The sequence below is a fragment of the Variovorax ginsengisoli genome, assembly GCF_030811835.1.
In the GTDB taxonomy this organism is placed as follows: domain Bacteria; phylum Pseudomonadota; class Gammaproteobacteria; order Burkholderiales; family Burkholderiaceae_C; genus Variovorax; species Variovorax ginsengisoli_C.
Genome location: NZ_JAUSRO010000022.1, coordinates 1 through 55824 on the forward strand (window position 1 = coordinate 1; position 55824 = coordinate 55824).

Consider the following 55824-nt stretch of genomic DNA (forward strand, 5'->3'; position numbering starts at 1 on the left):
CAGAACGCGACGAGCTCGGAAGAGCTGGCTGCCACCGCCGAAGAGATGAGCAGCCAGGCCGAGCAACTGCAGCGCACCATGAGCTTCTTCAAGCTCGCTGGCGGCGCGCCTGCTGCGCGCAAGGCGGTAGAGCCGCGCAAGAGTGCCAGTGCGCCGGCCAAGAGCGCGAAGCCCATGACCAGGAAACCTGCTGGCGGCAGCCTCCCGTTCGTCGACGACAGCGTGGACGAATCCAACTTCGCCCGTTATTGAACCGCACCCCCTGCGGTCTTCACAGGCACCCACGTCCGCTGAATATGCATTCGACCATCGACACCATCTCCGACCGCGAGTTCGAAGACTTCCAGCGTTTCATCTTCGACGCCGCAGGCATCACGCTGTCGGCAGGCAAGAAAGCGCTGGTTTGTGGCCGGCTGGCCAAGCGGATTCAGGCACATCAACTCAAGGACTACGGCTCGTACCTCAAACTGCTCCAAAGCGCGCAGGACCCGCTTGAAGTGCAGACGGCGATCGACCTTCTGACCACCAACGAGACCTACTTCTTTCGCGAAGCCAAGCATTTCGACGTGTTGCGCAAGGTGGCGTTGGCGCACGCAGGCCGCAGTCCGCTGCGTGTCTGGAGCGCGGCCTGCTCCAGCGGCGAGGAAGCCTACAGCATCGCCATGGTGCTGGCCGATTGCTTGCCCGGACGTGCGTTCGAGGTGGTGGGCACGGACATCAGCACCCGCATGGTGGCGAAGGCGTGTCGAGGGCATTATTCGGAACAACGGGCCCAGCAGATTCCGGCCACCTATCTCAAGCGTTTCTGCCTGCAGGGCCAGGGCGAACAGGCCGGTACGCTGCTGGTGGACCGCACGCTGCGCGCGCAGGTCTCCTTCATGCACGCCAACCTCAACGACACCTTGCCGGCTCTGGGTTCCTTCGACGTGATCTTCCTGCGCAACGTGATGATCTATTTCAGCGCCGAGACCAAGCGCCAGGTGGTCGCGCGGGTGCTGTCGCTGCTCAAGCCTGGGGGTTACTTCTTCATCGGGCATTCGGAGAGCCTGAACGAAATCACTTCGTTGGTCCAACCTCTGATGCCTTCGATTTACCAAAGGCCATGACACCATGAAGCCCATCAAAGTCCTCATCGTGGACGACTCTGCGGTCGTAAGGCAGGTGCTGATCGGCTTGCTGAGCGCCACACCGGGTATCGAGGTCATTGCCGCTGCAGCCGACCCGCTGCTCGCCATGGAGCGCATGAAGATGCAGTGGCCCGACGTGATCGTGCTGGACGTCGAGATGCCCCGGATGGACGGCATCACCTTCCTGCGAAAGATCATGGCAGAGCGCCCCACCCCGGTGGTGATCTGCTCGACGCTCACCGACAAGGGCGCCAAGACGACGATGGAGGCGCTGGCCGCCGGCGCCGTGGCCATCGTTACCAAGCCCAGGTTGGGCTTGAAGCAGTTTCTCGTGGAGGCGGCAGCCGATCTGGTCCAGACCGTGCAAGCGGCCGCGCGGGCCAACGTACGGCGACTCGCGACGAACCGCGAAACGAACCCGCCGCCGCCACTGGTCGCCAAGAACAACGCCGACGTGATTCTTGCGCCCTGTTCCGGACGTGCCATGTCACAGACCACTGAAAGGGTGGTCGCCATCGGTACGTCCACGGGAGGAACCCAAGCGCTGGAGGAGGTGCTGACCGCATTGCCCCGCGTATCGCCAGGCATCGTGATCGTGCAACACATGCCCGAGAAGTTCACTGCTGCCTTCGCGAGCCGCCTCGACAGCCTGTGTCAGATCACGGTCAAGGAGGCGGAGAACAACGACCGTGTCGTGCCTGGCCGCGCCCTGATTGCGCCGGGTGGCCGCCACATGCTGCTCAAGCGCAGCGGTGCGCAATACCACGTCGAAGTGGTCGATGGCCCGCTGGTCAATCGGCACCGGCCTTCGGTCGACGTGCTGTTCCGGTCCGCTGCCAAGTGCGCCGGTTCGAATGCGGTCGGCATCATCATGACGGGCATGGGAGACGACGGCGCCGCGGGCATGCTGGAGATGCACAACGCAGGGGCGAGCACGCTGGCGCAGGACGAGAACAGCTGCGTGGTGTTCGGGATGCCCAAGGAGGCAATCAAGCGCGGCGGGGTGGATCGGACGGTGCCGCTGTCGTCCATCGCCAGGGAGATCACCCTGGTGTGAAACACTCCGGCGCCAGGTCGGCCCGCATCCAGCGGAGCCGCCCTGGCGCTGGATCAGAACGTCGTCCAGTCGCTGTTCGACGTCGTGTCGGGGGCCGCCGCCACTGCCGCTGCCGGGGCAGACGTCGACGACAACCTCGGCGAGGCTGCCGTGACCTTCTTGGCCAATGCAGGTCGCTTGAGCCCGTTGACGGGTGCGGCTGAGGCTTTGGGCTTCGCGGCAGGCGCTGTGGGCGATGCGGGGCGTGCCATCACCGGTGCCTGTGCAGCGTCAGCTGACGCTGAAGGTCCCAGGTCGAAGACGCTGACCGTGCGCACCAGGCTGCCCGCCTGCACTTCGAGTGAGCCGGCCGCTGCGGCTGCCTCTTCGACCAGCGCCGCATTCTGTTGTGTGACCTGGTCCATCTGCGTGATGGCCTGGTTGATCTGCTCGATGCCGGTGGTCTGCTCCTGGCTCGCCGCCGCGATCTCGCCCATGATGTCGGTCACGCGCTTGACGCTCTCGACGATCTGGCCCATGGTGCGGCCGGCCTCGTCGACCAGCGCGGTGCCGGCACTCACGTTATCGACCGAGGTGTCGATGAGCGTCTTGATTTCCTTGGCCGCAGAGGCCGAGCGTTGGGCCAGGTTGCGCACTTCGGCGGCCACGACGGCAAAGCCACGTCCTTGCTCGCCCGCGCGGGCGGCTTCGACGGCGGCGTTGAGCGCGAGAATGTTGGTCTGGAACGCGATGCCGTCGATCACCGAGATGATGTCCACGATCTTCTTGGACGACGCCTCGATGGCCGTCATGGTGTCCACGACCTGACTCACGACGCTGCCGCCCTTGACGGCGATGTCGGAGGCCGAGGCTGCCAGCTGGTTGGCCTGCCGCGCGTTGTCTGCGTTCTGCTTGACGGTGGAGGTCAGCTCTTCCATCGACGCGGCGGTCTGCTCCAGCGAACTGGCCTGTTCCTCCGTGCGCGATGAAAGGTCCTGATTGCCTGCGGCGATTTCGCGCGAAGCGGTCGCGATGGTGTCGGTGCCGACACGCACCTGTCCGACGATGCTGCGCAAGCTCGTCTGCATGGCCTGCAGCGCACGCAGCAACTGGCCGACTTCGTCGCGCGAATCGGCATCGACCTGGCTGGCGAGGTCACCGCCGGCGACTTTCTCGGCGAGCGTCACCGCACCGCGCAACGGCTGCACGATGCCGACGGTCAGGCGCCAGGCGCAAAGGGCGCTCAGGAGGAGGGCCGCGACCGCCAGCACGACCAGGATCAGGCGGCCGTTCTGGTGGTTTTGCTGAATCTGCTGGGCCATGGCGTCGATCTGGGCGCGCTGGTGGTCGGAGATCTGCTGGACCGCCTTGCGGTAGGCCACGAGTGCCGTGTAGTAGCGCGTGTCGGCCAGTTGGTTGGCGCCCGCATGGTCGCCGGCCGCCTTCATCTTGCCGATGAGCGCGAGGTCGTCGAGCACATCCTTGCGGGCAGCGGCCACCTGGAGGAACTGCTGGCGTTCTTCGGGGGAGGTCAGGAGCTTTTCCATCTGGTCGCGCACGACATTGATCGATGCGATGCCCTCGCCCAGGTTCTTCTTGAAATACGCCTCGTTCTGCGCATCGGTCGCCTTCACCATGGCAAAGGAATGGACGATGCTCGGGCCGAGCAGGTTGGCCCACTGGCTGGCCATGCGTTCCTTGACCAATGCGTCTTCGACCAGCACCTTGGTCGATGCGGCCACGGCGTTGAGACGCATCACACCGGTGCCTGCGATCAATACCATCAGCAGCAGCACGACGCCGAAGACAGTTGCCAGACGCGTGCCGATTTTCATGTTCCTCAGAATCATCGTTTTACCTTTGAGATGGATACAGACGCAGGAGCCCGTTGCGGTTGCCGGCCAAGCCCGACCATCGCGCACGGATGCTTACGCGTGTGCTATCGGCAGGTAAACGTCAAGATGAATAGGAGAAAACCCTGTCAAGCAGGCGCTGACGCGCAAGTCGACTGCCGCTCGATCATGCGAAAGCCCAGGTCGAAGACCTTCTGTGCGCCAGGCCGGCCGCTGCAACGGTCGATGATCAGCTGGGCCGCAAGTCGGCCGATCTCGGGCCCGTCGACGTGCACGGTGGTGACGGACGGCGCGGTGTGAGCGCCGAAGTCGGCGTTGCCGAACCCGCACACCGCCAAGTCCTCCGGCACGCGCAGGCCGCGCACTTGCGCCTCCACGACCACACCTTGTGCGAGCGTGTCGGAACTGCAGCAGACGGCCCGCAGCTTGGGCGCCTTGGCCAGCAGGTCGGCCAACGCCCGCCGCCCCAGCTCCAGGCTGCTGGGCGCGGGCACCACGGCGGTGGGAATGTCCCGGCCCATCGTCGCGACGAAACCCTCGCGGCGCAGCTGGGCGCGGTGGTCACTGCCGGTCGCTACGCCCACCTCTTCCCAGCCCTTCGACAGGAAGTAGCCCGCCACGGCACTGCCGACTTTCAGGTGGGAAAAGCCGACCACCATGTCGATGGGCCGGTCGCTCAGGTCCCACGTTTCCACAACCGGAATGCCCGAGCGCCGCAGGCGATCCCGTGCGCGTTGCGACTGCACCAGCCCGGTCATCACGATGCCGTCGGGCTGGCGGCCGATCATGGTGTTCAGCACGGCTTCTTCGCGCTCGGGGTCGTAGGCTGTCTGACCCAGCAGGAGCTGGTAGCCCGCCGCAGCGAGCGTCGTGGTCAGGGATTGCACCGTTGGCAAAAACTGGGAGACCGACAGGGCAGGCACGATGCCCGCCACCATGAGGCTGCGCTTGGACTTGAGGCCGCCCGCGAGCATGTTCGGGATGTACCCGGTCGCCTCGACCGCCGCCTGGACCTTGGCCTTCGTCTTTTCCGAAACCACCCCCGGATTGCTCAGCGCGCGAGACGCCGTGATGAGTGACACGCCGGCGGCCTTGGCCACGTCGTGCAAGGTGGCCGCCTTGAAATGGAGGGGTGCATTCATGGCATGGGGGCGTCGGGACTCGAGGCGAACAACAACATGGCCGTACCCTACCAAAACCGGGTGAGCGGTCGCGGCATGCGCAAGGGATTACCCGGGTCACCGCCGCTTGACCGTTAAAAATGACAACGATATCATTTGTGCAGCTTTCAAGCCAATCCTTGATGGATACGAAAGATGAAGAGCCGGATCAAATAAATCCTGCGAGATTTGCCTCAAAATGACAACGTTAACATTTACATCACGGAGACAAGCGTGAAGAAATTTCTGACAGCGTTTTCGCTCGGTGTCGCGGTACTCGCGGCCAGCGCCCAGGCGTGGCCCGACAAGCCCGTGACCTTCATCGTGCCTTTCCCGCCGGGCGGCTCGACCGACCAGGTAGCACGTGCCATGGTCCCCAAGCTTGGCGACAAGTTCAAGCAGTCCTTTCTCGTGGACAACAGGGCCGGCGCGACAGGCACGATCGGCGCCACCTTCGTCAAGCGCGCTGTGCCCGACGGCTATACCTTCCTGGTCACGTCGCTGGGCCCGCTGGTCATCGTGCCGCACCTCATCAAGAGCCTGCAGTACGACCCGCTCAAGGACTTCGACCTGATCACCGTGGCGGTGCAGTCGCCGAACGTGCTGGTCGTGCCCGTGAACTCTCCGCACAAGAGCGTGGCGGACATCATTGCCTTCCAGAAAGCCAATCCGGGCAAGATGAGCTTCGCGTCGGCCGGCAATGGTTCGAGCGACCACCTCACTGCCGAACTCTTCTGGCAGGAAACGGGCACGAAGGGCGTGCACGTTCCCTACAAGGGCGGGGCGCCCGCGCACACCGACCTGATGGGCGGGCAGGTGGATGCTTCCTTCCAGAACATCAATTCGGTGGTGCAGTACATCAAGGGCGGAAAAATGCGTGCGCTGGCCATCACCAGCCCGAAGCGTTCGCCAGTGCTGCCCGAGGTGCCGACGCTGGCGGAAGTCGGTGTGAATAACGTCGAGGTCGCCTCCTGGCAGGCCATCGTCGCACCCAAGGGCCTGCCGCCGGCCGTGCGCCAGAAGGCGCACGAGGCCTTCGTCGAGGCGCTCAACGACCCGAAGGTCAAGGACCAGTTCACGTCGATCGGCTTCGAGATGGTCACCAACACACCCGAGCAGTTCGCCGTCTTCCAGCAAGCGGAGTACGCGCGCTGGAAGAAGGTGATCGAGACCGGGAAAATTTCGATCGAGTGACGCGCCATACCGTATCGTGTTTCTGACAAGGCGTTTCCCATGACCCCCGTTTCTTGCGCGACCGGCGACAGCATTGCCTGGGTCCGTGTCTCTTCCTGCTACCTGCCGCTGGCCACGCCGATCAGCGACGCCAAAGTGCTCACGGGCCGGCAGAAGCCAATGACCGAGATCGCCCTGCTGTTCGCGGAGATCGAGACCCGCGACGGGCATCGCGGTCTGGGCTTCAGCTATTCCAAGCGTGCCGGTGGTCCCGGCCAGTTCGCCCACGCCAGGGAGATCGCGCCTGCGCTCATCGGCGAGGACCCCAGTGATATCTCCAGGCTGTGGACGAAACTATGCTGGGCGGGTGCCTCGGTGGGCCGCAGCGGCATGGCGGTGCAGGCGATCGGTGCGTTCGATGTGGCGCTGTATGACCTCAAGGCGCGGCGCGCGGGGTTGTCGCTGTCCAAGCTGTTGGGCTCGCAGCGCGACTCCGTGCAGTGCTACAACACGTCGGGTGGTTTTCTGCACACGCCGATCGACCAGCTGGTGGCCAATGCCGGCGCATCGATCGAGCGCGGCATCGGCGGCATCAAGCTCAAGGTCGGCCAGCCCGACCGCGCGCTGGACATCCGGCGCGTGGAAGCCGTGCGCGAGCACCTCGGCGACCATGTGCCGTTGATGGTCGATGCCAACCAGCAATGGGACCGTCCGACCGCCCAGCGCATGTGCCGGACCTTCGAGGCGTTCAACCTCGTATGGATCGAAGAGCCGCTCGACGCCTATGACTTCGAAGGCCACGCCGCGCTGGCGGCCGCCTTCGATACGCCCATCGCGACCGGCGAAATGCTCACCAGTGCCGCCGAGCACGGCGAGCTGATTCGCCATCGCGCGGCCGACTACCTGATGCCCGACGCGCCGCGCGTCGGCGGTATCACGCCGTTCCTGAAGATCGCGGCGCAGGCCGAGCACGCAGGGCTGAGCCTCGGGCCGCATTTTGCGATGGAGCTGCACGTGCACCTGGGTGCCGTCTATGCGACCGAGCCCTGGGTGGAGCACTTCGACTGGCTCGAGCCGCTCTTCAACGAGCGCCTTGAGATCGCGAACGGCCGGATGCTGGTGCCGACGCGGCCCGGCCTCGGCCTGAGCCTGAGCGAACAGGCCAAGGCCTGGACCCGCGAAGCGGCCGAGGTCGGCCAGCGGGCCTGATCGGGTGGCACCCGCGCCCATGGCTGATGACAGATGATCCCGACCCGAAGGAGAACCAAACCATGACGGACACCGTCGCCGCTGTGCCCTTGCACATCACGATGCATGAGTGCGACAACGTGGCCATCGTTGCCAACGACGGCGGCCTGCCCGCCGGCACCACCTTCTCCTCAGGGCTGACCCTGGTCGACAAGGTGCCGCAGGCGCACAAGGTCGCGCTGGTCGACATTCCCGAGGGCGGGGAGGTGCGCCGCTACAACGTGCCGATCGGCTACGCGCTGCAGCCGATCCCGGCGGGCAGCTGGGTCCATGAGCGGTTGCTGCGCATGCCGGCGGCGCGCGAGCTCCAGGGGCTGCCCATCGCCACCGTCAGGCCCCAACCGCAACCGCCCCTCGAAGGCTATACCTTCGAGGGCTACCGCAATGTGGACGGCTCGGTGGGTACGCGCAACATCCTCGCGATCACGCAGACGGTGCAATGCGTGGCCGGCGTGACCGACTTTGCGGTGCAGCGCATCAAGGCCGAGCTGCTGCCCCGCTATCCGAACGTCGACGACGTGGTCGCACTGGCGCACACCTACGGCTGCGGCGTGGCCATCGACGCCCCCGACGCCGTCATTCCGATCCGCACGCTGCGCAACATCACGCTGAACCCGAACTTCGGCGGCGAGGTCATGGTCGTGAGCCTGGGCTGCGAGAAGCTGCAGCCCGAGCGGCTGCTGCCCCCGGGCTCGATCCCGCTGATCGACGAACGCAACGTGGCCGACGTGGGCGCCAGCGCCGACACCGCGTTCGATGTCGTCTGCCTGCAGGACGACGCGCACGTGGGCTTCATGTCGATGGTCGAGTCGATCCTGCGGCAGGCCGAAACGCACCTGGAGCGCCTCAACGCTCGCCGGCGCGAGACCGTGCCCGCCAGCGAACTGGTGGTCGGCGTGCAGTGCGGCGGCAGCGATGCGTTCTCCGGCGTCACGGCCAATCCGGCCGTCGGCTTTTGCACCGACTTGCTGGTGCGCGCTGGCGCCACCGTCATGTTCTCGGAAGTGACCGAGGTGCGCGACGGCATCGACCAGCTGACCTCGCGCGCGACCACGCCCGAAGTGGCCGAGGCCATGATCCGCGAGATGGCGTGGTACGACGCCTATCTGGAGCGGGGCCGCGTCGACCGCAGCGCCAACACCACGCCGGGCAACAAGAAGGGCGGTTTGTCGAACATCGTCGAGAAGGCGATGGGGTCGATCGTCAAGTCGGGCAGCGCGCCGATCTCCGGCGTCATCGCGCCCGGCGAGAAGCTCAGGCAGAAGGGCCTGATCTATGCGGCCACGCCGGCCAGCGACTTCATCTGCGGCACCTTGCAGCTCGCCGCCGGCATGAACCTGCATGTGTTCACCACCGGCCGCGGCACGCCCTATGGCCTGGCCGAGGTGCCGGTCATCAAGGTGGCCACGCGCGATGACCTGGCACGCCGCTGGCACGACCTCATGGACATCAATGCAGGAACCATCGCCACCGGCGAGAAGACCATTGCCGACGTCGGCTGGGAGCTGTTCCAGCTGATGCTCGATGTCGCGAGCGGCCGCAAGAAGACCTGGGCCGAGCACTGGAAGCTGCACAACGCGCTGGTGCTTTTCAACCCGGCGCCGGTGACCTGACGCCGGCCGAGCCGATCATTCAACCGGTCCTTCTTGACATGCCGAGAGATCACTCCACCGAAATTTTCGCCGTCTTCACGAGCTGGGCGTAACGCTCCTGCTCTGTCCTGAAGAACTGGGCCGACGCCTCGGGAGACATGGGGTTGATGATGTTCTCCTGCTTGAGCATCGCGTCCCGCGTCTCGGGCGTATTGAAGGCCGTGACGATGGCCGCATGCAGCCGCTCGACCTGTGCGCCAGGCAGCTTGGCCGGCCCGATCAAGGCAAACCAGCCGGCGATGTCGACAGAGGGCAAGCCTTGCTCTGCAACGGTCGGAATCTCGGGCAGCGAGGGGACCCGGGCTTTGCCCATGACCCCGATGGCGCGCAGTGCTCCGCTCTTGAGTTGACCTTGCACCGAAGGCACTGACGTCACGGCCATCTGGATCTGGCCGCCAATCAGGTCGGCAACCATCGGTCCGACGCCCTTGTAGGGGATATGGTGCACATCCACACCGGCTGCGTCTGCGAACATCGCGCCGCCCAGATGGAGGATGGTGCCATTGCCCGACGAGCCATAGTTGTACTCGCCGGGCTTGGCCTTGAGCAGGGCTTGCAGCTCGCGGACGTTCTGGGCGGGGACCTTGGCATTGACGACCAGAACGAAGGGCGTGGCGCCGATCACGCAGATCGGCGTCACGTCGTTGAGCACGTCGAAGGGCATCTTCTTGAAGACGCTCGGATTGACCACATGGTTGTTCGACACGATACCCAGCGTCAAGCCGTCGGCCGGGGCACGAACCACGACCGAAGTGCCTGTGATACCGCCTGCGCCCGGCAGGTTGTCGATGACCACGGCCTGGCCGTCCAGCGCCTTGGTGAGCGAGGGCACTGCCGCGCGCATGATCGTGTCCACACCGGAACCGGCGCTCACCGGCAACACGAGGCGCAGCGGCTTTTCAGTGGCGTGGGCGCGCAGGCCCGCAGCGGCCATGGCAAGGCCGGTGAGGGCGAATTTCGTCAGGGTGCGTCGCTGAATCTTGTTCTTCATTTTTGTCTCCGTGGGTGAGTCAGTGCGGGTCGGGTCAGGCAGGTGTTCGTGTCTTGAGGGTGGCGAGGATCTCTTCAGTGTGCTCGCCGATGCTGGGCAGCGCATGCCGGACGCCGGGGCGGCGCCCGCCCATCGTCAGCGGCAGCAGCACGACATCGGTGGAGCCACCGTCTTCGGTGTCCATGGGCACCAGGCCACCGCTGGCGATCAGGTGCGGGTCGCTGACGAGCTGGTCGGGCCGCATGATCGGCGCATAGGGAATGCCGGCGGCTTCGAGCTTGGGCGACAGTTCCGCGACATGGTGGTGTTTGAGGATGTCGCCCAGCCGGGTGAGCAGTTCGGGCCGCACTGCGACGCGCAACGCGTTGGTGGCAAGGGCCGGATCTGTGGCCAGTTCCGGGCTTTCCAGGACGCGGCACAGCGTGAGGTACTGCTTGTCGCTGACTGCGCCGATGAAGAGTTGCTCCCCGTCGGCCAGCGTGAAGACGTCGTACACGCTCCAGGCGGACACGCGCGAGGGCATCGGTGGTGGTGCTTCGCCTGTCATGGAGAACTGCTGCATGTGCTGCGAGGAGAGAAACACGCAGTTCTCGAACAGGGCGCTTTGAATTTCCTGGCCTTTGCCGGTGATGTCGCGCTCGCGCAGTGCAGCGAGCACGCCGATGGCGCCGAACATGCCACCCATGATGTCGTTGACCGACGTCCCCGCACGCAGCGGCCGGCCCACCGGACCCGTCATGTACGACAAGCCGCCCATCATCTGCACCACTTCGTCGAGTGCCAGGCGGTTCTCATAGGGGCCTGGAAGAAAGCCTTTGTGGGTAACGTAGATGAGCCGGGGGTGCGCCTCGGAGAGCGTCTTGTAGTCAAGCCCGAAGCTGGCCATCAGGCCGGGGCGGAAGTTCTCGAGCACCACATCGCATTCGCCGGCCAGCTCGGCGGCCGTGGCACGGCCTTCGTCGGTGGCGATGTCGATGACGACGCTCTTCTTGTTGCGATTGAACGAACGGAAGAAACCGATGCCGAGCCCGGGAAGCTTGCGCGTCTTGTCGCCGCCCGGTGGCTCGACCTTGATGACCTCGGCCCCGAGGTCGGCGAGGATCATGCCGCAGGTCGGGCCCATCACCATGTGGGTGAATTCGAGCACGCGGATGCCGGCGAGAGGGAGCGGGGACGTGGGAGTGTTCATGATTCGACGTGGGTAACCTCGACGTGGGTGATGGCCCGGGCGGGCCGAAGATGGGCCTGCCCGGTCAGGCGGCGACTGCAGCTGCGGCGGTGAACGTCTTCGGGAGTCCTGCCTGCCACAGCGATCCGTGCAGGGTCTCGCCGGCCAGCCACTGTGCCGCCTGCGCCCGAAGAGCGAGCAATTGCTGGACGTCGATGCCGGTCTGGATGCCCATGCTGCCGAGCATGTAGGCGAGGTCTTCGGTGGCCACGTTGCCGCTGGCACCGGGGGCATGCGGACACCCGCCGATGCCGGCCAGGCAGGCGTCGAAGCGCGTCACGCCGACCTCCAGCGCCGCGTAGACGTTGGCCAGGCCGAGGCCGCGCGTGTCATGGAAATGCCCACACCAGAAACGGTCGCCCGCGATGCGCAGCGCGTCCTCGAAAAGGTCGCGCACCATCGCCGGATCGGCGTAGCCCACCGTGTCGGCCATGCTTACGCGATCCGCGCCGGCATCAAGCAGAGCCTGCATCAGCCGCAACACCTCACGCTTTTCCACCTGGCCTTGCAGAGTGCAGCCGAACGCGGTACCGACACCGCCCTCGATCAGGATGCGGGAGCCCGCGGCATCCCGTGCCGCACGAATACGCGCCACCTCGGCGACGACGTCCTCCGGTGTCTTGCGCAGATTCGCGAGGCTGTGCGCATGGCTGGCCGACAGCGGGACGATCATCAGGTCGGCGTTCGCGGCGATGGCGTCCTCCGCACCGCGCAAATTCGGCACCAGCACTGACACGAAAAGGTCCGGGAACGTCCTGGCGTAGGCGACGAGTTCGGCCGTGTCCGCGAGCTGTGGAAGCAGTCGTGCCGGCACGAAGGAACCCACTTCGATCTCGCGCTGGCCCGCCGCGTACGCGGCACGGATCCACGTGTGCTTGTGCGCGGTGGACAGGATGGTGGCAATGCTTTGCAGGCCATCGCGAAGGCCGACTTCCCGGATGATGGCGCGGGCCGGTAGCTTGTTGCTGGGGGTGGTCATTGTTGTCTCCGATGTCACCCGGCATCCGCGTGCGTCTGCGTTGACTGTAGACATTCCACAGGGTCGTGAGAAGCGGTAAATTGGCAGCTTCATCGTTCCAAATGGGAATGTCAAAAAATGAAAGACCTGACATGCGCGATCTGGACCTGACCACCCTTCGGATGTTCGTGAGCGTGTGCGAGACAAAGAACATTGCGCGCGCTGCCGAGCAGCACAACATCGTGGCCTCCGCGATCAGCAAACGGTTGCAACTGTTGGAGGAGTCGGTGGGCAACAAGCTGATCGAGAGGCATCGGCGTGGCGTCTCGCCGACGCCGGCCGGGGACATTCTGCTCGAGCATGCGCGCGGCATGCTCGCCGGTGCCGACCGCGTCGCCCGGGACATGGCAGCCTATGGCACGGGCATCAAGGGACAGGTGAGGGTGCTGGCGACCGTGTCGTCGATTGCCGAATTCCTCCCCGAGGACATTGCCGACTTTCTTCAGGTCCCGGCTCACCGTGACATTCGGATCGACATCGAGGAGGCGATCAGCCGCGATCTGGTGCGCGGCCTTCGTGAAGGGATTGCGCCCCTGGGCGTCTGCTGGGACGCGGCCGATCTGGAAGGCCTGACCACACGCACGTACCACAGCGATCGCCTGGCCATCGTCGCGCATCCCTCTCATCCGATTGCCCGGCTGCAGCAATGCACGTTCGCCCAGACGCTGCACTTCGATCACGTGGGCCTTCCTGCCTCGACGGCCGTGCACACAATGCTCTCGCGGGCGGCGGCCATCATCGGCCAGCCGGTCAGCTACAGAGCCGTGGTCAGCACCTTCGACGCTTGCCTGCGCTGTGTCAGGGCCAACCTCGGCCTCGCCGTCGTGCCTTGCGAGGTGGCGCAGCCCTATGCGGAGAGTTTCGCCATGTGCGTGGTACCGCTGTCGGACACATGGGCGCAGCGGCGGTTTGCGCTGTGTTTTCAGGACGAACGGAGACTCTCGCCTGCGGCTCGACTGCTTGTCGCGCACCTGGAAGCCCGGGCCAGGGCGCGCGCCTGATGGTTGGCCTGGGTGGCACCAACCTCGAAAGACGCCTATCCGAGGCGCAGTGATGACACGGCAAATCCCATTGCCGACACACATCAGTCGCCGATGGGCGCGAGGATGGCCCTGCTATCGACCTGCCGTAGGAAGATTCAAGCTTTTGACAACAGGGTTCCAGCGCTCAATCTCCGCCTTGAGCAGTCTTTCCATGTCTGCAGGCGTTCCTCCTTGCGGCTCCATACCGATCCCGCGGGCACGTTCGATGAATGCCGGGTCTACGAGCACTTCATTGATAGACTTGTTCAATACGGCGACCACGTCCTTTGGCGTTGCACTTGGTGCAGATAGGTAATAGCGCAACGGCGCTTCGAAGTCGTAGCCCATCTCCTTGAACGTCGGCGCGTCCGGTACTTGCGCAAGGCGTTTGCTATCCATCACGCCCAAGACGCGAAATTTCCCAGATTTGATGTGCGGCAATGAACTCGTGATCGACGTGCCATAGATATCGATGGAGTTGCTCAGCATCGCCTGGATGGCCGGCGCATCCCCGTTGAACGGAATGTGGTTGGTGCTGATGCCGTTCGATTTCTCGAACGCCACGGGGGCGAGATTGCTGAGAATGGCCGCTCCCGGAGAGCCGCGATTGATCTGGCCAGGGTTTGCCTTGGCATACTCGACCATCTCCTTGATGTTCTTGTAAGGCAGTTCGGTGCGACCGACGATGATGGTCGGCTGGTAGGCGATCTGCGAAACCGCCGTGAAGTCTTTCACTGGGTCGTAGGGCAACTTCTCGAAGAGGATCGTGTTCGTTCCCAGCATGCCGACAAAAGACATCACCAGCGTATGTCCATCGGCGCGTGACTTGGCCACATAGTCCGCCGCAATGATGGCGCTTCCGCCCGGCTTGTTCTCGACAATCACCCGTGTTCCACGCCGGGTCAGTTCATCGGCCAGCATTCTGACGTACGCATCCGTTCCGCCGCCGGCCGCGAAGGGCACCACGAACTTGATCGGTTGTGATTGCGCCATGGCTGCACCGGTCATCGACACAGCCAGCAGGGTTCCGAGAAGCAGTCGTCGGTAGTTCATGATGTCTCCGTTGTTTTGATCATTGAGCGGGTGGACTGCGCTTCCTTGCAGGCCCAATCAAATTATTTCTGCGTTCGCGCCGCGCGACGTCGCGGAAATGCAAAGCAGCTTTGCAAAGTCCCGAAGGGTTGACCCACTCCCCGCTTCTACACTGCGGCGCAACGCTATTCCCGCGAAAGGAAGTTCCCATGAAGGCCGCCGTCCTCGAAGAATTCAACAAGCCGCTGATGATTCAAGACCTGGCGATTGCCAACCCGGGCCCTCACGAAGTGCTGCTCAATACCGCTGCGGTGGGTTTGTGCCACAGCGACTTGCACTACATCCAGGGAATGCGGAACATACCGTTGCCGGGCGTGTTGGGACACGAGGTGTCCGGCGTTGTCGCCGCCGTGGGCAGCAACGTCACCGACCTCCAGCCGGGAGATCATGTGGTGGGCGCGCTGTCGGTGTTTTGCGGCCTGTGCAAACAATGCCTCGGCCAGCGTTTCGCGCTGTGTCAGGACACGAGCATCAAGCAACCGCCAGGTCAGGCGAAGCGTCTGTCACGCGGCTCGCAACCCGTCAGCCAGGTTTTCAACCTTTCGGGTTTCGCAGAGCAAATGCTGGTTCATCGCAACGCCTTGGTCAAGATCCGCAAGGACATGCCCCTGGACCGGGCGGCCCTGTTGGGTTGCGCAGTGATCACCGGCACGGGCGCAGTCTTCCGGAATGCACAGGTCACGGCGGGCTCGTCCGTAGCGGTCGTGGGATGCGGCGGCGTCGGTCTGGCGGCCATCAATGGAGCGAAGATCGCCGGAGCGGCCTGCATCATCGCCATCGACAACGTGCCCTCGAAGCTGGAACTCGCACGCAGGTTCGGTGCGACGCACACGCTCCTGGCGAGCGATGGCGACGTCGTGGCCAAGGTCGTCGAACTCACGCAGGGCGGCGTGGAGTTCTCCTTCGAATGCATCGGCATCGCTTCCACTGTCGAGCAATGCTTCAAGATGCTCCAGCCGGGCGGCACCGCCACCATCGTGGGTCTGTTCGCGCCGGGCGTGAAGGCCTCCATCGAGGGCGGCGATTTCTTCCTGGAGAAGAAGATTCGCGGCTCCGCTTTGGGGTCGGCACGCATTCGAGACGATATCCCGCGCCTCGTGGAACTGTACCTGCAGGGCCGTCTCAATCTTGACGACCTCGTCTCGCGCCGGATCAAGTTGCAGGACATCAACGAGGGCTTCTCGGCCATGACACGAGGCGAAGTCGCACGCAGCGTGATTGTGTTTGAAGGCGTGGGCGATTGACGTTCCCGTGTGCCCCGCGTTCGAAGGGCTGGCTGCCGTGCACACGCATCCAGCGATACGCTGCGTGCCTTTGCAAAAACAGGGCGGCTGTGCTGCTCCGCGTCGACATGTCTGCCGATGGGTACGCCCTAGTTGTGGGGAAAAATAACCATAGAGCCTATCGGTCATTATGAAAATGAACATGCGAAGCCACCTCTGCGCCTTACTTGTTGGAACTTCCTTCATAGGTGTGCGTGCCCAGTCCTTGGCGCCTGCGGCAATGTCGCCGCTGCTACCGCACGCCCTGGCGCTGTCCGATGGCGTGCAACCGAAGGTGGTCGAATGGCGGCGGCATGTTCATCAGAACCCCGAACTGGCTTACCAGGAAACCAATACCGCGACGTACATCGCCCAGGCGCTTGCCGACATGCCTGGGGTTGAGGTGAAGACCGGCGTCGCGGGCACGGGCATCAAGGCTGTGCTCCGTGGCGGCATTCCTGGACCGGTGGTGGCGCTGCGGGCGGATATGGATGCCTTACCCGTGGATGAGCGCAACGATCTGCCCTTCAAGTCTGTGGCGAAGGCGCAGTGGCAGGGGCAGCCCGTGAGCGTGTCGCATGTCTGCGGTCACGATGCGCACGTCGCGATGCTGCTGGGCGCCGCGCAGGTGCTGTCTTCATTGCGTGATCAGTTGGCGGGCACGGTCGTCTTCATCTTCCAGCCGGCGGAGGAAATTGGCCCGGGCCTGGGCAAGGCAAGCGGCGCCATGGGCATGGTGCGCGAGGGTGTGCTCGACAATCCAAAGGTCGACGTCGTGCTCGGACAGCACATCAGCAACCAAGCGCCTTCCGGCACGATCCGCTACAAGCCAGGCGCAATGCTTGCAAGCGTCGACGTGTTCCGTATCCAGTTCAAGGGGACGGGGGGACACGGTGCAGTGCCCTGGGCTTCCAATACGCCCATGCTGGCTGCGGCCGAAACGGTACTCGGCTTGCAGAACATCGTGAGCCACCGGCTCAACCCGACCATCGATGGGGGGCCGACGATCGTCACGACAGGTTTGTTGCAAAGCGGGAACCGATTCAACGTGCTTCCCGAGACGGCCGAGATCGCCGGCACGATTCGTGCGCTTTCGCCGACGAACCAAAGAATCGCGCAGGAAGAGATTCGCCGTCGTGCCGCTGGCATCGCGGCGAGCTACGGCGTACAGGCAGACGTGAAGATCGACAGCGGGGATGGGTACGGCGTGCTCGTCAACGATCGTGACGCAACGCTTTCCTTGTTGGGTGCCTTCAACGCTGCAACTGGAAGCCCTTCAAAGGTGACTCAGATGGCTGCCTCCATGGGGTCCGAGGACTTCGGCGCTTTTGGTTCGACCGGCGTGCCGGTCGTTTTCTGGATGTTGAACGCCTCACCGTTTATCGATAAGGACGGGCCGGTGAATCACTCGCCGTTGTTCCAGATCGACGAGTCGGCAATGCGCGTTGGCGTTCGGGCATTGACCGCAGCGACGATTTCTCAGCTGTCCAACGCGCGCTTTCAAACCCGTTGAGCGGACCCTTCCGACGTGCTCTCCAGCTGTGGCAGCCTGGCCTGTGGCAGCACGAACATCAAGCGAAAACAGGCCATCGGTCTGAACGACTGAGCACCTTCCGAATGCGTAACCTTAGGAATTCCGGATGAATCAATCTTTGATGCAACCCCTGGCCGGCGTGCGCGTGCTCGACCTGTCCCGGGTGATGGCAGGTCCCTTGTGCGGCATGGCCCTGGCTGACCTCGGTGCCGACGTGATTAAGGTCGAGCATCCCGAGCGGGGTGACGACACGCGGGACTGGGGCGTGCGCATCGGCAGCGGCAACACCTCCTATTTCAACAGCTGCAATCGGAACAAGCGTTCGCTCTGTGTCGACCTGCAGGACCCTGAAGGCCAGGCGCTCGTACGTGAGATCGCCGCGACATGCGACGTCGTTATCCAGAACTTCAAATACGGTGGCGTACAGAAGATGGGCCTTGGCTACGACGACCTGCGTCAGCTCAATCCAGAGATCGTCTATTGCTCGATATCGGGTTACTCAGTATTGAGCCAGGAGAAGGCGCGGCCGGGGTACGACTTGGTGATCCAGGGCGAGACCGGCCTGATGGCGATGAACGGCGAGGAGGGTCAGGGCCCGCTGAAGTTCGGCATCGCCGCCGTCGACATGTTCACCGGAATGTACGCTGCCCAGGCCATCCTGGCGGTGCTGTACGAACGCACTCGCACGGGCGAGGGCCGGCACATCCAGATGTCGCTTTACGACAGCGGGATGATGATCACCTCCTACTATGGACTGACCGCCTGGCTCAACCAGGGCGACCCGGCGAAGTTCGGCAACTCGCATCCGTCGATCGTGCCCTATGGCGTGTTCGATGCCGCTGATGGCCCGCTCGTCATCGCTGTCGGCAACAACGGTCAGTTCCGGCGGTTTTGCGATGAGGTGATCCAATGCCCTGAATTGCCAGCGGATCCGAAGTTCGCTACCAACACCGAGCGCGCGAAGAACCGCCACGCGTTGCTGCCCATCCTGCTCGCACGGATCCGCCAGTTCGCTCGCGCCGAGTTGATCGCTCGCATGAACGCAGCAGGCATCCCTTGCGGCGAGGTGCTGGGCCTGTACGAGGCTCTGCAGTCCGAGCGCACCGAGCAGACGCAAGTCTGGCACCGATTCGAGGACAGCGAAGCCGGGCCACAGGGCATTCACGCGCCGCCTTACATCATCGACGGGGGGCGTGCAGGCGTGCGCCACCCCCCGCCGCACCTCGGCGAGCACACGCAAGAGGTGTTGCGGGAGTGGCTCGGCATGGATGAAGGCCGGCTTGAATCCTTGAGTCGGCGAGGCGTCATCAAGTAAGAAGGATCGCCTTTGAATGATTTGCCGCAGGGCGCGCACCAGCGGCAACGACAAGGCCCGTGCACCTCGCCTTCGAAAGCAAGTCGCTCGGGCCCTTTCTCTGATCGAGGCGCTTCACTGCGACTGCCTGGGCAGGTCCAGGCTGCGCAGGATCGGGAGCCAGCGGTCGGCCTCGACTTTGATGAACTTGTCGAGCTCCTCGGGCGTAGTGCCGCGAGGTTCCATGCCGATGGCACGTGCGCGCGACACGAAGTCGGGATCGGCGATCACCTGATTCACGGCCTTGCTCAGGCGGTCGATGACGGGCCGTGGGGTGCCTGCGGGCACAGACAGCGAGTACCAGAGCGTGGCTTCCATGTCGAAGCCCTGCTCCTTGAAAGTGGGCGCATCGGGAACCTGCGGCAGACGCTTCGCATCCATGACGCCAAGCACGCGCAGTTTGCCCGACTTCACGTATGGCAGTGATCCGGTGATAGAGGTGCCATGGATGTCGATCTGGTTGCCCAGCAGAGCCTGGAGAGCCGGCGAGTCGCCGTTGAAGGGAATGTGCAGCGTACTGATTCGCTGCTCCTTCTCGAAGGCAACCGGCGCAAGATTGCTCAGGATGGCTGCGCCCGGCGAGCCGCGGTTGATCTTTCCGGGATGTTGCTTGGCGTAAGCGACCATCTCCTTGATGTTCTTGTAAGGCAGGTCGGTCCGCCCCACGATGATGGCCGGCTGATAGGCAATTTGCGTGACGGAGGCGAAGTCCTTTGCAGGGTCGTACGGCAGCTTTTCATACAAGACGCTGTTGCTGGCCAGCGTCCCCAGGGACGACACCAGCACCGTCAGCCCGTCAGGCTTGGAGCGTGCGACATGCTCGGCGGCGATGATGCCACTGGCGCCGGGCTTGTTGTCGATGATGACGTTCAGTCCCTGCCTGTTGAGCTCCTGGGCCAGGATGCGGCAGTACAGGTCGGTGCCGCCGCCGGCGGCGAAGGGCACGACAATGCGGGTCGCCTGCTGAGCGAGCGCCAAGCCTGGCGCGAGGGCGCAGGCACTCAGCGCCCAACCGATGAAGAGTTTGCGATAGCTCATGTTGTCTCCTGTTCTGGTCCGGACTCGGACTCTGGTTTCAGTCTAGAGGCCGGCCTTGAGCGAGAGTCTGCACGGAATGAAAAGCTGCTTTGCAGGATGCGTCGCGTTCGTGTCAAGCGACGCGGCACACTGCAATGATGAGTGTGGAGATCGTCAGGGTCGGATCGACCAGGGACCAACTGGGTGAGAGCCCGTGCTGGGATGCGGACGCACAGGCGCTGAGTTGGATCGATGCGCTCGCTGGCACGCTGTGGCGGCTCGATCCGCAGGCGATGGCCACAGAGCGACATGCGCTGCCTGCACCGGTGGGCTCGATCGCGCCATGCAGCGGCGCGGCCGTCGTGGTGGCACTGCGCAACAGCTTTGCGCGCTACGACTTCGGGACACGGGCGCTGACGCCCCTGGCGCGCATCGACGTGGATCATCCCAAAGTTCGTTTCAACGACGGTAAGTGCGATCCCTTCGGCCACTTCCTCGCCGGCACGATGCACATGGACCGCCAGGCTGGCGAGCCGGTCCTCGGCGGCCTCTACCGTTTGCGTGCGGATGGCCGTGTGGAGCATCTGGCTGACGACATCGGCTTCGCCAACGGACCGTGTTTCAGCCCCGACGGTCGGGTGCTCTACCTGGCCGACAGCCTGGAGCGGACGCTTTGGGCCTACGACTACGATCCCGATGGCCCATTGCGCAACAAGCGCCTTTTTGCGAAGACACATGAATTCGATTCGGGCCCCGATGGTGCAACGGTCGATTCACAGGGCTTTCTCTGGACCGTGCTCACGCGGGCAGCCCAACTCGCGCGTTACGCCCCCGACGGCCGCCTGGACCGGCAAATCGCGCTGCCCGCAAGCTACCCGTCGAGCATCTGCTTCGGCGGCCCGCGGCTGGAGCATCTGTACCTGACGACGATCTCGCGCAGTGCGCGCCTGGAGGGGGCGCTGGCACACGATGGCGGGTTGTTCCGTATCGAGGGCCTGCCGGCCGCGGGTCGACTGCCCCACGTCTTTGGCGGCGCCTAGGCCGCTTCGGTCCTGAGGGCTTCGGCGACGAAGTCCACGAAGGCGCGCACCTTCAGCGGCAGCGCCCGGCTCTGGCGGAACACGGCGAACACGCCGTTGGAGAAGGCGCGCACCGCGAAGCGGTACTCTGGCAGCAGTCGCACGAGCGCGCCGTTGCGCAGGTCGTCGCGCACCGTGGCAGCGGACAGCAGCGCCACGCCCATGCCATCGATCGCGGCCAGGCGCAGGATCTCGCCATTGTTGGCGCTCAGCACGCCCTGGATGACCAACTCCTGCTGCTCGTTGGCTTCGTCGACGTACTTCCAGCTGATGACTTCGCGATCGCGCCGGTAGGTCAGGCAGCGGACATCGGGCAGGTCGGTCGGGTGCTTGATGCGCGGGTATTTCTTCACGAACGCCGGGCTTGCCACCAGGACCTCGTCGCTCGACAGCAGCCGCTTGATGACGAAGCCCGAATCGTTCGATTCGCCGGTGCGGATGTCAATGTCGAAATCGCGCTCGACCAGATTCACCGGATGCTCCGACAGTTCGAGCTCGACCCGGATGTCGGGATAGAGCTCTGCAAAGCGCGGCAGCAGCGGCGCCAGGACGCGAAGGCCGATGTGCGTGCGCGAATGGACACGCAGGCGACCTTCGGGTCGCTGGCGTGCGTTGTGCACGACCTGCTCGGCCTCGCTCATGAGCTCGAGGATCGCCTCCGCCCGTTCGAGGAAGGCCTGGCCCGCCTCGGTCACCTTGAAATTGCGGCTGGTGCGGTCTACCAATTGCACACCGAGTTCCTCTTCCAGGGCGCTGATGCGCCGGGAAATGGTGGCCGGCGACAGGCTGAAGCTGCGCGCGGCGGCCGACAGGCTGCCTTTCCTCTGCGTGGCGACAAAGATTCGCAGGGAATCGAGCGACTTCATTTCGAAAGACGCAAAGAAGCTGTGCGTTCGCTGGTGATCCAAAGGGGGCCGGCGTTCCTACGATCGACCTCAGTCAAAACCAGACAACCAGGAGTCACAGCGATGGATTTCGGAATCTTCATTCTGATGCAGCAGCGAAATAAGCATAAGACCTCCCACCAGATTCTGCGCGACGCGGTCGAGCAGACGCGCTTGGCCGATGAGCTGGGCTTCGGGGCAGCATGGTACGCAGAGCATCACTTCAGCAACTACGGCATGTGCTCGTCGCCGCTGACGATGATCGCGCACTGCGCTGCAGTCACGCGCAACATCCGCCTGGGAACGGGCATTGTCGTCGCTCCGCTGTACACGCCAGCACGTTTGATCGCGGACGTGGCGATGGTCGACCAGCTGTCGAACGGCCGGTTGAACCTGGGCATCGGCTCGGGCTACCAGCATTTCGAGTTCGAGCGCTTCGGTGTGTCGCTGGAATCAGCCAAAGGCCGTACCTTCGAGATGCTGGACATGCTCGAGGCCGGCCTGAAGGAGCCGAAGTTCAGCTACGACGGCCAGTTCTATCAGCAGCCCATGAGCGCGATCAGCCAGCGCGCAGTGCAGCGCCCGATGCCGCCGACGTGGATCACCAGCGTCGACCCTGCATTCCTGTCGCGTGCCATCCAGTCCGGCCACCATGTGTTTGTCTCGGGCGGCGACGGCGGTCTGGAGAAGCTGGCCAGCACCCGCGCGCTGATCGACAAGGTGGCCAAGGCCGAGGGCAAGGATCCGGCCGCCGTGCCTGTCGGGCTGCTGCGCGCGGCCTATGCCAGCGACGACAAGGCTGAGGTGGACGCGTACCTCGACTGCGCGCGCTACCAACGCCGGGTTGCGCTGAGCCTCAAGCGCCGCACCGCGCAGATCGCCGACGACTACCAGGTCGAGGAAGGCATCGTCGAGGGCGAGCCGACGCTCGACGAAATGCGTGCGCTGCTGCCGGTGGGCAACATCGACACCGTGATCGAGCGCGTGGTCAACGAGATCCGTACGCTCAAGCCGGTGCACTACTGCTTCCAGACGCAGATGGGCGACTTCGACCATCCCACCATGCTGCGCCAGCTCGAGACCTGGGCCAAGGTCATCATCCCGACGGTGCAGCAGGAGATCGCCAACGATCTGCCGCACCAGCCCGCGGCGCAGCCCGAACTCGCCGCGGCTTGAGGCTGTGCCGTCAGGAAACACGATGTCCGAAGTTGCTGAAGGGATCCGCCCCATGAGTCCTGTGATCGAGCCTGCGCAGTTTCGCCAGCTGCTCGGTTGCTTTCCCACTGGCGTGGCCGTCATCACCACCATCACGCCGGACGGACAGCCCGCGGGCCTGACCTGCAACTCGTTCAGTTCGGTCTCGTTGGAGCCGCCGCTGGTGCTGTTCAGCCTGCGCAAGGCCAGCCGACTGCTGCAGACCTTCGAGGCGGCCAGGGGCTTCGTGATCAACGTGCTGTCCGACCAACAGGACGCGCTGTCGGGCCGCTTCGCCTCCAGCAAGATCGAGGACAAGTTCGACGGCGTGGCCTGGCGCGCGGGAGCGCTCGGCATGCCGCTGATCGACGACTGCCTGGTGAGCTTCGAATGCAGCGTGCATGCGGCCCACGAGGCCGGCGACCACATCGTCTTCATCGGCGAGGTCAGGCACCTCAGTGCGGGCGCACCCGACCAGGCGCTGGTGTTCTACAAGGGCGCCTACATGATGCTGGCCGAGTCCTTGCGCAAGCTGGTGGTGCAGGGCCGGCTGGGCAGCGACGACATCGACGAGGCCTATCGCACGCTGTACGGCACGTTGCTGCGGCTGGCCAGCGAGCGTGCCACCGAGGCCGAACTGGACGCGGTGCACGCTGCAGCGGATGCGATCGAGGCCCACCCCGACGACGCGCCGCTCAAGGAGCGCATCACCTCGGCGAGCGGCTTCTTCGCGTCGATCGCGGCCGCCGGGCACAACGAAGCCCTCACGTTGATGGCACAGACCATGAGCAGCGTCCTGCGCGAGCGCATGACGCATGTGCTCCCGGTGCGGCCACGGCCCGATCTGTTCCCGCTGCGCCGCAAGGTGGCGCACCACCTGCGCCAGCGTGATCCCGATGGTGCAGCGGCAGCGCTCGACGAACTGATCCGGCAATTGCGCCACAAGGGCTGAGCCCTGCGAGACCTAAAAGGAGACAAGATGAGCATCGACTACGCCGGCTTCCGGCGTGAGCTGGAAACGTTCGCGCGCAGCGCCTGCCTCCCAGAGATCCGCGCCGTCGTCGCGGCCGGCCAGAAGATCACCAAGCGCGAGTACCAGACTTGGCAGCAGATCCTCCATGCGCGAGGCTGGGGCGCACCGAGCTGGCCGCTCGACGTGGGCGGCACCGGCTGGGACATCCGCCAGCGGCTGATCTTCGAGGAGGTGATGGCCGAGAACGATTGCCCGCCGCTCTATCACCACGGCCTGGGCCACATCGGCCCGGTGATCATCCGCTTCGGCACGCCCGAGCAGAAGGCCCGCTTCCTGCCGGGCATCCTCGACGGGAGCGACTGGTGGTGCCAGGGCTATTCCGAGCCAGGCTCGGGGTCCGACCTGGCCTCGCTGTCGACCAGCGCACGGCGCGACGGCGACGAGTGGGTCGTCAACGGCCAGAAGATCTGGACCTCGCACGCCCACGAAGCCAACATGATCTACATGCTGGTCCGCACCTCGAAGGAGGCGAAGAAGCAGGAAGGCATCTCGCTGCTGCTGGTGCCCATGGACAGCAAAGGCGTCACCGTGCGCCCGATCCATACCATCGACGGCTGGCATCACCTCAACGAAGTATTTTTCGACGAGGTGCGCGTGCGCGCGGACAACCTGATCGGCGAGGTCGGCAAGGGCTGGACCTGCGCGAAGTTCCTGCTCGAGCGCGAGCGCCTGCCCCCGGCGAACGTCGCGCGGCTCGAACTCATGCGCCGCCAGGTCACGCAGCTCGTCGCGCAGGCGGCGGGCCATGCCGTGGGCCGGCGCGACTTCGGCGGCCTGCACCACAAGCTGCTGCTGTGCGAGGCCGACGTGAAGGGCGCGCGCGTGATGATGGCGCAGGCGACCGACGACCTGATCCACCAGCGACCGCTGGGTGTGCAGCCCTCGGTCATCAAGATGACCTGCGCCGACGTGGCGCAGCGGCTGACGACCATCGCGCTGGACGCGGTCGGCCCCGATGCCGCCCATCGCTTTCTCGCGCAGGCCGGGGACGACGTGCCCGATGCCACCTGGATCCAGAACTACATGTTCACGCGCGCCCGCACCATTGCCGGCGGCACCTCCGAGGTGCAGCGCAACGTCGTCGCCAACGAACTGCTGGGAGCCTGAGCCGTGTCCACTTCCTTCCCTTCCCTGTTTCCGGGCATGCTGCTCGACGCCGCGGACCGCTACGCCGCGGACCATGCCGCGCAGGCGATCCAGGGCGATCCCGTGCGCGAGCTCGGCTGGACCGCCACGCTGGTGCCCGAAGACGCCGGCGGCGTCGGCGGCAGCCTGCGCGACCTCGCATCCATCGTCGAAGGCCTCGCCACGCATGGTCTGCAGCTGCCGGTGGTCGAGACCTGCGCCGTGGTGCCGCTGCTGCTGCAGGCGGCCGGTGCCGAGACGGCCCGTCGATGGCTCGAGGCCGTGGCCGAGGGCAGCGCGCAGATCGCGCCGCTGACCGCGCTGTCGGCCATGCCCGACGACAACGCCGTGGCCGCCCGTCACCTGGACATCGGCTTCGAACTCGACGGCGCCGTGCAGGGCGTGGACCTGAGCCTGCCCGCCACGCACTACCTGGTGCCCGCGCAGGTCGATGGCGAGGACGCGATCTTCCTGGTCGACGCCGAGCGCATCGGCGCGCCGAACGCCCGCTACCGCACGATGGAAGGCCGCGCTGGCGCCGACTTCCGGCTGGCGCGGCTCGCCGTGCCGGCGGGGGCCTGCATCGCACGCGGCGATGCGGCGCGCGACGCGCTTTCGAAGGCCACCGACGCAGCCCTGCTGCTGACCGCCACCGACACGGTGGCCGCGCTGGCCACGCTCGTCCGCGAAACCGTCACCCACCTGAAGGAGCGTCGCCAGTTCGGCGTGGCGCTGTCGAGCTTCCAGGTGTTGCGCCACCGCGTGGCCGACATGTACGTGAAGTACCTCGGTGCGAAGGGCCTGGTGATCCACTGCTTGCACGCCCATGAGCAGGATGCACCCGACCTGCGCCGCACCTTGCGCCTGGCCAAGGTGTCGCTGGCCGAATCGGCACGGGCCTGCGCCGAATCGGCGATCCAGATGCACGGCGGCATGGGCGTGAGCGAAGAGGTGCTGGCCACGCGCATCGCGCAGCGCCTGATCGCATCGGAATTCCGCTATGGCGATCGCCTGCTGCACGTGGCGCGACTGCTCGCCGAGCAGCCCGCCGTTCCATCCCTTTCACTGCCCGCCAACCACATCGGGGGAGCGCGATGAGCATCCATCTGGAAGTTTCCGAACACATTGCCGTCGTCCGGCTCGACAAGCCGCCGGTCAACGCGCTGGCGCGCGCCACGCGGCGGCGCATGATCGAGATCTTCGACGAGATTTCCGAACGCGCCGACGTGCGCGTGGCCATCCTCACGGGCACCGGCAAGTTCTTCTGCTCGGGCGCCGATCTCAAGGACCGCCCCGATCCCGACAAGGCCGGCGACTTCCTGGACCACAACCGCTGGACGCGCGAGACCGGCAATGCGATCCGCGAGTGCACCAAGCCCGTGATCGCTGCCGTCAACGGACCCGCGCTGGGTGCGGGCTTCGGGCTGATGGCCGCGTGCGACATCTTTCTTGCCAGCGAGGATGCGACCTTCGCCATGCCCGAGATCAACGTGGGCTTGGCCGGCGGCGTGTCGATGCTCAGGACGATGGTGGGCCGCTCGTTCACGCGTCGCATGTTCTTCACCGGCATGAAGGTACCGGCCGCCGAGCTGTACCGCCGCGGCGTGCTCGACGAGGTGGTGCCCGCCGAGCAGCTGATGCCGCTGGCGATGGAGATCGCGCAGGAGATCGCTTCGAAGGCGCCGCTGGCCGTCATGCATGCGAAGCAGGCCGCCAACATGATGGACTTGATGCCGCAGCGCGACGGCTACCGCTTCGAGCAGAACATCACCATGGCGCTGGCCCAGACGGAGGATGCGCAGGAAGCCCGCATGGCATTCCTCGAGAAGCGCCCACCCGTGTACAAGGGGCGCTGAGATGCAGGCTGTGGAAGTGGGGCGCGGCCTGGACGCGCTGTTCAAGCCGCGCTCGATCGCCATCTTCGGCGCCTCGGACGACGTCAGCAAGATCGGCGGCCGGCCGCTGCAGTTCCTGCAGAAGTACGGCTACGCCGGCTGCATCTACCCGATCAATCGCAAGGCCGGGCGCGTGCAGTCGCTGACGGCATACGCCAACCTGGCGGACCTGCCCGAGGCGCCCGAGCTGGCCGTGGTCGCGGTGCCGCCCGCGGGCGTGCTCGAGGCGGTGCAGGCCTGCGCACAACGCGGCGTGAAGGCGGTGGTCATCCTGTCCGCCGGTTTTTCCGAGATGGGCGAGGAGGGCAGCCGCCTGCAGATGCAGATCGGCGACGTGGCGCGGGCAACGGGCATGCGCATTGTCGGCCCCAACTGCCTGGGCGCGGTCGGCGTGCCTGACCGGAGCATCGCGACATTTTCCGTTGCGCTGGAAGGCGCCTTCCCCGACACCGGCACCGTGGGCATCGTCTCGCAGAGCGGCAACCTGGGCAGCTTCACGCTGCGCCTGGCCGGCGAACGCGGCCTGGGCATCAGCCGCATGCTGACCACGGGCAACGAATGCGACGTCGACATCGCCGACGCCGTTGCCTCTTTGGCGGTCGACCCTGGCACGTCGGTGATCCTGTGCTGCATGGAGACCTGTCGCGATGGCGCGAAGCTGCGCCAGGCGATGGCCCTGGCGCGCGAAGCCGGCAAACCCCTGGTCGTGCTGAAGGTCGGCGTGTCCGAGGCCGGCAGCGAGGCCGCGGCCTCGCACACCGGCGCGCTGGCCTGTTCGGACGCGGTGTTCGATGCAGTGCTGCGCGAAGGCGGGGCCGTTCGCGTGCCCAGCATCGAGCAGTTGCTCGAAGTCGGCCACGCGCTGTCGGTGGTTGGGCCGGCACGCCTGCCCACGGGCCACCGCGTGGCGGTACTCACGGCCTCGGGCGGGTTCGGCGTGCTGCTGGCCGATGCGGCCAGCGCGCAGGGCCTCGCGCTGCCCAAGCTGCGCGCCGAGACGCAGCAGCGCATCCTGTCGATCGTGCCCTTCGCGGCGCCGTCGAATCCGGTCGACATGACGGCACAGGTTTCGAGCCGTCCCGAGGTGCTGGCCCAGGTGCTCGATGCGGTCGCGCGGGACGACAGCTGCGACGCGTTGATCCTGCAGTCGGCCAGCGCCTTCCACGTGCCTCGGCTGCGCGACGTGTACCTCGGTGCGCTGGCGCAGGTGCGCAAGGACCATCCGTCGCGCCTGATCGTGCTGTGCGCACGGGCCCCGCAGGACGTGCGCGTCCAGCTCACGGCGATGGGTTTTCCGGTGGTGGAGGGCATCGATGCCGCCTGCGCGACGCTGTCGGCGCTGATGCGCCACGGCGCGGGCCGCGCGATCGGGGCGTCGTCGCCCACGGCGGCCGCCATCGAATGCGCGCCACTGGCGCCAGAGGCTTTCACCACCGAGGCCAGTGCCAAGGGCGTCCTGGCCGAAGCGGGCCTCCCCGTGCCGCTGGAGGTGATCGTCGGCAGCCGCGACGAGGCGCTCGCCGCCGGCCGCCGGCTCAGCTTCCCGCTGGTGCTGAAGATCGTTTCGCCCGACATCCCGCACAAGACCGAGGTCGGCGGCGTGTTCGTCGGCGTGCGTTCCGAAGCGCAGCTCGCCGAGGAATACGACAGCCTTCTGGCGCGCGTGGCGCAGAACGCGCCGCAGGCTCGCATCACCGGCGTGCTGGTGGCGCAGATGGTGCAAGGCGGCGTCGAACTGATCCTCGGAACCACGAAGGACCCGGTGTTCGGTCCGATGGTGATGGTCGGCCTGGGCGGCATCTTCGCCGAGATACTGAAGGACGTGGCCCTGCAGCCCGCGCCGGTCGATGAGGCGCAGGCCACGGCGATGCTGCGTTCGCTCAAGGCCTTCCCGCTGCTCGACGGCGCGCGTGGTCGGCCCAAGGCCGACTTGCAGGCCGCGGCACAGGCCATCGTGGCCTTGTCCCGCTTCGCCGTTCGCCATGCGCAGAGTGTGGCGGAGATCGATATCAACCCACTGGTGGTGCTGGACCAGGGGCGCGGCGCCTATGCGCTGGACGCCCTGCTGGTGCCTGCGCCGCCGGCCGAGAAAGCCAAGCCATGAACATGTCCCTCAGCGGCCGTACGGCCTTCATCAGCGGCGCGGGCCATGGAATCGGCCGTGCCACCGCCCGCGCCATGGCCCGCCTGGGCGCCACCGTCGGCATCAATGACCTCAAGCCGCAGTTCGTGGAGGAGGCCGTGGCCGAGATCCACGCCCTGGGCGGCCAGGCGATCGGATTGCCGTGCGACGTGTCGACGCGCGACGGCATGCGTGAGGCCGTCGCGCAGTTCCGGCGCGATGCCGGCCGGCTGGACATCATGGTCAACAACGCCGCGTGGGTGCGCTACCAACCGCTGGCGGAGATCACGCCTGACGTGATGGACCGCATGGTCGAGATCGGCTTCAAGTCGGTGATCTGGGGCATCCAGGCCGCAGCCGAGGCCATGGATGCCGAGCGCGGCGGTTCGATCATCAACGTCGCCTCCATCGCGGCCTTCAAGTCGCCAATGCGCTCGGTGGTCTACAGCGGGATCAAGGCCGGCGTGCTGGGCATCACCCGCGCATCGGCGGCCGACCTGGGCGCGCGCAACATCCGCGTGAACGCGGTGGCGCCTGGCGCCGTGCCCACCGAAGGCACCGCCAAGCATCGCAACCTCGAGCTCGACGCCAAGCGCATCGGCCGCACGCCGCTGGGCCGATTGGGCACGGTGGAAGACATCGCCGATGCCATCTGCTTCCTGGCCGGTGACGCATCGCGCTTTTTCAATGCGGACGTGCTGCGACTGGATGGCGGTGCCTCGGAGACTTCGCTGTGACCGGCGCCGTGACCGCCCCCAAGCGCGTGCAGAGCGTGTTCGTCGTGGCGCGCGAGCCGGCCAGCCTGCATGCCTTCTATGAAGGTGCGCTCGGCCTCCCGTTGAAGTTTCGCGATGGCGACCGCTGGATCCAGTACGGCGTCGGCAACACCAACGTGGCGCTGGCCTGCGCCGAAGAGGCGGCGCCCGCCACCAGCGGCCTCGTGATGGTGCTCGAGGTGGAGGATTTCGAGGGCGCGCAGGAGCGTATCGCCGCCGCCGGCGGCCAAGTGCTGGGCTTGCGCGACATGGGCAGCCATGGCGCGGTGCTGTCGCTGCGCGACCCCGAAGGCAACCTGGTGCAGCTGTTCCGCCGCGCCGCGGCCCCGGCGGCATGACGGCGGTCGCATCGATGCCGGACGGCCTGCAGGCGCTGCTCGACCGCGAGGCGATCCGTGACTGCCTGTACCGCTACTGCCGCGGCATCGATCGCGTTGACGAGGCGGCCTTGCGCTCGGCCTACTGGGAAGACGCCACTGATTGTCATGGCGCGTGGAACGGCAGTGCCGAAGGTTTCATTGCGCAGGCGCTTTCCCGGCTGCGGCAGGGCGGGCGTCGCGTTCATCAGATCACCAATGTGCTGATCGATCTGCATGGTGACACTGCTGCGGTCGAGAGCAGCTTCTTCGCGCTGCAGGCCACGGCTGCACGGCCGGAGCGCGAGACCTTCCTTTGCGGCCGCTATGTCGATCGCTTCGAGCGCCGCGGCGGCGCCTGGCGCGTGGCCGCGCGCACAGTGGTCTACGACTGGATCGAGGAACGCGACCGGCCCGAGTTGACGCAGGATGCTGCCGCACTTTTCGGCGCGCGTCAGCCCGTGGGTACAACCGCGCCCCACGATGCGTTCTATGCGCTGCAGCAGCAGATGCTTGCGGCCTGAACACTGCCATGTCTCTTTCCGCACCCAGCTCCGGTAGCCCCGACGCACCGACTGCGCTCATCACCGGCGCGGCCGCCGGCATCGGACGCGCCACCGCGCTTCGACTTGCGAGCGCGGGCTGGCGTTGTGTGCTGGTTGATGCAGACGCGGCTGCGATGCAGCGGCTCGCCGCGGCCTGGCCTCCAACTGTGCCGGAGCCGCTGTGTCAGGTCGCCGATCTGACCGATGCCACGCAGATCGAGGCGCTGGGCCAGGCGCTGCCGTCGCTCGATGCGCTCATCAACAACGCCGGCCTGTCGGCTGGTGGCGCCGAGGCCACCTCGGGCGGTGACGACGGCAGCGCGGCACGCCTGCTCGCGCTCAACCTTGCGGCGCCAGCGCGCATGGTTCAGGCCTGTTCACCGTGGCTGCGGCGCGGCGCTCGCATCGTCAACCTGGCCTCGGGCGCCGGCTTGCGCGCCATCCCCTGGCGAGGTCTCTACAGCCCGAGCAAGGCCGGGCTGATCGCCCAGACCCGCGCGTTGGCCAAGGCGCGGCCCGAATGGACCGTGACCGCGCTGGCCCCGGGCTTCGTGCGGACCGAACTCGTGCAGCGGCTCATCGACGACGGCCGGCTGGACCCGGCACAGGCAGTTTCCAAAGTACCGATGGGCCGCATGGCCGAGCCTGAGGAGATCGCCGAGGCGCTGTGCTTCCTGGTCAGCCTCGGCGCGCGTGCGCTTACGGGCCAGCTCCTGGTACTGGATGGCGGCTCGTCGGTGTGCGGCGGCAGCACGCCCTTGCCGCCGAGCGCACATTCGCCGCTGCGCTTCGATGCGCCGCTGCGGCCGAGCGTCGAAGCGATGGCCGTGCCGTCATGGCGCCAGGCACTGGATGCGTGGACGCGTTCGCATGCGAGCCATGTTGATGCGGAATTTGATGGCTACCCGGCCGTGATCGACGGCAGCGTGCTCGACGCATCGCCTGGCACGCAACTCGAGGCCGTGCTGGAGGTCGCACGCCGCTTCCGCGCGCGCCATGCGGCGCTGGCCAGCCTGACTTTGTTACTCCCTGCGCCCGAGGCCAACACGTCATGGGAACTGGTCGGTGACGCAGAGGCCGTCCGGATGCTGGTGGCCACGCTCGCGGCCGAGTGGGGTGCGCGTGGCCTGCGCATCAATGCGCTGGTGCTTGCTTCGGAGCTTGCGGCCGAAGGCTGCTTGCCAGTGCTGGAATACCTCAGTGGCCCTCGCGCTCAGTTCCTCACAGGCCAGGTTCTGCAACCTGGCCTGTGATCCTTTTCGGCGTCCGTCGCCGCCTGTTGGCTGGCGCAGGCCTGCTCGCCCTGCAGGGGTTCGCTGTGGGCCGACGAGCTCAGGGCTGGCCCGTCTGCCCGATCCGACGGCTACACGTTACTGCTTGTAGAGTAAGCGGCCGAGGCTTCGGCTGCTGCGCCCGAGTGGCGCTAAGAACTGTGGCACCAAAGGGGCGCGCATCCCGACCGTCATCGGCATGCGCTGTGCCGTACCGCCGTCAACGCTGCTGCCATCAGAACCACACCCGCCAGTTGCACCGCGCTGAGCGCGCGTCCATACACCGTCCAGTCCATGAAGATCGCGCCCACGGGGTAGACGAACTGCAGCAGCGCAATGCGGTTGGTGCCGGCTCGCTGACAGCCGCCGCGCCGCTGGTGAACCGCTCGCAGTCAGCGCTCAGTATGCAGCTCAAGAAGTTGGAGGAGGCGGTGGGCCGGCCGGTGCTCAACCGCGGGCCGCGGCGCCTGGAACTCACGCCCACGGGGTCCGAACTGCTGGGTCATGCGCGTCGGCTGCTCGAAGTGCATGCGCAGGCGCAGGCCGCGCTGCACGGCCCCATGCTCACCGGTCGTGTGACCATGGGCGTGCCAGACGACTACGCCGCCGCGTACCTGACGCCGGTGCTGCGCAGCTTCGCCCTACGCCACGCCGGGGTGGAGATCACGCTGGTGTGCGAGCAGTCGACCACGTTACTGCCAAAGATCTCGCGCGGCGAGATCGACTTGGCGCTGGTGTCCAGGGATCGTGTGAACCGCGGCACGTTGTTGTTTCGTGAACCGTTGGTCTGGGTGGGCGCGCCGCAGCACGAGGCCTGGAAGCGCGATCCGCTGCCGATTGCGGCGTACGAGTTTGGCAGTCTGGTTCGCCGCGAGGCATTGGCCGCGCTCGCCTCTCAGGGGCGCGAGTACCGTGTGGTCTACAACAGCGCCAGCCTCGCCGGCCAATTGGCACGATGCGCCGAGCATTTGCTGGTCGTTGCCTGCAATGTCCGTGGTGTTCTCCCTGGATTGACGGGGGCTGTTCAGCCTGCCGGGACGACGGTGCCTTGCGCCAATGCGCACAGCTTCGGCGAATCGCCGTCCACCGTGTAAATCTCGCATTGGCAAATGGCCATGCGCTTGCCTGCGCTGCGTGCCTGCGCCCTGGCGATGAGCTTCGTCCCCACGCCGGGGCGCAAGTAGTTGATCTTGAACTCGGCTGTCAGTGCATTCCCGCCCAGCGCCAGCCCGCCCGCGAAGGTGATAGCGTTGTCGGCGAGGTAGCTGATCACACCGCCGTGGACGAATCCATGCTGCTGCTTGTGATGGTCCTGGATGATGAGCGTCAGCTCCGCATGATCAGGACCCGATTCCGTCAGCTCGGCCCCGATGAACCGACTGAATGGCTGGCTTGCAAAGACCTCTTGTGCGAATACCTGGATGTCGTGCATTGCCTGTCTCCTTGATCGTCTGGATGGTGTGCTTGGCCCTCGCCTGGTTTTTTTGGGACCTTCCCTGAACGAAGCGGTGATGTAAATTCTAGGAAGGCCAGTTCGGCCGTGTGTTCGGATTTGGCGCATGAGACACCTCCCTACGACAACCGCTGTGACTCCTCGTCGAAAGCCGCAACAGTCGCGTGCCCGGCACACGTCAGGGGCTTTGCAGGAGGCGTTTGTTCGGCTTTTGGTGGCGCGTGACTATGACGCCATCACCATCCGGGAGATCGTCGATCTGGCGGGAACCGGACTGGGAAGCTTCTACGAATACTTCGCCAACAAGGAGGATCTCGCCAAGGTCTGCGTGCATCTGCGCTCGAAGACCTTGCTCCGGGCCCTGCAGTCCTGCGACCAAAATTGCGATGGCACCCCGTTGGAATCGATGGCGTGTGTGGCCGTCGATCGGCTGGTGGATATCCACCGAGAGAGCCCGTCCCATTGGGGCGTGCACTACCTTCTGGAGCGCCGCCTCTCCGGTATCGCGGCTTACTCGAAGATGTACGAGCGGTTCGTGCGGGAGTGGGCGCGCCTCATCGGGGCTGCCTCCAACCGCACGTGTGCTTGCCCAGCCGATACGGCACGGACGTGCCAGACGATCCTATATGGGCTCTTCGCGCATGCTCATCTGAAGGGCTTGTCCACCGCCCGGATGCACGTCGATCTCGATCTGCTTCGCCTGCAGTCCCAACAAGCTCTGTTGGGTTACCTCACGCTGGCGACCACACCGCTGCCACTGCGGTAGTGAGCCATCCCGAACATGGCGGGTCGCGAACTTCTTCGATAAGACCTTTCTGTCGAATCGAAAGGATTCGTTCGACTGCCTAGAGGGAAAGCATGCACCGGATCGAGTCAGGTGCCCCGTTTCACCCGCAACGAGCTCGAAGCAGGTACGAGTGAATCATCACCACGAGTTCCCGCCTGAGTTCTGGCGACTTCAATGTTCTGCTCCGGGCGGCCTTGTGGATCACGCCTTCCACCGCCGCCGAAAGCACCTGCACCACCATCCCCACGGCCGGATCGTCTCGGCGATCCGATACCGCAACGACTGCGCGATACAGCTCCAGATACTCGGCCTCGAACGCACGATGCGCCGACCGTGTTCCTGCATCGGCCGGCACCTCGTCGAGCAGCACGCGATGAAGAGCAGGTTGAATGCTGTGAGCCGCGATCATCCCGTGAACCAGCTCATCGACGAGTTGATTCAGCGGTTGGCCCTCTTGTCCAAGGCCTCGCATGACGGCCAGCACGTCGTCGAGGTGGCGCCGGCGGATCGCGTCGACCAGCGCCAGCTTGTCGGGGAAGTATTGGTAGACAGACCCGATGCTCACGCCGGCGACCTCGGCGACCTCGTTGGTCGTGAAACCAGCCCAGCCCCGGTCGCCCAGAACGCGAGCCCCGGCGCGAACGATGACCTCGACGGTGGCCCGGGAACGCGCCTGGCGCGGCTCTTTGCGCATCGATGGACGTGGCACTGGAACGCGAGTAGACACGTGGAACCGTCCTCACAAGAATATGTACATCGTACTCACATTCTTGAACAGAAAAGGACTTCGGAAGATGAGCTCCCTTGCACTGCTGCGCACCCTGTTCGGTTACCGCGCCTGGGCCAACGCCGAACTCCTGGAGAAGATGGAGGGCTTCGACACCGAACTGCACGCCCAGGATAGAGAGGCCGCTCTGCGGTTGTTGAATCACACCCACGTCGTCGATCGGATCTTCGCAGCGCACCTTGTCGGCGCCGCACACGAATTCACTTCGGACAACACGGCCGAGACGCCGTCCTTGGAGGCGTTGCGCGGCGCGTTGACGACATCCGATCAGTGGTACCGGGACTACCTGGAAACGGTGACACCGGAAGAGTTGGCGGCGCACGTGCCGTTCGTGTTCACGGATGGCGACAAGGGGTGTATGTCGAGAGAGGAGATGCTGACCCATCTCATCGTTCACAGCGGTTACCACCGCGGCGAAGTCGGACGCATCATGTCGCGGCGCTCTCTCAGCCTGGCGTGGGATACGTTTGCGGTTTACCTGCACCAAACCGAGCCATCACGCCGATTCATTGCGTAGCACCCCTGCGTTGCCATTCGTCCGCCGAAGTGCGGATCAGATCAAACGTCTTCCAGGAGTACGACCATGACAAACATCCCACTCACTGCTAGAGAAGTGAGACTGCTTCGCTACCAATCAGGGCCGTTGAAGGCCGAGCACTTCGAAGTCATTGAGACCCCCGTGCCATCCCTCGGGCCTAGCCAGGTGCTGGTGCGTAATCGCTGGTTTCGCATCTCCATTTCTACACGCTTGATGGCCGAGGCGGGTGCTGTGACGGTCAAGGGCATTCCGTTCCCCCCACTCAAGCCCGGCGATACCCTCGCTGACGGTGCGATCGGCGAAGTGGTGCAGGTTGGGCCCGGTACCAGTCTAGAGGTGGGCAACCTGGTGCTGCATCCACTGGGCTGGCGGGAATATGCGCGGGTACCGGCGGCACAGTGCAAGCGCATTGAAGGACCGAATGTTGACCCTGCTGCATGGCTCGGCCATGGCTGGACTGCCTATGCCGCATTGGTCGGCGGGATTCAGGTGCGTTCGGGCGATACGGTATTCGTCTCCAGCGGAGCGGGTGCCATCGGCTCGATGGCCGGGCAGATTGCACGACTGCTGGGAGCAACACGGATCATCGGCAGCACCAGCAGTGCGGAGAAGGCGCGCTGGATGCAACAGGAGCTGGGCTATGACGCGGTTGTGACCCGCGACGGCGCGCCGATCTGTGAGCAACTGACCGAGGCGGCCCCTGATGGCATCGACGTCATCGTGGACATGGTCGGTGGTGATCAGCTGGCTGCGGCACTCGAAATCAGCCGGCATGGCGCGCGATGCGTGTTGCTGGGCGCCGTCTCCGCGGAATTGAATCCGAGCAACGCCACCCTGAGAGCGCCGGTTGAACTGGACACGTTCCAGCTCATTCTGCGCGGTGTCACGATTCGCGGCTTCAGCGCCGACGAGCATGCACCGGAATTGTTCGATGCGTGGATCAGCCAGGCAGCAACATGGCAGCGAGCAGGGCGTATTCAGTTGTCCCGCACCATGTGCAAAGGTCTGGACGCAGCGACGCTTGCCTTGGAGCAGGCCTGTGCCGGCCAACTCAAAGGGGTCGTGCTGGCCGAACTGGAGTCATGCTGACCAGCGCCTTTTGCGTGCGGCTCGGCATGCTGCACTGCCTCCCACGGGAGGTGGGTAGGCGGCTGGGGGGCCCCGTCCATCTGAATATTGGATCAATCCATCAGAAGATTCGATTGTACGGATGGCTCACTGGTACCTACAGTCATGGCTCCAAGAGAGACATGCAAGATGGACTTCGTTTCCCCACCTCCCGTACTGATCGGCTGTGCCGCTGGTTTCTCCGGAGACCGCACGGACGCAGCGGGCCCGGTCGTCGATACCTTGATCCACCGACTTGCCTCGGGTCCGGCCGGCCAGCGTGCCTTTCTCATCTTCGAGACCTTGGCCGAGCGAACCCTGGCCCTGGCGCAACTGCGGCGCAGCGTGGACCCCGAGGCCGGCTACGAACCATTGCTCGATGCGATGCTGCGCACGGTCCTTGCACGCTGCATGGCCCATGGCATTCGCATCGTGAGCAACTTCGGTGCCGCCCATCCGCGCGGTGCAGCCCGCCACATTGCGCGCATGGCGCACGAGCTTGGCATCCCTGCGCCGCGCATTGCCGTGGTCGAAGGCGACGATCTCTCGGCGCCCGCGCAACGCGCGCTGCTGCGCGAGCAGCTTGGCGCGCAACTGGACGGCCTGTCCATCGTCAGCGCCAATGCCTACATCGGCGCTGAACCCATCGCGGCGGCCCTCCATGCGGGTGCGCAGGTGGTGGTGTGCGGTCGCGTGGCCGACCCATCGCTGACCGTGGGGCCGGCCATGGCGCATTTTGGCTGGCAAGCCGACGAATGGGAAAAACTCGGCCGTGCAACCATGGCCGGCCACCTGCTCGAATGCGGTGCCCAGGTGTGTGGCGGCTACTTTGCAGACCCTGGCTACAAAGACGTGCCGGGGCTTGCGCACGTTGGCTTTCCCATTGCCCAGATCGAAGCCGACGGCCATTGCACCATCGGCAAGTCCGAGGGCACAGGCGGGTTGGTCAGCGAGGCCACCGTGAAGGAGCAATTGCTCTACGAGGTCCACGATCCGGCCGCCTATCTGACACCGGATGTCATCGCCGATGTGTCGGACGCCGAGGTGCATGCGTTGGGTCCGGACTGCGTCGCACTGCGAGGTGTGCGCGGCCATGCCCGGCCGACCCACTACAAAGTCAATGTCTGCCACGAGGGCGGATGGCTTGCGGAGGGCGAAATCTCGTATGCCGGCCCGCGCGCAGAGGCGCGTGCGCGCCTGGCCGCCGACGTGTTGCGCAGCCGTCTGGGCAACCTCGCGCTGCGCGTCGATCTGATCGGAGCGATCAGCATTCTGGGCGACGATGCAGGGCGTGCGCTGGCCGCCACGCCCGAGGGCGGCGCATGCGATGTGCGGCTGCGTGTTGCCGCCACCCACGCCGACCGCGTCCAAGCCGAGCAACTGGGGCGCGAAGTGATGGCCCTCTACACCTGCGGTCCGGCCGGCGGTGGCGGCGTGCGCACCCTGCTGACACCGCGGCTCAACACGATCTCGTGCCTGGTGCCCCGCGAAGCGGTGCCGGTGGGCTTCGAGATGATGGGGGCCGCATGAGCGATTTGAGCGTGCCTCTCTACCGCCTGGCGCATGCGCGCACGGGCGACAAGGGTGACCGGTCCAACATCAGCGTGATCGCGTGGCATCCCGCGTTGTGGCCGCTGCTGGTCGAACAGGTCACCATCGACGCCGTGGCCGCGCAGTTCCGTCACCGCGCACCGAGCCAGGTGCAGCGTTTCCTGCTGCCCAAGTTGCACGCGATCAACTTCGTGTTCGACGCCGTGCTCGATGGTGGCGTCAATGGCGCGCTGAACCTGGACTCGCATGGCAAGGGGTTGTCCTTCCTGCTGCTCGATCTCCAGATTTCCGTGCCGAGCTCGCTGTTGCCCCGGCTCGCTGGTCCCGCGATGCTTTGAGCGTGCCGGGCGAGGACCTGGCGTTCAGGTGGCTTCGCGCCGGCGCGACGTGAATTTCTTCGCGCCGGCCGAATACGACCCCGACGCAAAGTTCGCTGCATGGCCACTTCGGGCGGTTGCGCAAGCCTTCGCGAAGAGATCGTCGCCCATCTCCTTCCACCACGCTTTGGTGATGGCCACGGAAGTTTCGGACCAGCCGGCGATCAACGTGCAGACTTCCGCGATGCGCGCATCGAGTTGCGCGTCTTCCACCACCTCGTGCACCAGGCCCAGGGCAAGCGATTGTTCGGCGGACGCAATCTCCGCCAACAGCACGAGGCGCTTCATCGCTGCCTCTCCGATGATGGGCCACAGCAGTGCGCTCCCCACGATGGCCGCGGAGCCGACCTTGAATTCGGTCATTCCGAAGCGTGCGCTCGTCGATGCGATCCGCAGATCGGACAGGAGCGCGATCTGCAGGCCCGCCCCGGCGGCCACTCCATTGATGCGGGCGACGACCGGCTTCTTGAGCGCGCGGAATATCTCGTACAGCGCCAGGTAGCTGTCGATGCGTGCTGCGGAGTCGGTGGCGTTCATCGCCGCGCTCTCGTACTGATCCTGCCCGGCGCAAAAAGCCTTGCCACGGCCGGTGATGACGATGGCGCGCACGGCCGCGTTGGCGTCGGCGGCCAGCAGGGCCTCGCGGAACAGCTCGCGCTGCTCGCGGTTGAACGCATTCATGGCCTCGGGACGATCAAGGGTGATCAGCGCCGTCGTGCCGTCGATGCGCAGGGTGACGCAGGGGGTGGAAGAGAGTGTCGAAGAGGGAGTCGAAAAGGGAGTCGAAAAGGGAGTGTCGTTCATGCTTGTGTGTTTCTGAGGGTGCTCGGGTTCATCGTGCAGCGGCCTTGAGCGGCTGGACCACACGTTCCCATTTGTTGGATTCGTTCTGCAGCAGTTCGCGCGCCTGAGCCGGTGTGCTGTGGATGACCTGGACGCCGAGCTGCGCGAAACGGCGTTGCGTGGCGTCGTCGTTCAGTACGCCGTTGAGCGCAGCGTTCAGTGCAGCGACGATGTCGTCGGGGGTGCCTTTGGGCGCGAGCACGGCATACACCGATGCGGCGACGAACTGTGGCAGGCCCTGCTCCGCGAAGGTCGGAACGTCGGGCATGACGGCCAGCCGTTGTGCGCTGGCCACCCCCAATGCAGTGACGCGACCCGAGGCGAGGTTGGTCAGCGCCGTGGGGGAGGTGGTCACCATGATCTGGATCTGGTCGGCGAACAGATCGGCCATCGCAGGCGCCGAGCCCCGATAAGGCACATGGAGCAGGTCAAGGCCTGCCTGCTGCTTGAACCACTCGGTGACGATGTGTTCGGTCGAACCGTTGCCCGACGAGCCGTAGGCGAGCTTGCCCGGGTTCTTGCGTGCCTGCGTGGCGAGGTCGGCATACGACGTCATGCCGCTTTGCTTGGACACCAACATCACCAGCGGCAATTCGCCGACCGTGGCGACCGGCTTGAAATCCTTTGCCATCTCGTAGCCCGTGACGTCCGTGCCAACCATCTTCTCGGACATGACATAGGACGTCGTCGGCGCCATCAGCAGCGTGTAGCCGTCCGGCGCGGCGCGTTTGACGTACTGCGCGCCGATGGCGCCCGACGCACCGGTCCTGTTGTCGACGACCACCGATGTCTTGAGGTGAAGCGCCAGGCTCTGTGCAATGGTGCGCCCGACCACGTCCACCCCGCCGCCAGCTGGAAAGGCGACCACCAGGTTGATCGGCTTGTCCGGGAACCCCGCATGGGCACTGGCGCCCAGCATCCAGATGGCACATGCCGCGACGGCTCGGCACCAGGAACTCAAATCTGCTCGAATCATGGTTTTCCTATCGAATGAAAAAAGGGAAAGTGACGGAGAAATGGTGGCGGTGCCGGTCAGTGGGCCTCAGCGCTTGGCCGGGCGAAAGTCGGTGTCGGCGACGTCCCAGACGCCTGCGACCTGGCGTGAGAGCTCCTTCTTCTGGATCCTCTGCGTGGGCGTCTTGGGGAAGCTTTCGATGAATTCGATGTAGCGGGGGATCTGGAAATAGGGCAGGCGGCTGCTCGACCAGCGAATCAGCTCCAGGGGCTCGATTTGGACGCCTTCGCGCACGCGCACGAACAGCTTGAGTTCATCCTCGCCCAGGTCGCTCGGCACACCCACCAGCGCGACTTCGGCAATGGCTTCGTGTTCGGCGAAGACGCTTTCGACGTCCCATGCGGCGATGTTGATCCCCCTTCGGCGCAACATGTCCTTCTTTCGTCCGGCGTAGAAAAGATTGCCCTGGGCGTCGGCGTGCGCCAGGTCACCGGTCATGAAGAGCTCACCGCGGCGCGCGTCGGCTTCGGCCTGGGGGTTTCTGAAGTAGCCCAGGAAGCCGAGCCGCGCATCGTGTGCACGCACCGCGACTTCGCCCTTGTCGCCCGCAGCCACCGGCGCGCCGTTGTCGTCGAGCAGGGCGATGTCGTAGTACGACAGTGGTTTACCGATCGAGCCCGGTGTACCGTCGACATTCGCCGTCACGAACGTGATGAGTTCAGACAGTCCGTAGCCTTCGCGCATCGTGACGCCGAAGCGTTCCGAAAACTCCTGCCAGATGTGCGATGGGCACCCGCCCCCCCATGCGATGCGCACGCCATGCTGCCGGTCTTGCGTGCTTTCGGGTTGCTTCAACAACATCGGCAGCACGCTGCCCAGGTAGTGGATGTGCGTCGCCTTGTGCTGTCGCGCGTCGTCCCAGAAACGCGATGCGCTGAAGCGTTCCAGCATGGCGAGCTGGAAGCGGCCGATCAGCGCGGCGATCGCGACCGCCACGCCGGAGCCGTGGTGCAGCGCCTCCCAGAAAAGAAAGACATCGCCAGGCCTGGCTTCGGTCAGCCGAAGCACCGCCAGTGGGCCTGCGCGCAGATGGCGATCGGTCTTCAGCACGCCCTTGGGTGCGCCCGTGGTTCCCGAGCTCGGGCTCAGCGCAATGATGTCGTCCGCGCGTACGTCCGTGGCTGCGTCGTCTTCGACGCAGGTGGCGAAGGCATCGAATTCACCATCCGCGCCATTGCGCCAGAGAATCGGAGGCAGGCGGGCGGCGAGACCGTCGAGTGCCGCACGGTAGGCACCGTCTGCCACGAGCACCTTCGGATCGAGCTCGGTCAGCAGGTGCTCCAGCGGCGCACCGATCAGATGCACGTTGATCGGCACCCTCACCATGCCCAGCCGCGCCAGCGCGAAGATCAGATAGAGGTGCTCGGGATGGCCAGGCAGCATGACCGCGACACGATCTCCGCGCGCCAGACCTTGCGCCTTGAGCAGGGTCGCCATCTGGTTGACACGGCGGTCGAGCAGGCGAAAGGTGATGCATTCACCCTTGAACGTGCAGTAGGTCTCGTCTGGATGAACGCGAGCGCGACGCGCCAGCAACGCGCCAATGGTTTCGTCACCGACTTCGTTCATCGCCACGTGCGCGCCAGGTGTGTTCTGCAGAGACATTCCGATTCCCGTGAGAGCTGCTTGAAAAATTGCAATTCAATTACATAAATCGAATTGCAATGTGACAAAGCTTCTGGCTTTGTCATGGTTTTGTCAATAAGCGGGGGCTACGTAGATGTACGTAGCCGATCGGAAGCAGTGGGTGTCAGGCGGCCGACGGCCCCTTCAGCAAAGAACGGTGGATTAGATCGACGCTTCGCGCGCCGCTTTTTCCAGCTTGGGCAGGATCGTCTTGCGGGCCTTGGCAAGGTCGAATCGCGTGTGCACGGTCGAGACATTGATGGCTGCCACGACGCGGCCTGAATCGGTCACCGGCACGGAAACCGACACCCCGTCGTCCCCGAAGTTCTTCTCGGTGAACGAGTGTCCGTCTTGGGCGGCCTTGCGGAAAATGGCAAGGATCTCGGCGTGGCTGCGTGCGCCGAACCGTGCGCGCACCTCGGGCGCCAATGCACCGAGCATGGCCGAGAGCTGCGACTCGGGCGCTTGCGACAGCAACACCTGGCCGGAGGAGGAGGTGAGTGCCGGGAACCTGCTGCCGACCGGCAGGTTGATGGCCGTGATGTGGGCGCCGGGAAGGTTTTGCAGCACGACCACGTCGTCGCCGTCGAGCTCGACCCATGACACCGTCTCCAGCGTTTCGGCGGCCAGGGTCTGGAGCAATGGGTAGGCGAGGTCTCGCTGCGAGTGATGGCGGTGGATGCCTCGCACCAGGCCGAGCAGCTTCAGTGCTGGGAAATACTTCTTGGACGCCTCGTCCTTGCTCAGGTAGCCCAGCTGGTGCAGCGTGTAAACGTAGCGTTGCGCCGCACTGCGGCCCATCTGCGTGTCGTCGGCGATGTCGCCGATCGACAGCGGTACTGCATGCTCATTGAACAGCTCAAGGACGCGCATGCCCTTTTCCATCGAGCCGATGAACAGGCGGGCATCGGGCTCGCTGGGTGCTGCCGCTTTGCCTGGGCTTTTCCTCGAAGGCGCCGTGGGGGGTGAAAGCGAAGTCTTGGAAGTGTCCACGAGCGGTTGGCGGCCCTGCGCTGAAAATTGATTCACGTTCGCTGTCGCGCCGCGGCGCGAGGCCGTGGTGCAGCGCGGGTCAGTATCGCATGGCCTCCCGGCCTTTCAAAAAGCCGATAGCGCCAACTCGATCTGTCCCAATTGACGCGCCAGTCGACCAACGAAATTTTGCGTGACGTGCGGCAGCACGCGGTGCGCGGGCACCACGATGCCGACCTGCATGTCGTTGAGCGCCGGCAGATCGAAGGGCCGCCACACCACGTCGCCGCGGCGCAACTCTTCGGCGAAGCCGATCTTCGAGAAGCAAGAGATGCCCTTGCCCGCCATGATCAGCTGCTTGAGCATGGGCGTGAAGTTGCAGGTCGCGGCGGGCTCCATGTCCTCCCAGAAGCTGAAGAATTCCGGCGACATGCTGCTGCTGACGACAGGGTTCGAACTCGAACGCAGAAATGGATAGCGCGCGCATTCCTTGAGGCTCACGCGCTCGAATTTTTCCAGCGGATGGCCCGGCGGCATCACGATGCCCAGGGGCATGTGCGCCAGTGCGACCGCCACCACGCCAGGGGGCAGCCGGCTCACGAAGGTCAGGCCGACGTCGACCTGGCCCGAGAGCACACGCTGCGGTACGTCCATCGGCTGGATCGACGTGATGGTGTAGGTGACTGCAGGGAAAACCTGCAGAAACTCCTCGACCGCAGCCGGCAGGAAGTCGACGAAAAAGGAATCCATCGACGCCAGCTTGACGTGGCCGGTGCGCTCGCCCTTGAGCGCATCGAGTTCGCCGCGCATGACCTGGAATTCGTGCAGCGTCTTCTGCACGTGCTTGAGCATCCGCTCGCCGGCCGGGTTCAGTCGCATGCCGTTGGGCAGGCGGTCGAACAGCTCGACGCCAAGTTCGGCTTCGAGCTTCAGGATCTGGCGGTTGACCGCGCTGGCCGCGACGAACAGTTTCTCCGAGGCCTTGCGCACCGAGCCCGCACGGGCCACCTCTACGAAATACTTGAGGACGCTCGCGTGCATCAGCGAACTGCTCCGGTGGCGGCAGGACGTTCAGAGAGCCGCGGACGGCAGCTCCTGTGCGATGCGCGGATGGTCGCAGGCCTGCGGCCCCACGTCTTGGGCGCTGCCCGGCGAGCCGAGCCCGCTGACCTCGGGAGCGAAGAACTCGCGGTTGATGGCTGTGTAGTGGGCCAGTGCCGGTGGCAGCCGGAACACTTCGTAGATGGCCTGGGTAGGGCAGGCCGAGACGCAGATACCGCAGTCGATGCATTCATCGGGATGAATGTACAGAGTCCGCGCACCTTCATAGATGCAATCGACCGGGCAGCACTGCACGCAGGCGCCGTCTTTGACGTCGATGCAGCCGGTGGTGATGACATGCGCCATGGACGGATTCCCGATGTCGTGCGCGGCCCGGCGCTCAACGGCCCTGCCAGACCGGTTTGCGCTTCTGCTGGAAGGCCCGCACGCCCTCCTGCGAGTCTTCCGACTGCAAGGCCGTGACGAGTGCTGGCAGACGCAGGCCGTGCGCCTGCGCGGGAAGCATGGCTGCGGTCTGCCGCACCACCTGCTTGATGGCCTTGAGCGACAGCGGCGCGCAGGCCAGCAGCTGCGCGACCCAGCGCTGCACCGCGGCGTCGAGCTCGGCGCGCGGCACCGACTCGTTGATCAGGCCCAGTTCAAGCGCGCGTGCGGCCGTGATGCGCTGGCCGGTCAACATCATCGCCATCGCCTGGCGGTGCGGGATCTGCCGCTGCAGCAGCAGCATGCCGCCGTCCAGCGGCAGCCGGCCCACCAGCGCCTCGGGCAGGCCGAAGCTGGCTTCTTCGCAGGCCACGACCAGATCGCAGCCCAGCACCATCTCGAAGCCACCGCCCAGCGCGAAGCCGTTGACGCGCGCGATCACCGGCACGTCGAGCGTGTCGCGCAACGCGATGCCGCCGAAGCCGCCAGGGCGCGCCGCCGCCCAGTAGTCGAGGCCGCTCAGCCCGGAAGTGTTCTTGAGGTCGGCGCCCGCGCAGAAGGCCCGCTCGCCGCTGCCTGCGAGCACCACCACGCGCACGTCGTCGCGCGCCTCGATGTCCTTCCAGATGCGCTGCAGCTCGGCCTCGGTCGCGAGGTCGATCGCGTTCATCACCTCGGGCCGGTCAAGGGTGACCGAGGCGACGTGGTTGTCGACGCTGTAGAGAACGCTCATGCGGCGGCCTGTTCGAGCAGCGCCCGGGCCTCGGCAAGGACCTCTTGCGTGTGTTCGCCCAGCCGCGGCGGCTCGCGCCGCAGGCCGGCCCGCACGTCCGACATGCGGATGGGGCTGGCGACGAACTTCAGCGGTTGCCCGGTCGACGAACGCCCTTCGATGATCATCGCGTTGTGCAGGGTCTGCGCATCGACCAGTGCTTCGCGCATCTCGCGCACGGGCGCTGAGAGCAGATCCTGCGCTTCGAGCTGTGCCAACCAGTGTTCGCGCGTGTCGCTCGCGAAGCGAGCACGAAAGATGGCGTGCAGCGCTTCCTTGTGCTCGAATTGCGCGGGCAGGTTGGCGAAGCGCGCATCGAGTGAGAGGTCTTCGATCTCCAGTGCGGCGCAGATGTCGCGCAAGGGGTTCGCCTTGAAGGCGCCGACCAGCACCAGCGGTCCGGTGGTCGTATGGAACACGCCCGACAGAGGCATGGCGGCCCAGTTGACCTCGGAGTCGGCCATCATGATCATGGCGGCCTCCTGCATCTGCATGGCCAGCATCGAGTCGTAGAGCGACACGGCGATCTTCTGACCTTCGCCGCTGCGCTCGCGCTGCAGCAGCGCGAGCAGGATGCCCTGCACCATGTGCATGCCGGCGGTGTAGTCGGCCAGTGCGGTCGGGTAGATCGACACCGGCACGGCGGCATCGGCACGGCGCGCCATGACGCCGGTCATCGCCTGCGCGAGCACGTCCTGCCCGCCCTTGTGCGCGTACGGGCCGGTCTCGCCGAAGCCGGTGCCGACGGCGTAGATGATGCGCGGGTTGAGCCGCTTGCAGTCTTCATAGCCCAGGCCCAGACGCTCCATCACACCGGCGCGGAAGTTGTTGGTGACCACGTCGGCGTCGGCGATCAGCGCTTTCACCAGCTCCAACTGCGCTGCATCGCGCAGGTCGATCTCGACGCTGCGCTTGTTGCGGTTCAGGCTGCAGAAGATCGGGTTGTCGTGGCCAGCGACCGGCGCGAAGGTGGAACGGCTCAGGTCGCCCGCGCCCTGGCGCTCGATCTTGATCACGTCGGCGCCGTGGTCGGCCAGCATCTGCGTGCAGACCGGGCCCATCATCACCTGCGTGAAGTCGATCACGCGGATGCCGGCCAGCGGCAGCGTGGCGGCACTGGCGGAGTCTGCGAAATTGGCAGCAGCCATCACGCCACCTCCAGCATCGAGCGCGCGAGCACCGGCACGTCTGCGTTCGGTCCGGCCTGGTCGCCCGGGTCGGCGCCTTGCGCGCGCAGCACGCGCTGCAGCCTGGCGATGTCGACGTCACGCACCCGCACGTTGGCATCGAGCGCGAGCGCTGCCGCCACCCCGGTGGCCTCGCCCATTGCCATGCAGGGCGGGATCTCGCGCGAGATCTTCTGCGCGGCCGAGGTGGCCGAGTAGTGGCGGCCGGCCACCAGCAGGTTTTCGACACTGCGCGGCACCAACGTTCGGAAGGGGTAGTAGTAGTCGCGGCCACGCGCCACGCTGTCGGCGAAGCGCGTGCGCTGCGCCACGTCGTCCTTGGTCATCACGTATTCACCTTCGAGCAGCCGCGTTTGACGGATACCGGTCTGGGGCGCCATGTCGACCAGGTAGCAGTTGGCAAAGCCGGGCAGCTTCGAGCGGATGAAGTCGATCACCTTGTGCACCGTGGTGCGGCCCTGCACCTCGGCACGCGTCAGGTCTTCGACCTTCAGGCCGTCGAGCCCCGGCATGTGCGGGCAGTTGCACCACACGACGCCTGGCAGCGGCGTCTTGAGCCACCAGTTCTCCCAGGCGCCGCCGAGCAGGTGCTTGACCTCGCGGTCCAGCGCCAGGTAGGCCTCGGTCTCCTCGTGCTCGAAGCGCTCGGCCGCGTCGGTGTCGACGCCGCCGAGCCGGAACACGGTGGTGACGATGTAGCTGCCGCTCACGTGCGGCGCGCCGGCCGAGGCCGCCACGTCGAGGTCGCCGGTGGCGTCGATCACGACCTTGCCGAGGATCGCTTCGCGCCCGCTCTTGCTTTCACAGATCACGCCCTTGACCACACCGTCTTCGACCAGCGTGCGCGAAAACCACGAGTGCAGGCGCAACAGGATGCCGGCACGCTGAACGGCTTCGAGCGACACGCGCTTCCATGCGTCGGGGTCGAAGGCTGCGGCGAAGCAGGTCGGCTGCGGCTTGGCCCGGCTGTGAAAGTCGTAGGTGCCCCATCGGCGCCAGCGGCGCACCGACTCTGGCAGGCTGCCCCATTCATGCTGCTTGGGATATTCGGCCAGACCCAGCGCGGCCATGCGCTCGATCATGTCCATGCAGACGCCACGCACCGAGATTTCCTGCAGGTGGTTGTCCCACATGTCGTCGAGCACCAGCACCATGCCGCCCGAGGCAAGGCCGCCCAGGTGGTTGTAGCGTTCCAGCAGGATGGTGCGCGCGCCGTTGCGCGCGGCGGCCAGGGCTGCGGCCTGGCCAGCCGGCCCGCCGCCCACCACGACCACGTCAGCTTCCGCGGCCACCCGCACATCGTGCGCGGACTCCTGCATCCAGTCTCCAATTCGGCTCATCGATCTCTCCTTTGTGTCGGTGTTTCAGGGGCGGCTGCGCGCTCAGTGCACGCTCTGCGGTTGCCAGCGGATGACCCAACGCTCGGCCAGCGTCACGATCAGGAAGAAGGCGCCCGACAGGGTCGCGCTCATCACGATCGCGGCGTAGAGCAAAGGCGAGTCGAAGTTGAAGGTGGCCTGCAGGATCAGGGCGCCGATGCCGACGGTGGAGCCGACCCATTCGCCGACCACCGCGCCGATCACGCACATCGAGGCCGAGATGCGCAGCGCCGAGAACAGGTAAGGCAGCGCGTTGAACAACCGCAGACGAAAGAAGATCTCGGTCTTGCTGGCCGACAGAACGCGCATCAGCTCCATCGCCTGCGGGTTGACCGACTCCAGACCTCGCACCATGTTCACCAGGGTGGGGAAGAAGCACACCAACGCGGCGATGGTGATCTTGGGTTCCATGCCGTTGCCCATGATGAGCACCAGCACGGGCGCCTTGGCCACCAGGGGCACCGCGTTGAAGGCCAGCACCACGGGGAAGAAGATGTCCTCGATGGTCTTGTTGTGGATGAAGACCGTCGCCACCACGATGGCGGCAAGGTTGCCCAGCATGAAGCCGCCGGCGGCCTCGAGCGCGGTCGGCCACAGGTTGTCGAAGAGCACCGCACGCTTGTCGAACAGCGTTTGCAGCACGGCTCCCGGCGAAGGCGCAATGAAGGGCTTGACGTGGAACAACGTGATGGCCGCCCACCACAGCACCAGGAGGCCGACGATGCCGAGCACCGGCAGCACCCGGCGGCGCAGTGCGCGGCGTTTGCGTGCGGCCGACCAGGCGAGGTATTCAGGATCGCCGGCCACGTCGGCGGCGCGGGCAGATGGCGTGAGGGCAACATCGATGGAACGTGTGTTCATGGGTGGGCCTCAGCAGCTTTCGAGCACGCGCCGCAGGTGCGCCGTGAGTTGCACGAAGGCCGGCGTCTCGCGCAGGTCGAGCGTTCGGTCGTCGGCCAGGTCGACCGGCACGATCTCGCGCACGCGGCCCGGGTTGGCGGCCAGCATCAGCACGCGCTGGCCCAGGAAGGCCGCCTCGTGGATGCTGTGGGTCACGAACAGGATGGTCACGCCGGTCTCTTTCCAGACCTGGCGGATCTCCACGTTGAGCCGGTCGCGCGTGATCTCGTCGAGCGCGCCGAAGGGCTCGTCCATCAGCAGGATCTTCGGGTCGCAGACCAGCGCCCGCGCGATCGACACGCGCTGCCGCTGGCCGCCCGAGAGCTCGTGCGGATAGGCATGGGCGCGATCCTTCAGGCCGACCAGTTCGAGCAGTTCCATCGGGCGGCGCCGGCCCTTGCGCCCGGCACCACCGCCCACCTGCAGAGGCAGTTCGACGTTCTGCAGCGCGGTGCGCCAGGGCAGCAGCGCCGCGTCCTGGAACACGAAGCCGATGTCGCGGTTGGCGCGCGCCGCATCCGGCGCGACCGACAGCACACGGATGCTGCCCTTGCTTGGCGGCTGCAGGTCGGCCACCACACGCAGCAGCGTCGACTTGCCGCAGCCCGAGGGGCCGAGCAGCGTGAGGAATTCGCCCTGCGCCACGTCAAGGTCCAGTGCCTTGATCGCCGTGACATCTCGTCGCTCAGTGAAAAAGCGCACGCCGATGTCGCGGCACGCGATGGCCGGCGCGGCGGTGTTGAGCACGGCGGCCACGGTGTCAGGCTTTCAGGCTGCGTTGGGCCGCGGTGGCCTTGAGCAGGTCGAGCGTGATCACGTCCTCGACCTTTGGCGTGCGCGCGGTGAACTGGCCGAGCTGTGCATACATGTCGATCTGCTCCTTCCACACCGCCGGGTCCATGCCCCCCCAACCCTGCGTGGCGGCCTGACCGCCGAAGCTGTAATCGAGCATCACGTCGACCGCCACGCGCTCGTCCTCGGCCTTGAGGTTCGGATACTCCCGAACCAGCAACTCCACCGCCTGATCGCGGTTGGCGCGCACCTGGTGCCAGCCGCGCGCGGTGGCGCGCAGGAAGGCCTCGATGACCCTGGGCTTGGTCTGCAGCGTGTCGGTGGTGGCGTAATAGGGCAGCGCATACAGGCGCACGCCGGCGTCCCACAGCGGCATGTCGACCCGTTCCTTGCCCAGCACCTTGAGTGCCGTGGTGCTGGTGAGCCAGCCTGTCACCACGTCGACCTGGCCCGTGAGCAAGGGCGACATGTCGGCGCCGATCGGCACGATGGTCACGTCCTTTTCCGGAATCTTGTTCTGCGCCAGCAGCGCGCGCAGCAGAATCACCGAGGTCGATGGCAGCCCGACTTTCTTGCCCACCAGGTCGGCCGGCTTGCGCACCGGGTTCTTCTGCAGCGAGAAGAAGGTGAACGGATGCTTCTGGGCGCCGACCGCGAAGCACTTGATCGGCAGGCCCTGAGACACGGCCAGCATCACCGACGGGCTCGACGACACCTGCCCGACCTCGTGCCGGCCCGAGGCCACGATGGCGACGCCGTCGATGTTCGGGCCCCCGGGCTGGATCAGGAAGTCGATGCCCTCCTGCTCGTAGTAGCCCAGTCGCTTGGCGACCACCTCGCCGATCTGGTTGACGCCTGTGATCCAGCCCAGCTGCATGTTGATCCGCGTCCTGCCTTGGGCCAGGGCATCGATCGACAGCAGCGCGCCGGCTGACAGGCCGCTCGCGAGCAAGGAGGTCTTGAGCAGACGACGACGGGCAGGATCGAAAAGCGGAGCCATGACGTTTCCTTCGAGGGCAGGAGTGCGGGATGTGCCTCGGCCAGTGCGCCACAGGTGCGCCGCGCAATGGCCAACGCACCGAATGCTAAGAGTGGGGGGTGCTGCATCCAAGCATCGTTTTTCGCGAAGGGCGTGCGAATAATTAGTTCGCGCAGCGAGGCTGCACCGTTGCCGTGCAAGAGAGGTCGAGCGGCGCGTTCCAGGCATTGCAGACCGGTTGTCGGTGTAGATCCACTTGGACGCGGGTGCGCCGCTCGAAGCGCTTCGCTTCCGCCGCGGCCCATGCGATGGTGCCGATCTTGAAAACCTATGCATAGCGCATGCGGCGCTCCATCGCGCAGCGTTAACGCGTGAGGTTGGCGGGGTCGAGGCTCGCGGCGACCGCCTGCGCCAGCCGGCCTACGCCGGTCACGATCGCGGCGCAGTCGGGGGCGGCGTACGACAGGCGCAAGGTGTGGTGGTCGGGCTCGGCCGGATAAAAGGCCGCACCGGGCACGTACAGCACGCCCTGTTGAACGGCGGCCTGGAACAGCGCCTGCGGATCCAGGCGACGGTCGAGGCGAGCCCAGAGAAACATGCCGCCACCGGGCTCCGGTGCGTCGATGTGGTCGCCCAGCGTCTGCCGCAGGGTGTCCACCATGGCGCGCATGCGCCGGCGGTACTCCTCGCGGGCGCGCTGCACCGCGGCGGGGCAGCGCCCCGAGCGCAGGTAATCCAGGGCGACCAGTTGCGTGATGGGCGAGGTGCACAGGTCCATCGTCTGCTTGGCGATCGCGCAGCGGCGCAGCACATCGGGTGGCGCCACCATCCATCCCACCCTGAGCGAGGGGGCCACGGTTTTCGAGAGGCTCGACAGGTAGATGACCGGGTTCCTGTCGCCTGCCTGCCGTCGACCCGACGCGAAGATCGAATCCACCGGCGCGCCAGCGAAGATCAGTTCACCATAGGGGTCGTCCTCGATGATCAGGAAGCCGTATTCCATCGCAAGGCGCACCAGGTGCTCGCGCCTTTGCGGCGAGAGCAGGGTGCCGCAGGGGTTGGAGAAGGTGGGCACCGTGTAGAGCAGCTTGGGCCGGCGCGCGGCGGGCAGGTTGCGCAACATGGCTTCGAGTGCGTCGACCTGCAACCCGGCATCGTCGACCGGCACCGGTTCGATGCGGGCACCTGCCAGCCGCAACGACTGGATGGCCGCAGGGTAGGCCGGCGTCTCGATGCAGACGGTGTCGCCCGGCTCCAGGAACACCCGCACGAGCAGGTCCATGGCCTGTTGCGAACCGGCGGTGACCAGCACGTCGGCGGCCTCGCAAACGACGCCCCGGTCGCCGCTCATGCGCGCCAGCGCCTCGCGCAGCTCGGGCTGGCCTTCGGTGGCACCGTACTGAAGCACGGCCGCGCCGCCCTGGGCGAAGACACGGGCGCTCGATTGGGCCAGGCCTTCGCCGTCCAGCAATCCGGGCGAAGGGTAGCCGCCGGCAAAGGAAATCATGCCGGGCCGGCTGAGGTACGGAAACAGCTCGCGGATCGGCGAGCCTGCGGGCTGCGCGAAAGGAGCGGCAAACGCGATGTCATTCATGGCGCGAAAGGGTTGCAACGCCACCGCGTCAGGCGGCGGCCGACGGGGCGAGCGCGGCGAACACCGCATCGATGGAGCGCTGCTGGGCCGCCTCATACAGCGCGATTTCGTCGAGCACCGGCGCGCCCAGGTCGCGCTCGAAAGCCGCCTGCGCCGCGTCGGCGGCGTAGCTGCGCTGTTCGGTGCCGCCCAGGTTCGACTGGAAGATGCCTGCCGCGCTGACCGGCAGGAAGTCTTCGTACACGATGGGGTCGGCTACGACCGCACCGCTGGCCACCAGCGCGTCGAGGTCGGCCGCTGCCATACCTGCCGGAGCCTTGGCTGCCACCAGGCGATAACGGAAGAAGGCCAGCTTGTCGCGGCGCAGCGTGTCCAGGTCATCGGGGAACTGCGCGAAGGCCTGGGCCAGCCGTTCGCTGTAGCTGCCGGAGCCGTTCTGCGGGTCGCGCACGTCCGCCAGCAGGCGGTCGTACAGCGCCCGGCCGGTACGGGTCAGCGCCACGCCGCGTTGCTCGATTTCGCCGAAGCGCGCGGTATGGCTGCCCACCGCGTCGACATCGGGAAAGCGCACGGTCTCCACCAACGCCTTGAAACTGGTTTGACGCAACAGGATGGGATGGCGCCGCGGCGGCGGGCCTTCGACCACCTCCTTGGCGGCAATGCCCCGCAGCGGCATTTCGCGCTGGGCCGCATCGATGTCGAGCGTGCGTGGCGTCAGATGGTTGATGTGCGGGCCGCTGAAGCACACCACGTCGGCGATCAGCCGATGCGCGTCGTGCAACTGGCGATAGGTTTCGGCACTGACGGTCGCTTGGCCGTGCCAGCGGAAGGTCTCGCGCACCTCGGCGACGAATTCATCGGCCTGTGCCTCGTCGAGGCCGCCCGCCGCCTCGGCAGCCGTCGTCAGCGCCAAGGCGCGTTCCGAGAAGATGCGGCGGCGGGCGAGGATGGTGCGGGCCTGTTCGCGCAAAACGGGGTCCGACAGCAGTTCGAGCCGCAACAGCGAAGTGAACAGGCGAAAGGGGTTGGCTGCCAGCGCGTCGTCACCGACGGGGCGAAAGGCGGTCGAATGCACCGGAACACCGGCCACCGACAGGTCGTAGTAGCCGACGGGCTGCATGCCCATCACGGCGAAGATGCGCCGGGCCTGCGACAACTCGGCCGCGGTGCCCAGCCGTACGGCGCCATGCCGCTCGACGTGCAGGCGTTCGAGGTCGCCCGACGCCTGGAGCGCCGCGCGCTGCTGCGGCGATTCGGCCAGGCAGGCTGCGTTGATGTCGGCCACGAGGTCCAGCAGCGTGCCGTACTGCGGGACTTCCTGACGGTACATCTCGGACATGGCGCGAGAAAAGCGGGAGCGAATGTCGTCGGATGCGACGTGCGTGGGGTAGGTCATCGTAGGGGCTTTGAAAGGACGGGCGCTCGTGAGGACGGGCCCCAGGCGAGCACAGGTCATGAATTTTGTGAAAGCGCCCTGCAGGCGTCAAACAATGTTTCCTTGTGACTTGATGCCTGTATGGAATGAACTCGGCTATTGCGCTTTGCACTGCGCCTCATTGAAGGCTTGGCGTCATTGGTGGAATTAGTTTACGATAGGAAACTTGAGAAACAAGCGCTGCCGCTTCGTTCTCGCCTTCGACCTCTCTCCACTCCTTGACGAGAACCGCATGACCTCTTCCTCTGATCGCATTCGCCATCTGTTCGATGCGCTGGGCGTTCCCGCCGGCCGTTTCACCGAAGGCACGCTCGCCGTCCGTTCGCCCATCGACGGCACCGAAATCGGTCGCGTGCAGCCGCACAGCGCTGCCGAGGTGACTGCCGCTGTGGCGCGCGCCCACGCGGCCTTCCTGGTGTGGCGTGACGTGCCTGCACCGCGCCGCGGGGAATTGGTTCGCCTGCTGGGTGAAGAGCTGCGCAAGGACAAGCAGATCCTCGGCGAGCTGGTGTCGCTGGAGGCCGGCAAGATCGCCACCGAGGGCCTGGGCGAGGTGCAGGAGATGATCGATATCTGCGACTTCGCCGTCGGCTTGTCGCGTCAGCTCTACGGCCTGACCATCGCCTCCGAGCGTCCGGGCCATCGCATGATGGAGTCGTGGCATCCGCTGGGCGTGGTGGGTGTCATCACGGCATTCAACTTTCCCGTGGCCGTGTGGGCATGGAACACCGCGCTGGCACTGGTCTGCGGCGATGCGGTGGTGTGGAAGCCTTCGGAGAAGACGCCGTTGACTGCGCTGGCCTGCCAGGCGCTGTTCGAACGTGCTGCCGCGCGGCTAGGCGATGCACCGGCCCACCTGTCGCAGGTGGTGCAGGGGCTGCGCGATGTGGGCGAGGCGCTGGTCGACGACCCGCGCGTCGCGCTGCTGTCGGCCACCGGCAGTACCCGCATGGGACGTGAAGTGGGTCCGCGCGTGGCGCGGCGTTTCGGTCGCGCGCTGCTCGAACTGGGCGGCAACAACGCGGTCATCGTTGCACCGTCGGCCGATCTGGACCTGGCCGTGCGCGGCATCGCCTTCGCTGCGGCCGGCACCGCAGGGCAGCGCTGCACCTCCACGCGCCGCCTCATCGTGCACCACAGCGTGCGTGAAGCGCTCGTGGCTCGTCTCAAGAAGGCCTATGCCGGCCTGCCCATCGGCAATCCGATGGAGTCGAGCACGTTGGTCGGTCCGCTGATCGACGAGGCGGCCTTCCAGGGCATGCAGACCGCCCTGGCCGCCGCCCGCGCCGACGGCGGCACGGTGACCGGTGGCGAGCGCGTGCTGGAAGCCGAGTTCCCTGATGCCTTCTATGTCCGGCCTGCCATTGTCGAGATGGCCAGCCAGACCGACACGGTGCGCCATGAAACCTTCGCACCGATCCTGTACGTGCTGGGCTACGACGAGTTTGCCGAGGCGCTCGCGCTGCAGAACGACGTGCCCCAGGGGCTGTCGTCGGCCATCTTCAGCAATGACCTGCGCGAAACGGAAACCTTTCTGTCGGCCGCCGGGTCGGACTGTGGCATTGCGAACGTCAACATCGGTACCTCGGGTGCCGAGATCGGTGGCGCGTTCGGAGGCGACAAGGAAACCGGCGGAGGCCGCGAGTCCGGCTCGGACGCGTGGAAGGCGTACATGCGGCGCGCCACGAACACCATCAACTACTCGCGTGCACTGCCGCTGGCCCAGGGCGTGCAGTTCGACGTCTGAGGGCCGTCGGTTCCGTCGCTTCGACGGGCTTTGATCTAATGCTTCCCATGAACGCAAGCGACGACACGATCAGCCATGACATGGTGCTGGGCCAGCGCATCAAGCGCTTGCGCCTGGGCCGCGCCTGGACGCTCGAGCAACTGAGCCAATTCAGTGGCCTGGCCCGCTCGACGCTGTCCAAGATCGAGAACGGCCAGATGTCGCCGACCTATGACGCGCTGCTCAAGCTCGCCGGCGGGCTGCAGATGGACCTGGGCGCGCTCTTCGCGCCGCAGGCCGCGCCCGCGCAAGCCGGACGCCGCAGCGTCAATCGCAGCGGTGACGGCCTGGCGCATTCCACGCCGCACTATGAGCATGTTCTGCTGTGCAACGAACTCTCGCAAAAGGACATGATTCCGTTCAAGTCGCAGGTGGTGGCCCGGTCTTTCGACGAGTTCGAGGACTGGAGCCG

At 65.7% G+C, this 55824-nt stretch carries 52 protein-coding genes and 1 pseudogene (1 of these 53 only partly in view); 29 read left to right on the top strand and 24 right to left on the bottom strand.

Translation table 11 applies throughout. The features are described 5' to 3' along the window. The 3 genes and pseudogenes from J2W36_RS25185 to J2W36_RS25195 all read left to right on the top strand — a co-directional run. Positions 1 to 252 (top strand): annotated as a pseudogene (locus J2W36_RS25185) (methyl-accepting chemotaxis protein); the annotation flags it as partial. Positions 253 to 296: 44 nt separating this feature from the next. Next, positions 297 to 1106 carry a CheR family methyltransferase gene (locus J2W36_RS25190; protein WP_307692533.1) on the top strand — a complete coding sequence of 270 codons (810 nt, stop codon included), beginning with the start codon at positions 297 to 299 and terminating at the stop codon, positions 1104 to 1106. Between the two features lie 4 nt (positions 1107 to 1110). Then, positions 1111 to 2184, top strand: coding sequence for a protein-glutamate methylesterase/protein-glutamine glutaminase (locus tag J2W36_RS25195; protein ID WP_307692534.1), 1074 nt, complete (start codon positions 1111 to 1113; stop codon positions 2182 to 2184). 53 nt (positions 2185 to 2237) lie between these two features. Here J2W36_RS25195 and J2W36_RS25200 read toward each other — a convergent pair whose 3' ends face one another. Both J2W36_RS25200 and J2W36_RS25205 read right to left on the bottom strand, forming a co-directional pair. Continuing rightward, complete coding sequence (locus J2W36_RS25200; RefSeq protein ID WP_307692535.1) at positions 2238 to 3998, bottom strand: methyl-accepting chemotaxis protein; 1761 nt, start codon at positions 3996 to 3998, stop codon at positions 2238 to 2240. Positions 3999 to 4144: 146 nt separating this feature from the next. Beyond that, positions 4145 to 5158 (bottom strand): LacI family DNA-binding transcriptional regulator, encoded by a 1014-nt coding sequence (locus J2W36_RS25205; protein WP_307692536.1) that lies wholly within the window; start codon positions 5156 to 5158, stop codon positions 4145 to 4147. Positions 5159 to 5410: 252 nt separating this feature from the next. Between J2W36_RS25205 and J2W36_RS25210 the strand changes: the two genes are divergently transcribed. From J2W36_RS25210 to garD, 3 genes are all read left to right on the top strand, one after another. Continuing rightward, positions 5411 to 6370: a Bug family tripartite tricarboxylate transporter substrate binding protein gene (locus J2W36_RS25210; protein ID WP_307692537.1), complete on the top strand. Its 960-nt coding sequence runs from the start codon at positions 5411 to 5413 to the stop codon at positions 6368 to 6370. Between the two features lie 39 nt (positions 6371 to 6409). Next, complete coding sequence (locus tag J2W36_RS25215; RefSeq protein ID WP_307692538.1) at positions 6410 to 7558, top strand: L-talarate/galactarate dehydratase; 1149 nt, start codon at positions 6410 to 6412, stop codon at positions 7556 to 7558. Positions 7559 to 7620: 62 nt separating this feature from the next. Further along, positions 7621 to 9210, top strand: coding sequence for a galactarate dehydratase (gene garD / locus J2W36_RS25220; RefSeq protein ID WP_307692539.1), 1590 nt, complete (start codon positions 7621 to 7623; stop codon positions 9208 to 9210). A 49-nt stretch (positions 9211 to 9259) separates the two neighbouring features. On the opposite strand, the gene J2W36_RS25225 is transcribed toward garD, so the two are convergent. The 3 genes from J2W36_RS25225 to J2W36_RS25235 form a co-directional block, all read right to left on the bottom strand. Then, complete coding sequence (locus J2W36_RS25225) at positions 9260 to 10240, bottom strand: Bug family tripartite tricarboxylate transporter substrate binding protein (RefSeq protein ID WP_307692540.1); 981 nt, start codon at positions 10238 to 10240, stop codon at positions 9260 to 9262. A gap of 34 nt (positions 10241 to 10274) precedes the next feature. Beyond that, a complete protein-coding gene (locus tag J2W36_RS25230) occupies positions 10275 to 11429 on the bottom strand; it encodes a CaiB/BaiF CoA transferase family protein (protein WP_307692541.1) in 1155 nt (384 codons plus the stop codon). Between the two features lie 64 nt (positions 11430 to 11493). Then, the gene (locus J2W36_RS25235; protein ID WP_307692542.1) at positions 11494 to 12447 is read right to left on the bottom strand and encodes a hydroxymethylglutaryl-CoA lyase; all 954 of its coding nucleotides are present in this window, start codon (positions 12445 to 12447) and stop codon (positions 11494 to 11496) included. Positions 12448 to 12578: 131 nt separating this feature from the next. Between J2W36_RS25235 and J2W36_RS25240 the strand changes: the two genes are divergently transcribed. Beyond that, complete coding sequence (locus tag J2W36_RS25240; RefSeq protein ID WP_307692543.1) at positions 12579 to 13487, top strand: LysR family transcriptional regulator; 909 nt, start codon at positions 12579 to 12581, stop codon at positions 13485 to 13487. 114 nt (positions 13488 to 13601) lie between these two features. On the opposite strand, the gene J2W36_RS25245 is transcribed toward J2W36_RS25240, so the two are convergent. Continuing rightward, positions 13602 to 14561, bottom strand: coding sequence for a Bug family tripartite tricarboxylate transporter substrate binding protein (locus J2W36_RS25245; protein WP_307692544.1), 960 nt, complete (start codon positions 14559 to 14561; stop codon positions 13602 to 13604). A gap of 188 nt (positions 14562 to 14749) precedes the next feature. Here J2W36_RS25245 and J2W36_RS25250 point away from each other — a divergent pair, with 188 nt between their 5' ends. The 3 genes from J2W36_RS25250 (at position 14750) to J2W36_RS25260 (ending at position 18711) form a co-directional block, all read left to right on the top strand. Beyond that, positions 14750 to 15844 carry a Zn-dependent alcohol dehydrogenase gene (locus J2W36_RS25250; RefSeq protein ID WP_307692601.1) on the top strand — a complete coding sequence of 365 codons (1095 nt, stop codon included), beginning with the start codon at positions 14750 to 14752 and terminating at the stop codon, positions 15842 to 15844. Between the two features lie 181 nt (positions 15845 to 16025). Next, on the top strand, positions 16026 to 17375 hold the full coding sequence (locus J2W36_RS25255) for a M20 metallopeptidase family protein (RefSeq protein WP_307692545.1): 1350 nt from the start codon (positions 16026 to 16028) through the stop codon (positions 17373 to 17375). Positions 17376 to 17502: 127 nt separating this feature from the next. Further along, entirely contained in the window at positions 17503 to 18711 is a 1209-nt protein-coding gene (locus J2W36_RS25260; RefSeq protein ID WP_307692546.1) for a CaiB/BaiF CoA transferase family protein, read from the top strand. Between the two features lie 114 nt (positions 18712 to 18825). Here J2W36_RS25260 and J2W36_RS25265 read toward each other — a convergent pair whose 3' ends face one another. Next, positions 18826 to 19788, bottom strand: a complete 963-nt coding sequence (locus tag J2W36_RS25265; protein WP_307692547.1) for a Bug family tripartite tricarboxylate transporter substrate binding protein — start codon at positions 19786 to 19788, stop codon at positions 18826 to 18828. Positions 19789 to 19925: 137 nt separating this feature from the next. On the opposite strand from J2W36_RS25265, the gene J2W36_RS25270 reads away from it, so the two are divergent. Further along, entirely contained in the window at positions 19926 to 20807 is an 882-nt protein-coding gene (locus J2W36_RS25270) for an SMP-30/gluconolactonase/LRE family protein (RefSeq protein WP_307692548.1), read from the top strand. On the opposite strand, the gene J2W36_RS25275 is transcribed toward J2W36_RS25270, so the two are convergent. After that, positions 20804 to 21712, bottom strand: coding sequence for a LysR family transcriptional regulator (locus J2W36_RS25275; RefSeq protein ID WP_307692549.1), 909 nt, complete (start codon positions 21710 to 21712; stop codon positions 20804 to 20806). The two genes, J2W36_RS25270 and J2W36_RS25275, sit on opposite strands and share 4 nt — an antisense overlap. 102 nt (positions 21713 to 21814) lie before the next feature. Between J2W36_RS25275 and J2W36_RS25280 the strand changes: the two genes are divergently transcribed. The 11 genes from J2W36_RS25280 (at position 21815) to J2W36_RS25330 (ending at position 33141) form a co-directional block, all read left to right on the top strand. Continuing rightward, positions 21815 to 22906 (top strand): LLM class flavin-dependent oxidoreductase, encoded by a 1092-nt coding sequence (locus tag J2W36_RS25280; RefSeq protein ID WP_307692550.1) that lies wholly within the window; start codon positions 21815 to 21817, stop codon positions 22904 to 22906. A 52-nt stretch (positions 22907 to 22958) separates the two neighbouring features. Continuing rightward, positions 22959 to 23876, top strand: coding sequence for a flavin reductase (locus tag J2W36_RS25285; protein WP_307692551.1), 918 nt, complete (start codon positions 22959 to 22961; stop codon positions 23874 to 23876). A 27-nt stretch (positions 23877 to 23903) separates the two neighbouring features. After that, positions 23904 to 25064 (top strand): acyl-CoA dehydrogenase family protein, encoded by a 1161-nt coding sequence (locus J2W36_RS25290; protein ID WP_307692552.1) that lies wholly within the window; start codon positions 23904 to 23906, stop codon positions 25062 to 25064. A gap of 3 nt (positions 25065 to 25067) precedes the next feature. Further along, positions 25068 to 26180 carry an acyl-CoA dehydrogenase family protein gene (locus J2W36_RS25295; RefSeq protein WP_307692553.1) on the top strand — a complete coding sequence of 371 codons (1113 nt, stop codon included), beginning with the start codon at positions 25068 to 25070 and terminating at the stop codon, positions 26178 to 26180. Further along, positions 26177 to 26938, top strand: a complete 762-nt coding sequence (locus J2W36_RS25300; RefSeq protein WP_307692554.1) for an enoyl-CoA hydratase/isomerase family protein — start codon at positions 26177 to 26179, stop codon at positions 26936 to 26938. Before J2W36_RS25295 ends, J2W36_RS25300 begins: the two co-directional genes overlap by 4 nt. A gap of 1 nt (position 26939) precedes the next feature. Next, entirely contained in the window at positions 26940 to 29081 is a 2142-nt protein-coding gene (locus J2W36_RS25305; protein WP_307692555.1) for an acetate--CoA ligase family protein, read from the top strand. Next, positions 29078 to 29836 carry an SDR family NAD(P)-dependent oxidoreductase gene (locus J2W36_RS25310; RefSeq protein WP_307692556.1) on the top strand — a complete coding sequence of 253 codons (759 nt, stop codon included), beginning with the start codon at positions 29078 to 29080 and terminating at the stop codon, positions 29834 to 29836. The genes J2W36_RS25305 and J2W36_RS25310 overlap by 4 nt, the downstream gene beginning before the upstream one ends. 8 nt (positions 29837 to 29844) lie before the next feature. Further along, positions 29845 to 30213: a VOC family protein gene (locus tag J2W36_RS25315; RefSeq protein WP_307692557.1), complete on the top strand. Its 369-nt coding sequence runs from the start codon at positions 29845 to 29847 to the stop codon at positions 30211 to 30213. Next, positions 30210 to 30755 carry a nuclear transport factor 2 family protein gene (locus J2W36_RS25320; protein ID WP_307692558.1) on the top strand — a complete coding sequence of 182 codons (546 nt, stop codon included), beginning with the start codon at positions 30210 to 30212 and terminating at the stop codon, positions 30753 to 30755. The genes J2W36_RS25315 and J2W36_RS25320 overlap by 4 nt, the downstream gene beginning before the upstream one ends. 8 nt (positions 30756 to 30763) lie before the next feature. Further along, positions 30764 to 32029 (top strand): SDR family NAD(P)-dependent oxidoreductase, encoded by a 1266-nt coding sequence (locus tag J2W36_RS25325; RefSeq protein ID WP_307692559.1) that lies wholly within the window; start codon positions 30764 to 30766, stop codon positions 32027 to 32029. 422 nt (positions 32030 to 32451) lie between these two features. Further along, entirely contained in the window at positions 32452 to 33141 is a 690-nt protein-coding gene (locus J2W36_RS25330; RefSeq protein WP_370869387.1) for a LysR family transcriptional regulator, read from the top strand. Here J2W36_RS25330 and J2W36_RS25335 read toward each other — a convergent pair. Beyond that, positions 33072 to 33479 carry a PaaI family thioesterase gene (locus tag J2W36_RS25335; RefSeq protein WP_307692561.1) on the bottom strand — a complete coding sequence of 136 codons (408 nt, stop codon included), beginning with the start codon at positions 33477 to 33479 and terminating at the stop codon, positions 33072 to 33074. The genes J2W36_RS25330 and J2W36_RS25335 overlap by 70 nt on opposite strands. Before the next feature lie 154 nt (positions 33480 to 33633). Between J2W36_RS25335 and J2W36_RS25340 the strand changes: the two genes are divergently transcribed. Further along, positions 33634 to 34266, top strand: coding sequence for a TetR/AcrR family transcriptional regulator (locus tag J2W36_RS25340; RefSeq protein WP_307692562.1), 633 nt, complete (start codon positions 33634 to 33636; stop codon positions 34264 to 34266). A gap of 121 nt (positions 34267 to 34387) precedes the next feature. Here J2W36_RS25340 and J2W36_RS25345 read toward each other — a convergent pair whose 3' ends face one another. Beyond that, entirely contained in the window at positions 34388 to 34981 is a 594-nt protein-coding gene (locus J2W36_RS25345) for a TetR/AcrR family transcriptional regulator (RefSeq protein ID WP_307692563.1), read from the bottom strand. Positions 34982 to 35081: 100 nt separating this feature from the next. Between J2W36_RS25345 and J2W36_RS25350 the strand changes: the two genes are divergently transcribed. From J2W36_RS25350 to J2W36_RS25365, 4 genes are all read left to right on the top strand, one after another. Continuing rightward, positions 35082 to 35591 (top strand): DinB family protein, encoded by a 510-nt coding sequence (locus J2W36_RS25350; protein WP_307692564.1) that lies wholly within the window; start codon positions 35082 to 35084, stop codon positions 35589 to 35591. A 66-nt stretch (positions 35592 to 35657) separates the two neighbouring features. After that, the gene (locus J2W36_RS25355; protein ID WP_307692565.1) at positions 35658 to 36701 is read left to right on the top strand and encodes an MDR family NADP-dependent oxidoreductase; all 1044 of its coding nucleotides are present in this window, start codon (positions 35658 to 35660) and stop codon (positions 36699 to 36701) included. 168 nt (positions 36702 to 36869) lie between these two features. Next, complete coding sequence (locus J2W36_RS25360) at positions 36870 to 38249, top strand: acyclic terpene utilization AtuA family protein (protein WP_307692566.1); 1380 nt, start codon at positions 36870 to 36872, stop codon at positions 38247 to 38249. Then, on the top strand, positions 38246 to 38608 hold the full coding sequence (locus tag J2W36_RS25365; protein WP_307692567.1) for an AtuA-related protein: 363 nt from the start codon (positions 38246 to 38248) through the stop codon (positions 38606 to 38608). Before J2W36_RS25360 ends, J2W36_RS25365 begins: the two co-directional genes overlap by 4 nt. 24 nt (positions 38609 to 38632) lie before the next feature. On the opposite strand, the gene J2W36_RS25370 is transcribed toward J2W36_RS25365, so the two are convergent. The 14 genes from J2W36_RS25370 to hglS form a co-directional block, all read right to left on the bottom strand. Further along, complete coding sequence (locus J2W36_RS25370) at positions 38633 to 39451, bottom strand: enoyl-CoA hydratase/isomerase family protein (protein ID WP_307692568.1); 819 nt, start codon at positions 39449 to 39451, stop codon at positions 38633 to 38635. Between the two features lie 28 nt (positions 39452 to 39479). Next, positions 39480 to 40466, bottom strand: a complete 987-nt coding sequence (locus J2W36_RS25375; RefSeq protein WP_307692569.1) for a Bug family tripartite tricarboxylate transporter substrate binding protein — start codon at positions 40464 to 40466, stop codon at positions 39480 to 39482. Between the two features lie 66 nt (positions 40467 to 40532). Then, complete coding sequence (locus tag J2W36_RS25380; RefSeq protein ID WP_307692570.1) at positions 40533 to 42110, bottom strand: AMP-binding protein; 1578 nt, start codon at positions 42108 to 42110, stop codon at positions 40533 to 40535. A gap of 183 nt (positions 42111 to 42293) precedes the next feature. Then, positions 42294 to 43004 carry an IclR family transcriptional regulator gene (locus J2W36_RS25385; protein WP_307692571.1) on the bottom strand — a complete coding sequence of 237 codons (711 nt, stop codon included), beginning with the start codon at positions 43002 to 43004 and terminating at the stop codon, positions 42294 to 42296. A 225-nt stretch (positions 43005 to 43229) separates the two neighbouring features. Continuing rightward, entirely contained in the window at positions 43230 to 44144 is a 915-nt protein-coding gene (locus tag J2W36_RS25390) for a LysR family transcriptional regulator (protein ID WP_307692572.1), read from the bottom strand. 30 nt (positions 44145 to 44174) lie between these two features. After that, a complete protein-coding gene (gene fdxA / locus J2W36_RS25395) occupies positions 44175 to 44510 on the bottom strand; it encodes a ferredoxin (protein ID WP_307692573.1) in 336 nt (111 codons plus the stop codon). A 34-nt stretch (positions 44511 to 44544) separates the two neighbouring features. Then, the gene (locus J2W36_RS25400; protein WP_307692574.1) at positions 44545 to 45321 is read right to left on the bottom strand and encodes an enoyl-CoA hydratase-related protein; all 777 of its coding nucleotides are present in this window, start codon (positions 45319 to 45321) and stop codon (positions 44545 to 44547) included. After that, complete coding sequence (locus tag J2W36_RS25405; RefSeq protein ID WP_307692575.1) at positions 45318 to 46508, bottom strand: CaiB/BaiF CoA transferase family protein; 1191 nt, start codon at positions 46506 to 46508, stop codon at positions 45318 to 45320. Before J2W36_RS25405 ends, J2W36_RS25400 begins: the two co-directional genes overlap by 4 nt. After that, complete coding sequence (locus tag J2W36_RS25410) at positions 46508 to 47887, bottom strand: FAD-dependent oxidoreductase (protein WP_307692576.1); 1380 nt, start codon at positions 47885 to 47887, stop codon at positions 46508 to 46510. The genes J2W36_RS25405 and J2W36_RS25410 overlap by 1 nt, the downstream gene beginning before the upstream one ends. Before the next feature lie 42 nt (positions 47888 to 47929). Continuing rightward, positions 47930 to 48787 (bottom strand): ABC transporter permease, encoded by an 858-nt coding sequence (locus tag J2W36_RS25415; RefSeq protein ID WP_307692577.1) that lies wholly within the window; start codon positions 48785 to 48787, stop codon positions 47930 to 47932. Between the two features lie 9 nt (positions 48788 to 48796). Next, entirely contained in the window at positions 48797 to 49582 is a 786-nt protein-coding gene (locus J2W36_RS25420; protein WP_307692578.1) for an ABC transporter ATP-binding protein, read from the bottom strand. Positions 49583 to 49586: 4 nt separating this feature from the next. Next, the gene (locus J2W36_RS25425) at positions 49587 to 50618 is read right to left on the bottom strand and encodes an ABC transporter substrate-binding protein (protein WP_307692579.1); all 1032 of its coding nucleotides are present in this window, start codon (positions 50616 to 50618) and stop codon (positions 49587 to 49589) included. A gap of 343 nt (positions 50619 to 50961) precedes the next feature. Beyond that, entirely contained in the window at positions 50962 to 52191 is a 1230-nt protein-coding gene (locus J2W36_RS25430) for an aminotransferase-like domain-containing protein (RefSeq protein WP_307692580.1), read from the bottom strand. 28 nt (positions 52192 to 52219) lie between these two features. Continuing rightward, positions 52220 to 53587, bottom strand: coding sequence for a 2-oxoadipate dioxygenase/decarboxylase HglS (gene hglS, locus J2W36_RS25435; protein WP_307692581.1), 1368 nt, complete (start codon positions 53585 to 53587; stop codon positions 52220 to 52222). 271 nt (positions 53588 to 53858) lie between these two features. Between hglS and amaB the strand changes: the two genes are divergently transcribed. Together amaB and J2W36_RS25445 are read left to right on the top strand one after the other, a co-directional pair. Further along, positions 53859 to 55373: an L-piperidine-6-carboxylate dehydrogenase gene (amaB, locus tag J2W36_RS25440; RefSeq protein WP_307692582.1), complete on the top strand. Its 1515-nt coding sequence runs from the start codon at positions 53859 to 53861 to the stop codon at positions 55371 to 55373. A gap of 47 nt (positions 55374 to 55420) precedes the next feature. Next, positions 55421 to 55824, top strand: partial view of a helix-turn-helix domain-containing protein gene (locus J2W36_RS25445; protein WP_307692583.1) — the 5' portion only. The gene runs 190 nt beyond the window's last position; only the first 404 of its 594 coding nucleotides appear in the window; the start codon lies at positions 55421 to 55423; its stop codon lies off the right edge, out of view.

What these genes read in the sequence shown, in the direction of transcription:
- J2W36_RS25290 (WP_307692552.1), top strand. Translation starts at nt 23,904, where the DNA reads ATGAGCATCGACTACGCCGGCTTCCGGCGTGAGCTGGAAACGTTCGCG.
- J2W36_RS25375 (WP_307692569.1), bottom strand. Translation starts at nt 40,466, where the DNA reads ATGATTCGAGCAGATTTGAGTTCCTGGTGCCGAGCCGTCGCGGCATGT.
- J2W36_RS25410 (WP_307692576.1), bottom strand. Translation starts at nt 47,887, where the DNA reads ATGAGCCGAATTGGAGACTGGATGCAGGAGTCCGCGCACGATGTGCGG.
- J2W36_RS25365 (WP_307692567.1), top strand. Translation starts at nt 38,246, where the DNA reads ATGAGCGATTTGAGCGTGCCTCTCTACCGCCTGGCGCATGCGCGCACG.
- J2W36_RS25190 (WP_307692533.1), top strand. Translation starts at nt 297, where the DNA reads ATGCATTCGACCATCGACACCATCTCCGACCGCGAGTTCGAAGACTTC.
- J2W36_RS25310 (WP_307692556.1), top strand. Translation starts at nt 29,078, where the DNA reads ATGAACATGTCCCTCAGCGGCCGTACGGCCTTCATCAGCGGCGCGGGC.
- J2W36_RS25300 (WP_307692554.1), top strand. Translation starts at nt 26,177, where the DNA reads ATGAGCATCCATCTGGAAGTTTCCGAACACATTGCCGTCGTCCGGCTC.
- J2W36_RS25350 (WP_307692564.1), top strand. Translation starts at nt 35,082, where the DNA reads ATGAGCTCCCTTGCACTGCTGCGCACCCTGTTCGGTTACCGCGCCTGG.
- hglS (WP_307692581.1), bottom strand. Translation starts at nt 53,587, where the DNA reads ATGACCTACCCCACGCACGTCGCATCCGACGACATTCGCTCCCGCTTT.
- J2W36_RS25260 (WP_307692546.1), top strand. Translation starts at nt 17,503, where the DNA reads ATGAATCAATCTTTGATGCAACCCCTGGCCGGCGTGCGCGTGCTCGAC.
- J2W36_RS25245 (WP_307692544.1), bottom strand. Translation starts at nt 14,561, where the DNA reads ATGAACTACCGACGACTGCTTCTCGGAACCCTGCTGGCTGTGTCGATG.
- J2W36_RS25205 (WP_307692536.1), bottom strand. Translation starts at nt 5,158, where the DNA reads ATGAATGCACCCCTCCATTTCAAGGCGGCCACCTTGCACGACGTGGCC.
- J2W36_RS25360 (WP_307692566.1), top strand. Translation starts at nt 36,870, where the DNA reads ATGGACTTCGTTTCCCCACCTCCCGTACTGATCGGCTGTGCCGCTGGT.
- J2W36_RS25250 (WP_307692601.1), top strand. Translation starts at nt 14,750, where the DNA reads ATGAAGGCCGCCGTCCTCGAAGAATTCAACAAGCCGCTGATGATTCAA.
- J2W36_RS25255 (WP_307692545.1), top strand. Translation starts at nt 16,026, where the DNA reads ATGCGAAGCCACCTCTGCGCCTTACTTGTTGGAACTTCCTTCATAGGT.
- J2W36_RS25280 (WP_307692550.1), top strand. Translation starts at nt 21,815, where the DNA reads ATGGATTTCGGAATCTTCATTCTGATGCAGCAGCGAAATAAGCATAAG.
- J2W36_RS25355 (WP_307692565.1), top strand. Translation starts at nt 35,658, where the DNA reads ATGACAAACATCCCACTCACTGCTAGAGAAGTGAGACTGCTTCGCTAC.
- J2W36_RS25415 (WP_307692577.1), bottom strand. Translation starts at nt 48,787, where the DNA reads ATGAACACACGTTCCATCGATGTTGCCCTCACGCCATCTGCCCGCGCC.
- J2W36_RS25400 (WP_307692574.1), bottom strand. Translation starts at nt 45,321, where the DNA reads ATGAGCGTTCTCTACAGCGTCGACAACCACGTCGCCTCGGTCACCCTT.
- J2W36_RS25385 (WP_307692571.1), bottom strand. Translation starts at nt 43,004, where the DNA reads ATGCGCGTCCTTGAGCTGTTCAATGAGCATGCAGTACCGCTGTCGATC.
- J2W36_RS25325 (WP_307692559.1), top strand. Translation starts at nt 30,764, where the DNA reads ATGTCTCTTTCCGCACCCAGCTCCGGTAGCCCCGACGCACCGACTGCG.
- J2W36_RS25275 (WP_307692549.1), bottom strand. Translation starts at nt 21,712, where the DNA reads ATGAAGTCGCTCGATTCCCTGCGAATCTTTGTCGCCACGCAGAGGAAA.
- J2W36_RS25390 (WP_307692572.1), bottom strand. Translation starts at nt 44,144, where the DNA reads ATGCACGCGAGCGTCCTCAAGTATTTCGTAGAGGTGGCCCGTGCGGGC.
- J2W36_RS25225 (WP_307692540.1), bottom strand. Translation starts at nt 10,240, where the DNA reads ATGAAGAACAAGATTCAGCGACGCACCCTGACGAAATTCGCCCTCACC.
- J2W36_RS25195 (WP_307692534.1), top strand. Translation starts at nt 1,111, where the DNA reads ATGAAGCCCATCAAAGTCCTCATCGTGGACGACTCTGCGGTCGTAAGG.
- J2W36_RS25425 (WP_307692579.1), bottom strand. Translation starts at nt 50,618, where the DNA reads ATGGCTCCGCTTTTCGATCCTGCCCGTCGTCGTCTGCTCAAGACCTCC.
- J2W36_RS25320 (WP_307692558.1), top strand. Translation starts at nt 30,210, where the DNA reads ATGACGGCGGTCGCATCGATGCCGGACGGCCTGCAGGCGCTGCTCGAC.
- J2W36_RS25285 (WP_307692551.1), top strand. Translation starts at nt 22,959, where the DNA reads ATGAGTCCTGTGATCGAGCCTGCGCAGTTTCGCCAGCTGCTCGGTTGC.
- J2W36_RS25240 (WP_307692543.1), top strand. Translation starts at nt 12,579, where the DNA reads ATGCGCGATCTGGACCTGACCACCCTTCGGATGTTCGTGAGCGTGTGC.
- amaB (WP_307692582.1), top strand. Translation starts at nt 53,859, where the DNA reads ATGACCTCTTCCTCTGATCGCATTCGCCATCTGTTCGATGCGCTGGGC.
- J2W36_RS25265 (WP_307692547.1), bottom strand. Translation starts at nt 19,788, where the DNA reads ATGAGCTATCGCAAACTCTTCATCGGTTGGGCGCTGAGTGCCTGCGCC.
- J2W36_RS25345 (WP_307692563.1), bottom strand. Translation starts at nt 34,981, where the DNA reads ATGCGCAAAGAGCCGCGCCAGGCGCGTTCCCGGGCCACCGTCGAGGTC.
- J2W36_RS25330 (WP_370869387.1), top strand. Translation starts at nt 32,452, where the DNA reads ATGCAGCTCAAGAAGTTGGAGGAGGCGGTGGGCCGGCCGGTGCTCAAC.
- J2W36_RS25380 (WP_307692570.1), bottom strand. Translation starts at nt 42,110, where the DNA reads ATGTCTCTGCAGAACACACCTGGCGCGCACGTGGCGATGAACGAAGTC.
- J2W36_RS25305 (WP_307692555.1), top strand. Translation starts at nt 26,940, where the DNA reads ATGCAGGCTGTGGAAGTGGGGCGCGGCCTGGACGCGCTGTTCAAGCCG.
- J2W36_RS25200 (WP_307692535.1), bottom strand. Translation starts at nt 3,998, where the DNA reads ATGAAAATCGGCACGCGTCTGGCAACTGTCTTCGGCGTCGTGCTGCTG.
- J2W36_RS25370 (WP_307692568.1), bottom strand. Translation starts at nt 39,451, where the DNA reads ATGAACGACACTCCCTTTTCGACTCCCTTTTCGACTCCCTCTTCGACA.
- J2W36_RS25235 (WP_307692542.1), bottom strand. Translation starts at nt 12,447, where the DNA reads ATGACCACCCCCAGCAACAAGCTACCGGCCCGCGCCATCATCCGGGAA.
- J2W36_RS25270 (WP_307692548.1), top strand. Translation starts at nt 19,926, where the DNA reads ATGAGTGTGGAGATCGTCAGGGTCGGATCGACCAGGGACCAACTGGGT.
- J2W36_RS25230 (WP_307692541.1), bottom strand. Translation starts at nt 11,429, where the DNA reads ATGAACACTCCCACGTCCCCGCTCCCTCTCGCCGGCATCCGCGTGCTC.
- garD (WP_307692539.1), top strand. Translation starts at nt 7,621, where the DNA reads ATGACGGACACCGTCGCCGCTGTGCCCTTGCACATCACGATGCATGAG.
- J2W36_RS25430 (WP_307692580.1), bottom strand. Translation starts at nt 52,191, where the DNA reads ATGAATGACATCGCGTTTGCCGCTCCTTTCGCGCAGCCCGCAGGCTCG.
- J2W36_RS25405 (WP_307692575.1), bottom strand. Translation starts at nt 46,508, where the DNA reads ATGGCTGCTGCCAATTTCGCAGACTCCGCCAGTGCCGCCACGCTGCCG.
- J2W36_RS25335 (WP_307692561.1), bottom strand. Translation starts at nt 33,479, where the DNA reads ATGCACGACATCCAGGTATTCGCACAAGAGGTCTTTGCAAGCCAGCCA.
- J2W36_RS25215 (WP_307692538.1), top strand. Translation starts at nt 6,410, where the DNA reads ATGACCCCCGTTTCTTGCGCGACCGGCGACAGCATTGCCTGGGTCCGT.
- fdxA (WP_307692573.1), bottom strand. Translation starts at nt 44,510, where the DNA reads ATGGCGCATGTCATCACCACCGGCTGCATCGACGTCAAAGACGGCGCC.